This is a genomic window from Akkermansia sp. KLE1798 (assembly GCF_001580195.1).
Taxonomy (GTDB): domain Bacteria; phylum Verrucomicrobiota; class Verrucomicrobiia; order Verrucomicrobiales; family Akkermansiaceae; genus Akkermansia; species Akkermansia biwaensis.
The window spans coordinates 1-57,671 of the sequence record NZ_KQ971087.1; the positions used below are offsets into that span (position 1 = coordinate 1).

Consider the following 57,671-nt stretch of genomic DNA (forward strand, 5'->3'; position numbering starts at 1 on the left):
CGTCCCGATAGAGATTGACCAGGGTGATGACTTCCTCCCCTTCCTTGTCCGGAGGAGTCACATTGGGGTCGAGGTAGGAATTGATATCGGGCACATCCGCCTTGTCGGAGAGAATGGCAAGGCAGAATTCCTGTGCGGAGCCCAGGGCGGGATGATATTCATGGATGATTTGACACCAGTAATACCCCTGTTCCAGTACGACGCTCTCCGGCTTCACGGGAGTGTCTTTTGCTTCCTTCGTGAACTCCATATTCTTGAAGGGAATGGACAGGGAGATGAAAGAATCGGCGGCCAGGGAAAGGAAATAGGTTCCACCTTTCATAATTTTGAGGTACCCGGTCCATTCATGGCGAGTGTCATCGGAAGCGGAGCGTGGAGTGATGAGAACGGGAGCGGTGATGCCGTTGACGTAGAAGTCGCCTTGTGGGAGGCCATTGGCGAACATGGGAACGAAGGGATAGCGGGGATCCAGGGTGTTGTCGGTATTGTTCATTGTCTTGCAAATCAGGATTGTTGAATGATTTGCGGACAATGTAGAACTACCGGTCGCCCAAATGAAAGACGCCTAAAATGTTAAGGACTCATTTCATCTTTGAAATGGGAGGTAATATACAGAAAAACGGGCTTATCCTTTCCGATGAATTCCTAAAAATGCCGGGACAAAAATGAAAATTACACTGGAATCAACATTCTAATCACAGTCGATTACCAGAACAGGAATTTATTCCGTTCAACAAATCCGATTCCTGAAAAACAGAAATCAAAGCACTACCTGCCTCCGCTACTCTTCCTCCACGGGCTTTGCCGAAGAGTTCAGGGCGCACTGGCGCACATAGTCGTAAATCTTCGGATCGCTGTCCCCGGCGGCCCAGACTACGCGCAGAAAATCGGCAGGATGAATGTGGCCGTGGTCCCGGAAAAAACGGCGGTCGTTTTCACAGCAGTAAATGATATCGTCTCCCATGGACCCGGCCAGCTTGGCTCTCGCCTTGGCAATCAGGCGCGGCAGGTAGGGAAGGCCGCTGAGCTCATCTCCGAATCCGGGCAAATCATACCCGATCACGGGTTTTCCCTGGTAAAACTGGCCATGCTGGATAATCAGGAAAAAATCCCGGCGCGCCGCGGCTATCAGCAGTACCGTCGTAGGAGACGGAGCTCCCGTGCGGGCATAGGATTCCACAAAGTCAAACAATTCCCTCGTGCGACAGCCGATGGAAGACAGAAACATGATTTCCTGGTCCGTGAAGAAGCCGTCCACATTCCGGTGGCCTTCATGGTAGCGCCCCACCGCTTCGCGGAAAAGGTCGTAAAACGTATCGTTCCAATCTTCCTCCATCACCGTCCGGGGGTTCTGTGCTTGCGTTTGAAATTCAGCATCATGATCTGCTTGGTCAGGCTGGCCTCAAACCGCGCCTGTTCCTCGCGGGACATTTCAGAACGGGCCTTCAGCACTTCCTGCGCTTCCTCAATGGCGCGCTCCACGCTGCTTTCATCAATCTGGGAGGAGTCCAAAGCCAGGTCCGTCACCATGAGTACATGGTCATCGTTGATCTGCACAAATCCGGTTCCCACCACCATGCTTTCCTCCGGTCCGTCCACAGGCTTGTAGCGGAGCTCCCCCGGTTCCAGGGAAGTGATCATGGCCGTGTGGTGGTCCAGCACCCCCATTTCACCAAGGCTGCCGGGCAGGTACACATATTCCACCTTGGCGGAGACCACCACTTCATCCGGGGTAATGACTTTGAACTCCATGCTCATGGTACGGAACGATCGGGAAAAGGGTTATTTGGCCTCCTTGAGAACGTCTTCTATGCTGCCGCGCATGAAAAAGGCGTCTTCCGAGACCATGTCCAGCTTGCCTTCCAGAATCTCCTTGAACCCGCGGACCGTTTCGGACACGGGTACATAGGCGCCGGGAATACTGGAGAAGACTTCCGCCACATGGAAGGGCTGCGTCAGGAAGCGCTGGATTTTGCGGGCCCGGCTCACGATGAGCTTGTCTTCTTCGGAAAGCTCATCCATGCCCAGAATGGCGATCATGTCCTGAAGGTCCTTGTAGCGCTGCAGGACCATCTGCACGCCGCGCGCCACCTGGTAGTGTTCCTCTCCCACGGTTTCCGGGGCAAGAGCCTTGGAGGTGGAGGCCAGCGGGTCCACCGCGGGGAACAGGCCCTGGGCGGCCAGCGCACGTTCCAGCACCACCGTGGAATCCAGGTGGGCGAAGGTGGTGGCGGGAGCGGGGTCCGTCAAGTCGTCCGCAGGGACATAAACAGCCTGCATGGACGTGATGGAACCGTTCCGGGTGGATGTGATGCGCTCCTGAAGGTCCGCCATTTCCTCCGCCAGATTCGGCTGGTAGCCCACGGCGGACGGGGTGCGGCCCAGCAGGGCGGACACTTCCGACCCCGCCTGGGAGAAACGGAAAATGTTGTCGATGAACAGGAGCACGTCCTTGTGCTCTTCATCGCGGAAATATTCCGCCATGGTCAGGGCGGAAAGGGCCACGCGCAGACGCGCTCCCGGCGGCTCGTTCATCTGGCCGTACACCAGGGCCACCTTGGACTCCTCCGGCTTTTCCAGATTAATGACGCCGGATTCAATCATTTCATTGTACAGGTCGTTCCCTTCGCGGGTACGTTCCCCCACCCCGGCAAAAACGGAAAGGCCGCTGCGCGCCTTGGCGATGTTGTTGATCAGCTCCATGATGAGCACGGTCTTGCCCACGCCGGCGCCGCCGAACGCGCCGACCTTGCCGCCTTTCAGGAAGGGGCAGATCAGGTCGATCACCTTGATGCCCGTTTCCAGCACCTCCGTACTGGTGGACTGTTCGTCCAGGGGAGGAGCGCTGCGGTGGATGCTTCTCACCCCGGCGCAGTCAGGCTTGCCCCGCTCATCCACGGCCTCACCCAGAACATTGAAAATGCGGCCCAGAACGCACGGTCCCACCGGCACTTCAATGGGGTGTCCCAGATCGCGCACGGGCATGCCGCGGCGCAGGCCGTCCGTGGAGCTCATGGCCACGGCGCGCACCCAGCCGTCGCCGATGTGCTGCTGGACTTCCAGCACCAGGGTCTTGCGCTGCCCGTTGATCTCATAATCCACTTCCAGGGCATTGAGCAGGGCGGGAAGCGTTTCGGACCGGGAAAAATCGGCATCGACCACGGCGCCGATGATTTGAACGAGAGTGCCTGTGTTATTCATAATGAGAAAATGTTAATATTGAAATATGATGAAGGGAAAAGTTGCTTGCGGGATGGGTGAAAGCCGTCGGTGTCCTTATTCCATGGCGCGCATGGCGGTGGTGATTTCCAGCAATTCGTTGGTGATCTGCGTCTGGCGCGCCTTGTTGTAATCCAGCGTAAGTCCGTTGATGATGTTTTTGGCGTTTTCCGTGGCGCCCTTCATGGCGACCATGCGGGCGGAATGCTCGGAAGCGCGGGCCTCCAGCACGATCTGCACCAGCCCGTGGAAAACGTACAGCGGCAGAATCGTATTCAGCAAATCCGTGGGGCTCGGCTCCAGCAGGAACTGCTTGTGGGCCTCCGCCCCGTCCAGGGAGGCGCCCCCGGCCTTGGCCATCTTCATCAGGGGATCCTGTTCAATGGGCAAAAGCTGGCGGAAAAGGGGCTTCTGCACCATCGTGTTCACAAAGCCGGAGAAGGCCACAAATACGCGGCTGTATTCCCCCTCCTTGAATTTCTTCAGCAGGAAATCGAAAATGGGCTTCAGTTCCAACAGGGAAAGAGGGTCCGTCAGGCTCCAGGTGGCGTCCAATTGATCCCCCAGCCTGGCCAGCGTGGCATTCAACTTGCGGCCGATGGTAACGTAATGGGCGCCTTCCGGCGCGGCCTCCCGCGTCATCTTGATGAGGTTGGCGTTCAGGCCGCCGCACAAGCCGCGGTCCGTGTTCACCAGAAGCACCAGGTCCACGCCGCCGTGGCTCTGCATCAGGGGGCTGGAATTGGTATCTATTTCATCCTGGAGATGGTAGAGCACTTCCGCCAGGGCGCGGATGTAGGCGCGGCCCTTCACGGCCTGCTCCTGGGCGCGGCGCATCTTGGCGGAAGCCACCATCTGCATCGCCCTGGTGATCTGGGACGTGTTTTTGACGGACTTGATCCGGCGTCTGATGTCTCTCAGGTTGCCCATGTTTCAGTGCTCCGGTAATCGTTAGTTCCAGCTGAGCTTGAAGGATTCGATGGCGGCCTTGAGCCCGGCGTCTATCTCAGGGGTCAGGTCCTTCACCTGCAGAATGCTTTCCAGCAAATCCGGATGCTGGTCCTGGAGGTAGGCCTCCCAGGCGTTCTGGCATTGCTTGATGCGGTCCACCGGCACGTCGTCAAAATATCCTTTCTGCATCGCGTACAGGTCGGCGGCCTCCAGCCCCAGGGACTTGGGTTCGTACTGGTTCTGCTTGAACAGTTCCACGATGCGCTGGCCGCGCGCCAGCTTGGCCTTGGTGTTCGCGTCCAGATCGGAACCGAACTGGGCGAAGGCCTGCAATTCCGTAAACTGGGCCAGGTCCAGCTTCACGGAGCCGGCCAGCTTCTTGATGATCTTCGTCTGGGCGGAGGAACCCACGCGGGATACGGAAATACCCACGTTGATGGCAGGCCGCACCCCCTGGTAGAACAAGTCCGTCTCCAGGAATATCTGGCCGTCCGTGATGGAAATGACGTTCGTGGGAATATAAGCGGAAACGTCGCCCGCCTGGGTCTCGATGATGGGGAGCGCCGTCAGGGAACCGCCGCCGTGCTCCTTGTTGATGCGGGCGGCGCGCTCCAGAAGGCGGCTGTGCAGGTAAAACACGTCGCCGGGATACGCTTCCCGCCCGGATGGACGGCGCAGAATCAGGGAAATCTGGCGGTAGGCCACGGCGTGCTTGGAAAGGTCGTCGTACACGATCAGGGCGTCTTCCCCCTTGTCCATGAAATATTCACCCATCGCGCACCCGGCGTACGGCGCCAGATACAGCATGGCGGCGGGATCGGAGGCGGAAGCGGCCACCACGATGGAATATTTCATGGTCCCGGTTTCCTCCAGCTTGGCCACCAGGCGGCTGATGTTGGAACGCTTTTGGCCGATGGCCACGTAAATGTTGTACAGGGGCTGGTGATCGGGCAGCTTGCCTTCCTCCGCCAGGCGATTCTGTTCCGCCTGGGCGATCATCGTGTCCACCGCAATGGCCGTCTTGCCCGTGGCGCGGTCGCCGATGATCAGTTCGCGCTGGCCGCGGCCAATGGGAATCATCGCGTCAATGGGGAGAATGCCCGTCTGCACCGGAACGGAAACGGACTGGCGGGAAATAATGCCGGAGGCGATCTTCTCCACGGGATAATAGGCTTCCGCCTCAATCGGCCCCTTGCCGTCAATCGGTTCGCCCAGCGTATTCACTACGCGGCCAAGCAGGGCGCGGCCCACGGGAACGGAAAGAAGACGGCCCGTGCATTTGACGATGTCCCCTTCCTTCAGGTCGGAATCGTCACCCAGGATGACGGCGCCCACTTCGTGCTCTTCCAGGTTCATCGCCAGGCCCATTACGCCGCCGGGGAATTCAAGCATTTCATTGAGCATCACGCCGCTCAGCCCTTCGATCTTGGCGACGCCGTCCCCCACGGAACGAATGACGCCCACGTTTTCCTGGCTGACGGCAGCCGTGGCTTTCTTAATTTCTGCTTCGAGTTCTTGAAGTATGTTGCTCATGGGAAAAATGGTTCATTGGTTAATTGGAAAGGGAGCGGGCCAGATCGGCCAGCCGGTCTATTTTGGAGCGAACGGAACCGTCGCGCACATCGTCGCCCACCTGGATGCGGATGCCGCCCAGCAATTCCGGGGCAACCTCCCAGTGGTAATAAAGGCCTGCGCCGTATTTCGCGGCCAGCTTCTGCTGGATTTGGGAGCGTTCCTCGTCCGTCAGGGGCACGGCGCTCCGGATGGTGGCGGTCCGGCTCTTCACGGCGTATTCCACCATGCGGGAAAAAGCGGTCAGCAGGGCCTCATAATTGCGGGGCTTGCGTTCCACGATTTTCCGGGCAACCAGGCGCACCCGGTCTTCCACCACGGAATTGCCGTCCATGCAGAGCCGGAAAAGCCTGCGCGCGGCGTTTTGCGTGTCCTTGCCGATCTTCATAAAAACATTCAGGAATCCAGGCTGTCAATGGCCTCCCGGTTGATGCGGCGCTGGTCTTCCTCCGTCAGCACCTTGCCGGTGACCTGGGCCGTGGCAAGCGCCACCAGCTGGCCGAACTGCTCCTTCAGGGCGTCGCGCTCCTTCTGCTGTTCCAGGGCGGAAAGCTCATGCGCCTTCTTGATGATTTCCGCCGCCTTCTCGGAAGCGGCGGCTTCCTGCTCTTCCAGCAGGCGGGCGGCCGCGGCCTTGGCGGCGTCTATCTTCTCCTGCCCCTTTTCACCCGCTTCCACCAGCATTTCCCGCGTCTGTTCCTTCACGGTCGCCAATTGGCGTTCGCTTTCCTCCCGCATTTCCTCGCCTTCCTCAATGCGCTGGCGCCTTTTTTCCAGAATATTCTGGATGGGCTTGAATGCCACGTAACGCAGAATCACCACCATCAGGATGAAGGCGATCAGGTTGGCTAGAAACGGCTCCCAGCTTGTCACGCCAAAGGGCGCGAAAGGGTTCCAGGACTGGTCGGCTATGATTTGCAGCATAAAAATGAATTGGTTGGAACATGCCGGAGAAAATACTCCGGAAAAGGGGAAGGCCGTTCCCGGCCGGGCCACGCCGCCCGGGAACGGAGCAAATTCATGACTACATGAAAATGGAAATCAGGGCCACCCCTTCAATCAGGGCCGCCAGCGTGATGGCAATCACCATGATGGAGGAGGAAGCGCCGGGATTGCGCCCGGTGGATTCGGCGGCCTTCGCGCCAATCATGCCAATGCCCAGGCCGGCGCCGATGGTAACGAGGCCGAACCCCACATTGCCGGACAGCTCGGCAAGGGAAGCCATTGCGGTAGGATCAATCATATTGTCTGTTGGTTATGTTTTTTGTTGTTGGAACGTTCCCCCACGGTTTGCCCATGGTCGGAAACGGAAATTCTACACCCGGTTCAGGGCTTGTTCCCGGCTCCGGGTTCCGGCAGGGATTCCGGAGGAGTGTCGTGCCTCTGGGAATCTTCATCGCCTATCTGGAGCTTCAGGAAAATGGCGGTAAGAAGAAGGAATACGAGTGCCTGGATGAAGCCGACCAGCAGTTCAATGGCCAGGAACGGCAGTACGCACAAGGCGCTTCCCAGGGGACCGAACATGTGGGACATCGTTTCAATGATCGTCTCACCGGCGTAAATGTTTCCGAACAAACGGGCGGCCAGCGCAATGGGCCGGATGGCAATGCTGAGGCACTCCACAATCCCCACGAAAATGAAAATGGGAACCAGCACCGCCCCCATGAACCCCTTCATCCCCCCCTTGGGACCGAACAGATGGAGGAAGAAATGCTTCAGCCCCTGCTCCCGAATGCTCCAGTACAGCCACATCACGGCATAAAACAGTCCCAGGAACATGGTCACGTTCAGGTCGGCGTTCGCCCCGCGGAAAAGAGGAACCCCATGATAGGTAATGGTGCCGACGCCGGGCAAAAGCCCCATGTAATTGCTGACCAGAATGATGGTGAAAATGGTGCCGAAGTACCAGAAATACTTGCGGGTGAGCCGCGGCCCCAGAAGGGACTCCACAAAATTGTACAGGGTCTCAAAAAAATACTCCACCATGTTCTGGAACCTGGAGGGAAGAATCTTCATGGCGCGCGTAGCCAGCCATACCACCAGGCTGATGAGGAGAACGGCCAGGAAAAGCATCAGCATGGAATTGGAAACCGGCAGTTCGATTCCTCCGGGAAGAGGCAGGGAAAACAGCTGGGGGGCCGCCTGGTCCAGCCCATGGCCTCCGCTTTCCTCCGCCGCCTGGGCAGTCCCGCCCAGCATGCCGGACACCATTGCCGCCGCCAACCACAGGAACTGGAAAAATCTGCTCATCGTTTCTCTCTAGCCATTGCTTGTGTCCATTCCGGCAAATAAAAGGCATCTCCTTTATTTGACAGTGGTAATTGTGGACTTTCGCCCTACCCTTGGCAAGCTCAAAACTCGGCACGCGGATAAAATGTATACATTTGTTCATAATCTCACGCTCCGCAGGAAAGCCGCCCTGTTCCTGCAATCCATCCGCCATAAATAACGGAAGGAAAGTCCGGAGTACCCCGGGACTTCCCGCACAAGCGGAGCTTTCTCCCGCTTCGGATAAAAAGGAAGGCCGCTCCACGCGTGGTGAAGCGGCCTCCGTCAAAACGTCATGGCAGGTTTACTTGCCGGCGGAAAGAATATGGATGTGGTACACGTCCCTGCCGTCACCAGCCTTGCGGCCCGTGGCATGAATGCCCGTAACGTCGGAGGTGATCACGTCCAGGGCCTTGGCGGCTTTCCGGATATCCTTGTTTCCGTCAGCGGCGCTCTTCAGGGCGTCCCGGACCGGAACCAGGTTCAGCTGGAACTCCATCGGGGCCACCTGGCCGGGAGCCTTCATGGACTCCTTGAGAACTTCGTCACCGAACGCCTTGGGCATGCTGAGGGCCCAGCGGGAATCGGACACGCTCACCACGGGATTCAGATCCGCGCCCAGCGGGCATTGATAATCGTACGTGGTGACATCCCCTTCCGTAGTGGCCTTGGGAGCGGGCAGTTCCGTCATCTTGCCCTGGCTGACCAGCGGAACAATCGTCTTGGAAGCGTCGATCACCTTTTGCCAGGCCTGGCCCAGGGCGGCGCGGTCCTTGATCTCATAAACCAGGGAGAAACGCGGAGACGGAACATTCTGGAGCATGGGATTGGGGGCTCCCTTCATGTCCACCACATAAGCGCCTGCGCCGGTCATGCCGTTCCAGGCCAGTTTCTGGGCCTTCCAGAGTTCTTCAATGGTGGGCCGGGCCATCTGGATCATGGGGGCCGCCATGCTCACCTGGTCGCTCACCTTGTTCTTGGGATCGGCAATGTAGGCGTTGCCGTAGTCCCACACAATCTGGGAAACATCCCCAATCAGGGAATAATACATGTCCACCGTCTCATGGTTGACGGCGCCGGACCAGTAAAGAACGGTGTCCGCGCCGGGACGCACGGAATTCATAGCCGTGGGGGCATCCAGCTTGTAGCAGTCCATCGGGTACATGGCTATTTCCAGATGAACCCCCTGGTTCTGCCAGGAATACCAGGAAACGGGCGTGGCGTTACGCGCCATCTTATCATAGAAGCCGAGAATATTTCCCTGAATGGAATCCAGAGAGGACAGGGCCGGAGCCATATCCGCAACCTTCCATTCCTTGCCGAGGAATTCCATCACCTGCTTCAAGCCGGTCAGATAGCCCTTGTACATGGCCATATCGGACTTCAGCGCGGCCTGCATCAAAGCCTTGTCCGCAAAGCACAATCCGTAGGCGGGATACTGAAGCTGGCCGTCCGCCATGTTGAAGTCCGGACGGGCAACGACGGAATCCTGCGGGGATGCGGCCACATGCACCTGCAACTCAGGATTCGTGGTCACAAAGCCTACAAGCGTGTCATTGACGAAGCCGACGACCGCGTACAGCTTGGAATCATCAAGGCGCTTCAATGCCTCGTTGATCTGCTCCCTGGTTTCGGGAGTAATGGAATTATCGGAATAAACCTCCTTCAGGTTTTCTTCTATCTTGGCGCGCAATTTCTTGCAGTCCACTTCCGCCACCTTGCACGCAAGGCCGTTGTATGTCTTGTCATACAGAGACACAATGCCGTGCAGCTCCATGTCTTCCGGCAGATTGGCATCCTTCAGGGCAGACTGGACCTGGGCCAGGGCATCGGGAGTCAGCTTGGCGGCGACCATCACCGGAGCCGTCTTGTCCTGTGAAGGCCGCAGATCGACCAGCGCAGCCCATTGAGCGAGCATGTTGAAAGTCCCGATCATCACCATTGAAGTTCCGGCGGGCATGGTGTCAGGATTCGTGTTCGCTCCGCCATTGCGGGAGGAAAAGAGGGAATACATGTCCAGCATCGACTCCATCTGATGCTTCCCCATATTGCCAAAGGCTCCCTGGGCGCTGTCCAGCCAGGCCGCCCATCCGGGGCCGAAGCCGACCATGGCGTCAATCACCGGGCTGTCCACCTTCTTGACGGTAATTTCGGAAAGATCCTCATTCACGACAACCTCGCCGCCATCCTCTCCGGGAATGGCGATGCTTTCATCCTCCTCTTCCACATCCACTTCGCACGCCCCCCATGTCTTGAACATGTTCAGGCTCTGGAAGCCCTTGATCATGCCGGGAATATCATAAACACCCGTCACCATGCTCATTTCCCTGGGGAACAGGGCGGCTATGCCCAGGCGTTCGGCGCGTTTCGCCACCAGATCGGCAGTGACCGGCTTGCTCAGGTCAATCGCGGCGGCCGGAGTGGACGCCGCGGCATCCTGGTCCGGCTTGCCGGAAGAATTCTTATTGTCGTCGGAACATCCGGCAAGGGCGCAAGTGAGCGCCACACAGGGTATCGAGTAAAGATAATGGGTTTTCATTGTCTTGAAACATGGGGTCTTAATGCACCTCTCAGGGCGTCCGGAGATCCGGACACAACAGCCTTATCGACATGCAACACTGACAGTATATAGGCATTCCCGCCGTGTGAGGCAAGCATAATGAGGAATAGCAGCGGCATCAACGGGCCGCGTCACCCCTGCCGCCACGGGATAAGCCTCTCCCCTTTCTCCCATCCACAGCCGCGGCAAACGGCATATTCTCCCCTTCCGGACAGGAAGCCCGCAGTGCACCCCCAGTCACAGCCAGTTATTCCTAAAGAGGTTCCGCCATCGGTATATCATCCGCCGGCATAGGCGCCCGCGGAGCGGGAGACGTCACGGGAACGGTATGATTGAGATGACGCGGAATCTGGCGGGGCAAACCCGGTATGTAGTCGGAATCCCCGCGCCGCGGAGCCAGCGGAGCCGCAGAAGGGTCCTCCGAAAGCGGAGGAGCCGTCCGACGGGCATTCCGCGGAACGCCGCCTACGGGAGTCGCCTTGATTTCGGCATCGGAAGAATCGTCCAGATCAGCGGGGATTTCATGAACCTTGATAGGCTCCATTCCTTCCGGATCATACAGGCCGGGAGGCAGGTTGTCCGGGACTACGGCGGGAACGCGGCCCTGCTCGCGGATGGCGGCCGCTTCCGTGGCGGAAGTTTCCTCCACCGGTTCCGCTACGGGAATGTCATCCTTGGGCGGGTCGATGATGGCCTTGATATCCTTCTTCTCCAGTTCAAAAAACTCTTTCACGATGGGCGCGGCAACAGCGCCCCCGCCCAGGGTTTCATGCGGCCTCCCTTCGTGCAGCACCACATACGCAAAACGGGGATTTTCATAGGGCATGAACCCGGCAAACCAGGCCAGGCGCTTGTCTTCCCGCTCCGGCCCCCACTGGGCCGTTCCGGACTTGCCCGCAATGCTGGAATAGGAGAGGCGGGCGCGACCGCCCGTACCGCCTTCAATAACGGCCTTCATCCCCTTGCGCACGCTGGCCAGGGCTTTTTCATAGTCGGGCAGCGGCCGCTGCACCTCCTGGGGCCTGGGAGCGTAAACCACATTGGAATTGCCGTCCTGGATCTGCTTGATCAATTGAAGCCTGGGGAGATAGCCGTTGGCCACGCCCGCCATCATGTGGGCCACCTGGAGAGGCGTCGCCAGCAGGGGACCCTGGCCTATGGACAAGTTGGCGGCATCCCCCGGCATGAAATCGCGCTTGTAATTGCGGATCATGTACTCGCTGGTAGGAACAAGGCCGGGATCATCCGGAAGAGGAAGCCCGGTGCGCTCGCCCAGGCCGAAAGCCCGTGCGGTATCCATCAGCGCTTCCGCTCCCAGCCTCAGTCCCATCTGGTACATGAACGGATTATTGGACATGGCCAGGGCACGAATGCAATTGGCGGAACCCAGAGGCACCTTGCTCCAGTTCTTGAACACGTGGTTGCCGATCGTGATGGAGGCGGGGCAGTCAATCACGGAATCCTCCGTAATTTTCCTGTTTTTGAGCGCGCTGGCAACGGTCATCACCTTGAACGTGGAAGCGGGGGGATAGCGCCCCTGGAACGCACGGGCGCCCAGCGGACCGGCGGGGTCATTGCGCAGGGCATCGTAATCCTTTTGGGAAATATTCGGGATAAACAGGTTCGGGTCGTAGGAAGGCGTGGAGGCCATCACCAGTATTTCCCCCGTCACGCAGTCCAGCACCACCATGGCGCCGCGCCTCTTGCCGCGGGAAAGAATGCGTTCCGCATCCCGCTGCCATTTCAGGTTCAGGGTGGTCACCACGGCGCCGCCCGGTTTGGGGCGTATTTGCAGTTCGTCCAAAATCTTGTTGCCGTCCTCGTCAAACATCAGGCGCCACACGCCCGGCGTTCCGGTCAGTGCCTTGTTGAATTCCTTCTCCAGCCCGGCACGCCCCTCCACCTGCTCAAACAGGGGGTCCATGTGGTTGATGGGGCCCGTAGGCAGCTTGCCGCGGGAACCCACATAACCTCCAATATGGCCCGCAATGGACTTCTCCGGATAATACCGGATATAAATGGGCATCAGCTGAAGGCCGCGGACATTCTTCACCTTGTCCTTCAGCTTCTCCGCATCTTCCGCGCGGATGACATTGGTCAGCGGCAGTGGCAGCCAGCGGCGGTGCTCATAATGTTTCCAGAACTGGTCGTCGGAAAAAGTCCATGCCTTTCCGGCTATTTTCTCCGCCTGCTGCAGGCAGTTGCGGGCAAACTCCACCACGCGGGACCTGTCCGGATTCTCAAAAATCTCAAACCTCAAGGCCAGCTGGTAGGCTACCTGCGTTACGGCCAGCGGCTCCCCGTGACGGTCCAGAATGGGGCCGCGGGGGGCGGGAATCAGGAGGGCCATCGTCCTGGCGGAAGGCCGCGTGCTGGTGTGGGCCTCGCGCGCGGCATCCAGGCGCCCCCCGCTCAAGGAAGGAATCAGGGAAAGGGAATCCAGCCCGCTCTGCTCCTTGTCCGTTTCCCGGGGCATTTCCGGAACATCGCCCAGCCCCTCTCTCTCTCCGGAAGCGGTGCCGTCAGACGTTTTCCTGTCCCCCAGGTCAACGGTTTTTACGGCGTCATCCTCTGCCGGAGCCTGGGCCGGAGTTGCCGCGGGGGCGGCCCGGCGTGAAGAACTTCCCCTGCGGGCGGCCTGGCCGCAGGCCGTGTCCGCAGCAAAGGCGGCCAAACTTGCCAGCAACACCAGGGAACGTATCAAAGCCATCATTTTCATGAACTTGCGGAAGTGTGCCAAATGTACGGGCAGGAATCAACGATTATTCGCGCTTGCACTTACTCCTGAACTACTACGGCCGTTCCCAGGCCGCATTTGTCAAACAAAATGCGGCATGCCTCCACGGGCACCCGGATGCACCCGTGGGAATTGGCATCCCGGTACACGGTCCCCACATGCAGGCCGATTCCTCCGTGAATGCGCATCCACAGCGGCATTTTGGCTCCGATGAACTTGCCGCCGCGCGGAACGGGAGAGGAGGAAGTCGCGTCCGAATTCACGCACTTGCCGCTCACGTCAAACACGCTGCCGTAGGACCGGGAACGGTAATCCTCATCCTTCTGGATGATGGTGAACCTGCCCTGCGGCGTTTCATGGGTGGACCTTCCGGTGCAGACGGGGAAATCCATGGCCACCTGGTCGTCCACCCACAGCACGCCGCGCTGGTTCTTCAGATGAATGACAATTTTGCTGTTCTTCGTCCCGGCCTGGCTGATGCGGGCGTCGTGATACCAGACGTCCCGCGTATGGCGGTAATTCGGGTCCGCCACAAAGGCATTGTAGGAAGAGGCATACCTGCCGTCCTTCATCAGCGGCCTGCCGTTGGGAGCCTTCGTGGAAGAGGAGCACCCCGCCAGCAGCACGGACACACACAGGAAAAGGAGAAGGGTAATGGGCGCGCGCGGCATGCGGCTTGCTTACCCTCTCCAACTGCGGAAATCAAGCACGATTCCCTCCCGACCCGGCATGTTTTCACGGAATGATAAAGAAAAGACCTTTCTTGCGTATATATCCCCGTTCCACCTCTTTCCCGGCCTGCTTTGAATCATCTCTCTTCCACCTCCAAACGCCCCCCAAGACTGGCATCCCTGGATGCCCTGCGGGGATTGGACATGCTCGTCATCCTGGGACTGGACGCGCTTATCCTGCTGCTGGCTTCCACGGCGCCGGGAAACGGACTGCTCAACACCGCCGCCATCCAGATGACTCATGCCGGCTGGCAGGGACTGCGCCTGTATGACCTCGTCTTCCCCGTCTTCGTCTTCATTGCGGGCGTTTCCATGTCTTTCTCACTGGCACGGCATGCGGATGAAAAAACCGGACCGGGGCCACGCCTGCTCAAAATCTGGAAGAGAGCCTCTCTCCTGGTCCTCCTGGGAATGCTTGTCAACGGCCCCCTTGCCTGGACGGAAGACATGAGGTATGCGTCCGTGCTGGGGCTCATCGGCCTTTCCTGCGCCATGGGGGGCACCTGCGTGCTCCTGCTCAGGCGCCGGAGAGCCATAGCCGCCGCGGCAGGCGGCATTCTGGCCCTGGTCGCCCTGCTCCAATTCTCCGGAGGGGACTTCACTCCTTCCGGCTCCGTCAATTCATGGCTGGACACGCACATGCTCCCGGGGAGCCTGCACGGCGGGACATTTGATCCGGAAGGCCCCCTCTGCATCATCTCCGCAGCCGCCCTGTGCCTGGGAGGCTGGCTGGCCGGAAGCTTCCTGCAGGACGGGCGCGTGCCGCCAGTCCGCCGTGTCCTGCTGATGCTGGCCGCGGGAGCATGCCTGTTCGGAATGGCGTGGGGGCTGGACGGCATCTACCCCATCATCAAGAAAATGTGGACCGGCACATTCGTGCTGGCCGCGGCAGGCGTCTCCCTGATGTTACTGGCACTGTTCCATCTGCTCATAGACGTCTGGAAATTCCGCCTATGGACGTTCCCCTTCCGTATCATCGGCCTGAACGCGCTGGCGGCCTACCTGATTTACCAGCTTCTCAACATCCACTCCCTCAACCAGCGCATCTTCAGCGGGGCGGCAGACCTGTTTCCGCCCTTCCAGCCCGTTTTTCTGGCCGCCACCCTGCTCCTGCTGCAATGGCTGATTCTTTTTTTCTTCTACAAACGCAGTATTTTTATCAAACTGTAGCCTACTGAACATGATGACAACCGCACGCCTGATCATGCCATTGCTGATGGCACTCACTGCCTGGACGGCCGTTGCCCAGCCGCAAACCTCCCTGCTGCGTCCCGTACCGGGAAAAACCGCACTCCCCCTTCCCGTACCGCCCTACCAATCCTTCTGCTGGTTTGCGGCGGACCGGGGCCGATGGCCCGGCGACGGCAACCGCGTGCTGCCCTGGTTTGGAAAAACGGACCCCGGAAAGCTGATGGACGGCAAGCCGAACCCCACCGTCGCCAAGCCGGGCGTGCACGCCATGTTTGCCCTGTTCCATCTCAAGGACGGCCGGTACATGGCCGTACTGCCCGTTGCCGAACCGGATTCCCTGGCGTGGCTGAGCATTGACGGAAAGGGAAACTTCATGGTGGAATACGGCACCCTGGGGAAAAACCTCGCCAAACCCCAGTCCGTCCTCGCCGTCATGGCCGTGGACGGCAATATTTACAACACCTGCTCCGCCGTATGGGAAAAAGCCCTGTCCCTCCCCTTTTTGAAAGGCAGAACCCTTCCCCGTGAAAAAAAAGCCTACCCGGAACCCTTCAAATATCTCGGCTGGTGCAGTTGGGAACAATACAAGAAAAACATCACTTCCGCCCTTCTTGAAAAAACGGCGCGCCATCTGGAGGAATCCCCCGTGCCCGTCCGGTGGCTGCTGGTGGACGACGGCTTCCAGGTCCAGGAAGGGCTCAAGCTGATCAGCTTCCAGCCCCGGCAGGACAAATTCCCGGAGGGCTGGAAGCCCCTCATGAAGCACAAAAGCGCCAAGCTGAAATGGATGGGCCTGTGGCACTGCTATTACGGCCTTTGGAAGGGCATCCACCCCAAGCACCGGCTTGGCCCCCAGGTCGCCCGCGGACTGGTCTCCACCCCCAGGGGCAACATCCTGCCCGGCGACGGTCCCGGCGGAGCCGGGGCGTTCTACAAGCCCTTCCTCCAGTCTGTCAGGGACGCCGGGTTCGACTTCGTGAAGATCGACGTCCAGGCGGAATACCTGAAACAGGCGGACGGCCTGGACAACCCGGTCCACCACAACACCAAATGCTCCGAGGCGCTGGAAAAGGCATGCCGCCAGACAGGACTGGAGCTGATCAACTGCATGGCCCAGGGAACCGTCAACATCCAGAACACGCGGCACAGCGCCGTCACCCGGTGCAGCATCGACTATAAAATGGGAGACGAGGCCATGGGCAAATCCCACCTTCTCCAATCCTACGCCAACACGCTGTGGCTGGGGCAGACCGCATGGCCGGACCACGACATGTTCCACTCCACGGACCCCGCCAGCGCCCGCCTGATGGCCATCTCCAAGGCCGTATCCGGCGGCCCCGTCTATCTCTCGGACCCGGCGGACAAACTCAACCCGGAACACATCATGCCTCTCGTCTGGTCGGACGGTCTTCTGCTCCGTCCCCTGGCTCCCGCCGTGCCCCTGCCGGACTCCGTCTTTCTGGACGCCCTGAATGAAGACCGCCTTTACCGGGTCATCGCCCCGCTGCCCGGCCAAAGCGCCGCAGTGGTCCTGTACAATCTGAAACACCCCTCCCCGGAAACGGCCATCCGCGGAAAAATCTCTCTGAACGACTACTGCCATGCCGGCGCCCTGCTGAAAGGAAATCAGGCGCTGGGCTATTACGGGACGCCCCTGGAAGGCATCGCCGCTTATTCGGCGGAAGGGGGACGCTCCCTCACGGCATCCCGGCCGGAGCTGGACGTGGACATCACGGGCTTCCAGGACCGGCTGTTCATCCTGGCTCCCATTGTCGGCGGCTGGGCGGTCATCGGCAGGGGGGACAAATTCCTCTCCCCCTGCGCCCTGGAAGGCACCCCGGAATACGCGAAAGCCTCCCTCCGCTTCCGCATCAGGGAATCGGGACCGGTCGTCATCTGGCACGGAAAGGGCCCGGTCAAGGCAGGCGGCACGCCCGTCAAAAACCTGGGAAACGGCTTCTATGAACTTCAATTCCCCGTCTCCTCCCGGCCTCTGGACGTCACGGTAACGGCGGAATGAATTTGCTCGCCACCGGAAAACGGGCCTGTCATGATAAGTCCATGTGCATTCTCCGTATCACGCTGGTTTCCGTGGCGCTGCTGACGTGCTGGCTGCCCCCTGCGGCATCCGGAAATACGGCGGAGCAGTCCGCGGCGGCGCCAAATGCTCCGGAACCGAAACAAGCCATTGAACAATTCCTGAGCCTGACCGCCATCTGGATGCTGGAGCTGGAATGGACGCACGCCTATGTCAACAAGACGCCCAGGGCGGAAGACTTCCGCAAGGCCATGCTGGCTGCGGGCTTGCAAGACTGCCCGCCGGACTTCCAGGAAGCATGGCTCAAGCAGGCGGCCAAACCGGGCCGCAACTACGCCGCCCCCGTGCTGCGCAAATACGGCATCAGCCTGAAAGACCTGCGGGAACGGCTCCAGGGAAGCCTTTTTAAAATAAATCCCGGCGTCCGGCCTCCCATCCCGCTTTACGACGAAGAGGAAAAAATTCCGCGCATGGATCCCCGCACCTGCGGAAATCCCAAAGACATCCTGAAGGCGCTGGTGGCTCTGCGGGCCCAGGTCATGGACCTCACGCCGGCCCAGTTGGAAAAAGCCGCCCGGTCCATTGAACGGGTCATGCTGGAATTCACGCTCGCCTACGTGGAAACCTCCATCTGCATGAACGCCGGAGGCATCAGGGAAAGCCAGGTCCGGGAGCTCTTTTCCCCCATCAATACGGAACAATGCCCGGAAGACTTCCGCCGCGCATGGCGGCATGACCTGCCGTTCTTTCTGAAAGGCCGCTTCACGGGCAGCGAACTGGCCCTGTCCCCCCTGTGCAAAAAATACGGCGTGGACGAACAGGAACTGCTCCTCCGCGTGCGTAAAAAACTAGCGGAATGGGATGTCAAACCTCCCACGCCCCGGACGCAGGCCGAATTCCGCCGCGACATGCAGGAAATCAGGGAAAACATGCTGGGCGGCAGGAAATAACGCCTCCCGTACCCGCAAAAACGGTCCTTCCACGCGCCGGGCTCAGCCCAGCAGGCCCGCATCCATCCCCTCGTTATACTCCCACAGGCCCTGCTCCACCATGAACGAGCTCCAACTGTTGAGAAGTTGCTCAAAATACGCGGCATTCACATTAAAATGGTAAAACGTGTGGTCGGCCACGTCCAGCAGCTCGAACCTGGCCTTGTTCCTCTTCTTCCTCCACAATTCCGTCAGGCGTTCGCTGGTCCGCCACGGCAGCAGCCTGTCCCGCCCCCCATGGCTGGCGAACAGGGGGGGAAGCCCCTTTTGCAGACGCTTCAGCGGATTCAGGGAATCCCTCTGCTCCGGCGTCATCGTATCCGTCAGCTTGAACACGGAATCCGCGGAAAGGTCGCACACGCCGCGGAACAGGGCCACTGCCGCAGGTCCGGGCGGCAGGGGGGCCTTCTTGCGGAAAAGGGACCAGCGGGCGGGCTGGTCCGGCAGCGCCGCATGCAGGGCCATCAATCCTCCGGCATCGCTGCCCGCCACGGTAATGCGGGACGGGTCCAGCCCCAGCAGGGGGGCATTCTCATACACCCAGGCCCAGGCCTCGCGCGCCTCTTCCAGAATATCCAGCGGCTCCACTTCATACGCGCCGCGCGTGCGGAACATCGGAATAATGCTCGCAATGCCCTGCTGCGCCAGATGAAGAGCCCACGGCACAAAATCCCCCAGGCTCTTGCCCACCCACATGCCGCCGTGAAAAAACAGGACGGAGGGAACGGAAGCGGACGCCTCATGGCCCGGAGGAAAAAACGCGTAGGCCATCAGTTCCTCTCCGTCGGAAAAGCGCCTCCATGCAAAGCCGGGCTGCTCCCGCAGCAGTTTCCTGTAGCGGGCTTCCGCCAGATGATCGGCTTCCGTGAACAATTCCATGAGGACGGCTTCATGATGCAATTGTGTTGCACTCCGCGCAAGTTTGATGTCTAAATAATCGTGTAATGACCTTCCGCTCCTTTCTTGCCCTTGCCTGTTGCGCCGCAGCCTTCGTGAATTCCGCTCTCGCAGCGCCGCGCCCCGGAGACTCCCAATTGAGGGACGATCTGGACGTGGCCTACAACACCTGGCGCCTGCACATGCTCCGCGGCAACTATGACGGGTGGAGGGCCACCACCTCCGCCTACCGCCAGGTGAAAGTCCGCAATCTGGCCGTTTCCGAAAAGCGGCCCTTCCCCGCCTCCCTGTTCCGGCAGCCCATGGCGCCTCCGGCCCTGTCTCCGCTCATGTACGTGGGTTCCGTGGTGGACGGCCCCACGGCGGCGGCCACCTATTATGGAAAAGTGGACCTGGGGCTGGGCGAGGAACCCACGGACGCCAACGCCCTGGTCCTGTTGTTCACGAATGAACGCGGCAAATGGAAATACGACCAGGCCCGCTTCTTCAACCTCTCCCGCCTCCCCGCCGTCAAGGACCGTCTGAAGCGCGGAGACGCCACCGTGCTGATGGAGCAGGACGGATTCCAGCCCCTTGGAAAAATCCCGCCCGTTCCGCCTCTTTGCCCTCCGGCCAAATACATCGCCAAAATCCTGGTGGACTGCCCCGGTCGCACCGTAAAGGCCAATATCAACAACATCTCCCATCATGAATTCGACAACACCAGGCAGGCGGAAGTCATCTCCGGCGGCCTCAGGGACGGGGGCAACTCCATCACGCTGAACTTTGCGGACAGCCCCAGCGGCGAAAAAGGAGCCGTGCTGGTGGAAGTGTACATCATGCCGGAAATTCCGGGCCATCTCCCCGCACGCGCCTTCACCTACTTCGTTCCGCCCAAGGAACTCCCAAGAAACGGGCCTTCGCTGATCAACGTCACCCCGGAATTATTAAACACCATGGCCCCTAAAAGCGCACCCGCCGTACCGGGCGCCGCTAAATAAAATCGTCATTCTTCAACGTTTCCTGCGCGGGTCCGGTCATACCGCCATATGACAACTCAACCTCAAGTCAACAGCACCTCGGTGTCCGGCGGTTCATGGTGGATGGGCATCCTTGGCGTCATTGAGCTATTTCTTGGATTTATTGCTCTGGCGTCACCTTGGCTCGTAGGAGCCAGCTTCATCTGGGTCATCGGCATCATGCTGATGGTACTGGCCGTCATCCGGCTGGTGCAGGTATTTACCGTTCCGGCCTCCAGAGGGTGGAACCTGGTGATGGCTATCCTGTACGCCATCGTCGGCTGGTTCCTGTTCCGTGACCCGAACATCTCCCTGGCCATCACCACGCTCATCATCGGATGGGGCCTGGTCATCGCGGCCGTCTTCCAGGGCGCCTTATGGCTCCAGACCCGCTCCCTTCCCGCCAGCGGGTGGCGCCTGTTCAATGTAATCATTACGCTGATTCTTGGCCTCATGGTCATCTTCGGCTGGCCGGAATCCTCCGCCTGGTTCATCGGCACGCTGGTTGCAGTGGAACTCATCTTCTCCGGATGGACGCTGCTCCTGTACGCCTTCAGCGGCCGCTCCGGCCGTCTCCGCGAATCACTTTAATCATTCATGCCCCTCACCCAGGAAGAAACGGAACGCTACGCAAGGCATCTTTCCCTGCCGGAACTGGGCGAGGAAGGGCAGCAAAAACTCAAACGGGCGCACATCGCCCTGGTGGGCCTCGGGGGGCTTGGTTCCCCCGCGGCCCTTTACCTTGCCGCCGCCGGAGTGGGCAGGCTCACCCTCATTGATCCGGACGCGGTCACCCTCTCCAATCTCCAGCGCCAGATTCTGCACGCCACGGACTCCGCCGGAACCGCCAAGACGGCCAGCGCGTCCTGCCGCCTGAAAGCCCTGAACCCCGCCGTGGAAATCACCACGGCCACGGAACGCCTCACGCCGGACAATGCCCTGGCCCTGCTGGAAAAATGCGACCTGGCCGTGGACGCATCAGACAACTACGCGGCACGCTTTGCCCTGGCGGACGCCTGCGCCGCCCTCCGCATCCCGCTGGTGCACGGCGCCGTGAAAGGCTTCATCGGCCAGGCGGCCGTGTTCGCCCCCCACGAAGGCACGGCCTGCTACCGCTGCCTCTTTCCGGAAGAAACGCCCATGCAGGAGGAAGACACCGCCTCCGCGGCGGGCATCCTGGGCGCGCATGCGGGAATCATCGGGTGCATCCAGGCGCTGGAAGCCCTGAAAGCCCTTGCCGGCATCCCCTCTCCGCTCAGGGGAGGGCTGCTCTCCGCGGACACCCTGCGCATGCGCTTCACGGTCATTCCCCTGCATCCCAGCCCCACCTGCAAATGCAGGAACGGAGGGGAGGAGGAGCCGCAATGAAAAATTGACGGAAGAAGGGGCCTCTGGCATCATTCCCGCCAGATATGAACCATTTAACACGCGCCAGATCCGTTTTTGAAATGGAGATTGAAGAACTGCGTGGCGTCCTGTCCCGGCTGGATGAAAACTTCAACAAGGCCGTGGACCTCATGTCCCGGGCCCTGGACCGCGGCAACAAGATCGTCATCGCCGGCGTCGGAAAATCCGGCAACGTCGGGGCCAAAATCGTAGCCACCCTGAACTCCACGGGCACGCCCACCGTCATGCTGGACTCCCTGAACGCCCTGCACGGGGACCTGGGCATCGTCCAGGACGGAGACGTCTGCATCGCCATGTCCTTCTCCGGGGAAACCACGGAACTCCTGACCCTTCTTCCCTTCATCAAGCGCTTTGAACTTCCCGTCATCTCCATGACGGGGAACATCCATTCTTCTCTGGCCAAATACTCGGACGTCGTCCTGGACACGGGAGTTTCCCGCGAGGCCTGCCCGCTGAACCTGGCCCCCACGTCCAGCACCACGGCCATGCTCGTCATGGGGGACGCCCTCGCCATGGCCCTGGTGGAAGCGCGCCACTTCACCGCAAAAGACTTTGCCAAACGCCACCCGGGCGGCTCCCTGGGCCGCGCCCTCCTTACCAAGGTGAGCGACATCATGCGCCAGGGGGATGAAATGGCCATTCTGCCGGAAACGGCCACCGTCAACGACTGCCTGAAAGCAATGACCACCGCCCACACGGGAGCCTGCATCCTGCTCACGGCGGACGGCAAACTGGCCGGCATCTTCACCCACGGCGACTTCGTCAGGGCCTACGGCGCCAACCCTCTCATCGGCCAGCAGCCCGTCGGCGGCCTCATGACCCGCAACCCCATCTACGTGATGGAAGACGACCTGGCGGCGGAAGCCGTGAAAGCCGTCAGCAACCGCCACATTGACGACCTGGTGGTACTCAACAAGGACATGGCGCCCGTCGGCATCATCGACCTCCAGGACCTGGCGCGGATGAAGCTGGTTTAACCTCCGCATCCCTCCGACACTCTCCGGCATCCGTGGTAGAAAAGTAACAAATCCATCACGGATGCCTTTTTCATTGAACGGAACCCGTTCCTTCTCCAATCTAAAAAAAATCGGCATGTCTCTCAAATTCCTTATACCCCTCATCACCTGCGCCTGGGGCCTCTCCCATGCCCAGGACGTCTCCGTTGCCCAGGAAACCCCGGCACAGCAGGAACAGGAGGAAACCTCCCCGGAAGTCCCCCTGCCGGATGGCAAGACGGTACCCAAATTCGAACCGCTGGACGACCACCGCATCAAAATAGGCAACGTCATCGTCAACCACAAGGAGCGCACCGTCAGCTTCAACGCCCAGGTCAACATGCAGGAGGGCATTCTGGAATACGTCTGCTGCATGCCCAACGGCAAGCTTCACGAATCCCTGCTGGTGTCCGAGGCGGACCCGCTTCACATCAGCCTGGGCATGACCCTGCTCAAATTCCACCGTTTTGAAAAATTCTTCCCCGTCCGGGATGAAAACTTTGAATGGCTCCCCTTCACGGAGCCCAAGCCGGCCGACTATGCGGACGCCTACGTCCAGATCGTCATGACCTATACGCAGGACGGCAAGGAACAGAAAAGCGACTTTTCCGACCTCATCGTCAACTCGCAGACCCACAAGGGGATTGATCCCAAGGACTGGCTCTACACCAACTCCTTCTTTTACGAAGGGGCCTACCAGGCCAGCCTGAGCGGGGAAATCATCTCCATCTTTGCCAGCCGCACCTCCCCCATCAACTACATCGGAGACTTTCACGACGGCGTCAATGACACGGGCTGGATCGTCAATCCCCGGAAAAACCTCCCCGTCGGCACCAACGTCACCGTCACCATTTCTCAAAAAACGGTTCAACCCAAACAATAACCATCATGTTTAAATCCGTACTTTCATTAACTCTGGCCGCCGCGCTGGGCACGGCGGCATTCGGGCAAACCACCCTTACGGCAGTTCCGGGAGAAGCGGCTTCCTCCAAATACGCTTCCATCAAGCAGGAAATCCTACGCGCTATTGAAAAGGGGAACGAATACCTGAAAAGCAAGCAGAATCCGGAAGGCTACTGGGCCCAGCCTTCCTACCCGGCCCTGACGGCCCTGGCGGTCACCGCCTACATGCGCGATCCGGAAAACCAGGGCAAGCCCCTTCCGGAATACATCCAGAAGGGATACGACTTCATCCTGAAATCCCAGAAAGAGGACGGCTCCATCTTCAACCGCGGCATGTCCTCCTACAACACGGCCGTGTGCATGATGGCCCTGCTGGCCGCCAACAAGGAGGAATACGCCCCCGCCATCCTCAAGGCGCGCGCCTACCTCATCAAGCAGCAGAACCACTTCGCCCCGGACAACCCCTACAACGGCGGCATCGGCTACGGGGACAAAAAGGCTCCCCCCATTGCGGACCTCTCCAACACCTCCCTGGCCCTGGAAGCCATCTACTACTCCCAAAAGCTCGCCAAGGACGGCAAATACGGCGAACAGCCCGACCTGGACTGGAACGCGGCCACGGAATTCATCAACCGCTGCCAGCAAAACCCCGCCGTCAACAAGGAACCCTGGGTATCGGATGACAAATCCCAGCTCGGCGGCTTCGTGTACCGCCCCGGCGTAGCAAGCGCCAAGGATGCGAAAAGCGCCGCCTTTGACAAGGCGGAACCGCCCAAGGCCTACGGCAGCATGACCTATGCGGGCATGCAGTCCCTCATTTATGCCAACGTGGACAAAAACGACCCCCGCGTCAAGCTGGCCCTCAAATGGCTGGAAAACAGCTACAACCTGGATGAAAACCCCGGCATGGGCGTCCAGGGCCTCTACTACTACTACCAGGCCATGTCCAAGGCCCTCAGCGCCCTGGGCATCGACTACCTGACCCTGGAAGACGGCCGCAAGGTGGACTGGCGCGACGAACTGGCCAACAAGCTCATCTCCATCCAGAAAAGCGACGGCTCCTGGGTGAACACCAACAACCGCTGGTGGGAGGCGGACCCCGTCCTGGTCACGGCATACTGCGTCCTTTCCCTGGAGCAATTGTACCACTCCATCCCCAAATAGACGCCCATTGACGGTTTCAAGAGCCGGGAGGAATTCCATTCCTTCCGGCCTTTTTCATTTCTGGAAATGAACGCCTAAAACAGCAAAAGGGTCTTTACTGAATCATTCCCCTTTCATGAACAGCATTGATTCCATCACCATCGCCGCGGCAGGCTGGGGCCTGCTGGTCCTCCGCCTCACTCTGGCCCTGATCCTGTGGCCCCACGGCGCCCAGAAAGTGCTGGGCTGGTTCGGCGGCGCGGGATGGGACGGGACCTACCGGACATTTACGGAAAAAATGGGCATTCCGCCATTCCTCACCAAGGTGGCCATGCTCACGGAATTCTGCGCCCCCATCTGCCTGGCCCTGGGGCTGTTCACACGGGTGGCGGCGCTGGGAGTCATGATCATGATGATCGTCGCCATGACCAAGCACCTCAAAAACGGCTACTTTGCCAACTGGTCCGGCAAAAAGGCTGGGGAAGGAATTGAATTCCACGTTCTTTACGCCGGAGCGGCGCTGGCTCTTCTGCTGACCGGCCCCGGACCCTGGTCCATAGACGCGTGGTTCATGAACATCGTGCACGCCATCTTCGGCTGACGGGCATGTCCCCTCCGGGAGGCATAGGACATACTTTCCTGTTCTCAACGCCGCCGCACTCTGGTACTCATAAGGGAGAGGCCGCCCATTTGCGGGAGGCCCTTCCTTTTTTGCCTTCCATCCCCGTCCGCTCATGACCAGCCTGAAAAGAACCAAACTCCGGCAATGCACCAACTGCCTATGCGTTATCAACGGCGTCTGGGAATGGGTGGAGGAATGCGCCCGGGAAGCGGCGGACGAGGAACCCGCCATGCGCGGCATTCTGGACGACGTCTGCCTCTCCCGCAACTCCCTGGCCACCTCCATCTCCGCACGGCTGGCCCGCAAGCTCTCCCGCCGGGACATGCCGCGGGAACTGATCGAGCCCCTCGTCAGGGAGGCCCTGGCGGATGAAGAAAGCATTCTGAGCCAGATCGCCCACGACCTCATCGCCATCGTGGACCGTGATCCGGCCTGCCGCACCCCTCTGGAACCCCTGCTGTTCTACAAGGGGTTCCACGCCATCACCACCTACCGCATTTCCCACTGGCTGTGGAAACACGGCCGCACGATCATGGCCCTGCAATTCCAGAGCCTTGCCAGCGAAGTATTCGCCGTGGACATCCACCCCGCCGCCACCATCGGGTGCGGCATCCTGCTGGACCACGCCACCAGCTTCGTGGTAGGGGAAACCGCCATCATCCGCGACAACGTCTCCATCCTGCATGAAGTCACGCTGGGAGGCACCGGGAAAGAGGAAGGGGACCGCCACCCCATCGTGGAATCCGGCGTTCTGATCGGCGCCGGGGCAAAAATTCTGGGCCGTGTCACCATCGGCCAATGCGCGAAAATCGCGGCCTGCTCCGTCGTGCTGGAAGACGTCCCTCCGCACACCACCGTGGCAGGCGTTCCGGCCGTCATCGTCAACGACTCCGTTCCGGATAATCCCGCGCTGGAAATGAACCAGTGCCTTTGTAACTGACGACTAACGGATTACGAATCCGCATCATCCCTCCGGACCGGAGCGGAAACGTCTCTGTCCCTTGATTATGGAGGAGGAAGAGATATGACACAAAAAAAAGACCAGCCGTGCCGCAATATCCTGCATTTCAACATATTGAAACTCGTAATACTTTGAACGTAAGAATTTTGGATTGAGGCCGGATTCGTAATTCGCATATTCATAAAATATGCGTCCAAGGTTACCCTTTTCTCTGAAAGCCGCGCTTCTGGCTTCCTGCGTTTTCTACCCCTTCGCCACCTCCGCTTCCGTATCTGACGGCAGCCTCGGCAACGTCATGTACGTGGGGGACTCCATCACCCACGGCGTCAACAGCGGCTCCTACCGCTGGGCACTGCACAAAATCTTCGCGGACAACGGCATTTCCTACAGCACGGCGGGGATCAACACCGGCAACTACTCCGGCGGGGTGGCGGCGGGAATCTCCTACGGCGGCTGCGTATTCAACAACGCCCATTCCTCCCAGGCAAGCGCCCGCGCCTATGAAATCGCAGGGCGCGCAGACGGCGCCAACTACGGACTCTTCAACGGCTCCAACATCAGCAACTGGCTGGGCCTGAGCACGGAAAAAACAAAAGGAGGCACTTACACCGGACAAACGTTCACCGGAACCGCCGCCCCCGGCACCTTCTTCATCCTGGCCGGTACCAACGACCTTCTCTCCGACGGCAACAACGGCACGCTCAACGACCGCCTCTCCGCCGTCACGCAAAACCTGCTTGGAGACATGGATACCATGGTGGAAGCCATGAAAACCGCCAATAGCGGCGCGGAAATCATCGTTCTTTCCATCCCGTGCTGGACCCAGCACGCCAACGGCAATTCCAGCGCGACCCACCAGGCCGTGGCCGACTACAACGAATCCCTCAAAAACTGGGGCCGGGACAAGGACGGCGTTACGGTCATCGACGTCAACCAGGGCATCATCGACGTGGCCTCCTCCACCCCCTTCTACGGAGTCAGAACCATGTTCAACAACCCCACGGCGGACGGCCTGCACCCCAACGCCCAGGGCGACCTGCTCATGGCGGGGAACCTGGCCAGGGGCATGGGCTACGCGGGACGGTCGGCCGGGCAGGAAAGAAAAGCCTCCCACGAACTGGGCTTCAACTTCGGGCAGACGCCCGCCATCACCCGGGAGGAGCTCACGGCCAGGGGATTCACGGCCAGCAACGTCACCATCTCCAACAACACGATCAACTTCAACAACGCGGGAACGAGCACCCTGACCTACTCATGGGGGGAATCCCAGGGCGGCTCCGCGGGATACACGGTGGACTTCACCCTGCGCCTGGGCAACGGCAGTACGGGAGGCTGGGACACCACCAACAACTTCTCCCTGAACCTGGGCAACGGCACGCTGAACATCAATGAAGCGTACATCCAGTGGGGAAGCACCATCCTGTACTCCAGGGACATGTCCGCCAACACGGACACCATCCGCGTGGCCTATGTAGCGGGGGACAACGCCAACGGCCTCAGCGCAGGCTACTACATCTGGCTGGGGGACGTCCTCATCGGGGAGGCGCAAACGGCGGCGGGAGCCAGTTCCTCCGGCCTCACCTTCAGCTATTCCGGCACATTGGACGCCATCCTGTCCAATCTGGCGCTGGACGGCTCCCTTTCCTACGCCCCCTCCTCCAGCGGCATTACCGGGCCGGAAGCCATTTACCTGGCCCATAGGGGAGCCTCCGCCCCGAAACCGGGCATGATTGAATGGACCACGGACACCGGCACCACAGCCGCAGCGACGGCGGGAGCCGACAACACGTACAATGTCCGCAACAGCACCAACTCCAACATCTCCACCATCACCGGAACGGGAAGCACCAAACTCATTCACGCCAACAGCGGCGCGTACGGCACTGCGGAAAACCGGCAGGACCTGTGGGTAACGCTTGGAGAGGGAGTGGTCTCCAACAACGGATGGATAGGCGGCCATACTTCCGGGGACCTGTACGGGAATATCAACTTGCGCTTTGCGGAAGGTTCCATCGGCAAATCGACCGTCTTCGGCGCAGTCAACGCCGGAACCGTCCACGGGGACATTTACCTGGAATTCTCCTCCTCCACCGGAAACTTTGACACCTCCTTCACTGCCGGAGAGGCGGACCGCACCTCCGTAGCGGGGAGCTACGCCACCGACGTGAACGGAAACATCGCCATCATCTTCAATGAAGGCGTGTTCTCCCACCGCATCTTCGGCGGTCTCTACACGGGCGCCAAAACCATCTCCGGCTCCACCTCCATTTACATCAATGGAGGAACGTTCATGAATGAAATCTACGCAGGGAACAAGACACAGGGCACGATTACCCAGGGAACCAGCCTGACCGTGACGGGCACGGACGCCATTCTGGGCAAGGCCGATGGAGACAACTGGGCATGGACGCTCCTGTGCGGAGGCAACAAGACCAGCGGCACCATCAACGGGGGAACTTCCATCACCTTGAAGGATATTGCCGCCACCACAGGAAACGGAACCGAGCACAAATTCGACAAATACGCCGGAACCATTGACGGCAAGGGGGGCGGCACGGTCAACGGGGAAAAGAAGCTCGTCTTCGACCACTATACCACCAGCTTCCTGGGAACACTCCAGAACTTTGACAGGGTGCAGGTTACCGGAAACTCGGACCTGACGCTGGACAAGGCCCTGGGCAATACGATCTCCTCCCTGACCGTGGACCAGGGCTCCACCCTCCGGTTTAACGAAGACCAGGGAGCCTCCCTGGACATCACCAACAACGGCACCATCCGCATTTCCCGCAACCTGACCCTCAAATCCGCAGACACCGGAACCGGAACCTACCAGGTGGAAGGAGGCACGCTGGACCTGGCCGGGCAGACCGTCTCCGGGAAAATATCCATCTCCGCGGGGACACTGGCCAACACCGGAGGACTGGGAGCCAAAAGCGTTTCCGTTTCCGGCATCACCGGCGACATCAACATGGGCGGCCTGGACGGAGGCAAGCTGGACTCCATCAGCATGGGAACCGGAACGGGAACCATCTCCGGACTGACGGGAAATGCGGACCTCTCCGGCTCATTAACCCAGCTTCGTCTCTCCGCCGCCAACATGGGCGCGGAGGGCACGGGCATCATCCGGTTCAATGACGCGGACGGTTCCAGCCTCACGCTGGGAGAACTCACCCTGACGCTGACGGCTGATGCCGTGGCCCTGCTGAACGCTCCCGGAGACTATGCCTTCCACATCACCAACGCCGCTCTTCATGCAGACCCCAACAACATCACGCTGAGCGAATACAACGGCATGGCCTGGGACATCACCCGGACGGAAAACGGCCGGGTGATCATCTCCTTCGGCCAGCTGGACGCCATGATCATTGACAGGGGCGCCGTCAAAAACGTCACCTCCGCCGCCACCCTGGGAGCAACGCCCAGCGTCACCAACAACGGAACGCTGAACATCGACCTGCCCCAGGGGACGGCTCCCGAGGACAAGGCAACCACCATCCGCTACCTGGCCGGGACGGAATCCGATGCCGTCGTGAACACGGGAACGGACAAGGATGTGATCATCACGCTGCTCAATGAAACCTCCGCAGAACCGGGCAAACCGGGCAACACCGCCTACGCCGGGTCCATTCTGGGAAGCGCCCGGCTGGTCAAGGACGGAGAACGGAAACTGACCATTGACGGCAGAATCACCGCCTCCGCGCTGGACGTTCACCAGGGGGAACTGGTCCTGCAGAACAGGACGGAAAGCTCCATCATCTCCGGAACCCTGAACGTGGAACGGGACGCGGCGCTGACGCTCAACTCCGCCTCCCTGGCCGCCGCGGACCTGACGGGCTCCGGCTCCATCACCCTGGCCGGGGGAGCCCTGCTCACCATCTCCAGGGAAACGCTTTCAGACCTGACGCTCAACGCCTCCATCACCGGCACGGGCACCCTGAAACTGGGCAACTGCAACCTGGTTCTCACAACGGGCAGCAATCTGGGAGAAAACGTGCTGCTCCATCTGGACGGCGGCGGCCTGCGCCTGCAGGACGGCTCCACGATCGCCCTGGAAGGCCTGCACCAGGAACAGGAAAACGGCACGCTCCACCTGGGGGCGGACGGCCATCTGGAACTGGCCTCCAGCAACGGCAAAACCTACTCCTTCAAGGGGGAAATCACCGGTACGGGCGCCATCACCCACCGGGGGGAAGGCACGCAGATCATCCTTTCCTCCGGGAACGGCAATGTGGACGTCAGCCATACCAGGACCGGGGGCCATCTCGTCCTGGGGGACAAAAACCTGGCCGCGGACGGCTCCATGACCTACAGGAACATCTCCATAGGGGACAACACCCGGGAAGCCTCCGACCTGGACGCCACGGCGGACCTTTCCCTGATGAACAACACCACGGCCGGCACGCTCTCCATCGCCTCCAACGGCAAGCTGTACCTGGGCGGCAATCCCAACCAGAGGGCGATCCAGCTGGTATTGACGGGCAACAACGCAGGCGTGGCGGCGGACCTGGCCTCCGGCGCATCCCTGGACCTCACCGTCAGCACGGAAACCGTTTCCCGCAGCGCCGATTCCGGCTGGGCGGCCATCCAGGCGGAAAACGGCTCCATCCGCATCAGCGGGACGGAACCGTCCATCAACGTCAACATTTACGGCCTCGGCACCGCAGGGGACTGGGCCATCCTGCCGGAATTCACCATCAACGCCCTCTATGCGGAAAACGGACTGGTCACGGCGGACGGGACAAGCTGGACGGCGGACATGGTGAACCTGACTTATGCCGGCTTCGCCAACCTCGTCTATGACATCGGCAAAATGCTTTCCGACGACGGCAGGCTCTTCCAGGTCCGCTTCACCAAGCTGGGAGACAGCCCGCTGAAGGACTACGCCTCTACAGACAACCAGAAAGCCGCCGTGGACAGCCTGTGGGCCGTCACCTCCGCCCCGCAGAACATCAGCCCAGCCATGATGGAATTCCTCAATGCCGTGGGGAACGCCCAGGCCGCCGGTGACGCGGGAACCATTCAATCCGCCCTCTCCTCCTATGCGGGCAGCGGGATTACCGCCCTGCACTCCGCCCAGAAGGGAGCCCTGAAAGACCAGGTGCTGCACCTGAGAAACAGGGTGGCGCAAATGGGAGCCTCCCTGCAATACGTCAACGACGACCTGCCCCGCTTCAATGCCTGGATTGAAGGGGAAGGCGGCTACCGCAAGCTGGATGACCGGAGGGACGAATCAGGCTACAAGCTCAACACCTGGGGCGGCACCTTCGGGTTTGACGTCACGTGCAGCGACAGCTTCGTCTGGGGCGCGGCCTTCTCCGCCAGCTACGGCGACCTGGACGCCTACAGGGCGAACGGAGACCTGGACTCCTACTACGGCAACCTGTTCTTCCGCCTCCAATCCGGCCGCTGGGCCCACAATCTCATTCTCACCTACGGATGGAATGACGCCTCCCTGAACCGCACGGCGGGCGTAGCGGGAACCGGCATGTACTCCATGCACGGCAGTACCAGCGGCAGCAGCTGCGGCGCGTTCTATGAAGGCACCTATGACCTGTACCTGAACGAAAACAGGACTTCCATCTTCCAGCCCCTGGTGAATGGCTCCATTTACAAGAGCCGGATGGACGGCTTTACGGAAACCGGAGGCCTGGGCATGAGCGTGGACGACATGGACTCCACCTACGGCACGGTGGGACTGGGCGCCAGGCTCCGCGGAGAACTCTCCGACAACCTGATGGGAAGAGCCTGCCTGGGTGAACTGCGGGTGCAGCTTGTCCAGAACCTGGGCGACCGGAAAACCACGGCCGCGCTGGCGCCCGTCGGCGCGCCGGGAGCCGGCTTCCGCGTGAACGGGGCCCGGGAAGGCGCCACCGGCGTGCAGATAGGCGCGGGCCTCACCATTCCGGTGGGTTACACCGGCTCCGTCTTTGCGGACGTCAACGCGGACTTCCGCAGCCGTGCCGGCAGCGTCAACGGAAGCATCGGCTACAGGCTAGCCTTCTAACAAAAACTTCTTCTGGGTGTAATTGCAACCGGGGGCATCGCAGTCTCGCTGCGGTGCCCCCCTCCGCATCAGGAAATCTCCTCCGGCCGGGAACGAACTGCATCCGGCATCCGGGAAGGGTCCTTTACCTGCCCGGAGCCTTCAATCACGTACTTGTAGGAAGTCAGCTCCCGCAGGGCCATCGGCCCCCGGGCATGGAACTTGTCCGTGCCGATTCCTATTTCCGCGCCGAATCCGAACTCTTCCCCGTCGCTGAACCTCGTGGAGCAATTGTGGTAAACGCACGCGCTGTCCACACGGCTCATGAAATAATCGCGGGCCTTTTCGTCCTCCGTCACGATGGAATCGCTGTGGTGGGAACCGTAGCGGTTGATATGTTCCACGGCGTCCCGAACGCCGTCTGCCACCTTCACGGACAAAATGAGGTCTTCATACTCCGTGGACCAGTCCTCCTCTGACGCGGGAACGGCCTCCGGCCCGAAAAACGGCATGCTGCGCCCGCATACGCGGCACTCCACCCCGCGCTGGCGCATGCGCTCCGCCGCCATCGGAAGAAACCGTTCCGCCACGGCGGCATCCACCAGCAGGGTCTCCGCCGCGTTGCAGACTCCCGGCCGCTGGGTCTTGGCGTCGTCCAAAATATTGAGGGCCATCTTCAAATCCGCGGCGGCGTCCACATACACGTGGCAAATGCCGTCCAGATGCTTCAGCACCGGCACCCTGGCATACTCCATCACGGTCCGGATCAGCCCCTTCCCTCCCCTGGGAATGATCACGTTCAGACAGGAATCCAGCTCGCACAACTGCTTCACCTCCTCCCGGCTTCCCGAATCAAGAAGCTGGAGGGCGTCCGCCGGAACGGCAGACTCCGCCAGGGCCTCCCGCAGCACGGCCGCAAGAACCCTGTTGGTCCGCAGGGACTCGCTGCCGCCGCGCAGAATGACCGCATTCCCGGACTTCAGGCACAGGGAGGCGGCATCGCAAGTGACGGTGCCGCGGCTCTCATAAATAAAACCGATGACCCCCAGGGGCACACGCACCTGGCGGATATGCAGGCCGTTGGGCCGCGTCCATTCACGGATGCACTCGCCCACCGGATCGGGAAGGGCCGCTACCTGCTCCATGCCGCGCGCCATGTGTTCCACGCGCTCCGCAGTCAGCAGCAGCCTGTCCAGAAACGCGGCATTCCGCCCATTCCTTTCCGCCTCCTCCATATCCAGGGAATTCTCCCGGATAATTCTCCCCGCGGCTCCCCGAACGCCTGCGGCCATCAGGCGCAGGGCGTCCGCTTTCTCCTCCGGACTCAGGGCGGCCAGCTCACGGGAAGCGGCCACAGCCGCGCGTCCAACAGGTTCAAGAGGATTCTCCATATTCATCGCTTCATCCCTTCTTCGGTACAAAAAACGTTCCCGCATCCTCCCTGCCGCCTTCCAGCAGCACCCCGATGCGTTCCGGATGGCGGCCATGCATCATGTAGGTGCCTATCCCCGCATTCACGGCTTCCCGGATGGCTTGGAGCTTGGCGCTCATGCCGCCCATGGAAAAGCGGCCCCGGTCCTCCTCTGCGAACGCCAGCACGGCGTCCACATCCTCCACTCTGGGAATGATGGCCTTCCGGCTTCCCCCCGGAGGATACAGGCCGTCCACGCTCGTCAGGATAAACAGGGCGTCCGCTTCCAGCATGCGGGCAATATGCACGGAAAGAATATCGTTGTCCCCGAACTTCAATTCCTCCACGGACACGGTGTCATTCTCGTTCACGATGGGAATGATCCTTCCGTGCTCGAACAGGCGCATCACCGTAGCCTGCACATGGTGCCGGCGGCGCTTTAAATCGTCCGCCGTCAGCAAAAGCTGGGCCACATCCACGTCAAAATGGTTGAAAAGATTCTCATACGTCTGCATCAGCCGCGTCTGCCCCACCGCGGCACAGGCCTGCTTGAGGGACAGCTCCTGCGGATAAGACGGAAGCCCCAGTACGGAAACCCCCGCCCCGACCGCGCCGGAACTCACCAGCACCACCTGGTGGCCCTGCTGCATCAAATCCGCCAGGGCGCTCACCAAATGCACGATGGAAGAGCCGTCCAGCGTTCCGTTCCCACGGGTCAGTACGCCCGTTCCTACCTTCACTACGATCTTCATGCGTCTGCCGCCACTGTACACCAGACGGTCTTCCCGAGAAAGGAAGAAAAAACTCCCCCGGATCGTCTCTCCCTCCAAATGATACGCTGCGGTAAAAGAGGAAAACCGCGCCCCTCCTCCGCATCCGGACTCCAGAGAGGCGGCAGCATTCTTTCACCGGAACACGCAAGAACAATCTAAAATAACTTTTGAGTAACAACGCCTTTTGAAAACAGACTTTCATTGACCCGTGACACATGCCGCGCCATAGTGGCCACATGATCAGATTCATCCTTCTTCTCCTGTGCCTGGGCACGGCCGGACTCTCCCCCGTCTTCGCGGAGGAGGGAGCCGCCCCGGCGGACTACGACAAACAGGAAAGAACGGGCACCCTGGCCGTCGGCCGGGACGACACGTACGGCCAGTTGGAGAACAGTATCATCTCGTTCATGGAGCGGCATCGCGATGTCCTCGCCTTCCGGATGCAGCCTCGATTCCCGGGAGAAAGCTTTTACTGGGAATTGCCCGCCTGCCAGCCCTGGCTTTTCCATGCTCCGTGGCAGGACCAGGACGATCCCTGCGGAATGCAGGAAAATCCCCGGTACATCCTCTTTCCGGTCATTCTGTTCCCCAGTGGAACATGGATGGCCGGCCGTTTTTATCCAAAGGGCACGGAACAGGAAATGTACGATGTTCTGATGCCTGAAAAAGGGAAAAAGAAAAAATGCGTGAACATCTGCATCCCTCCGCAAGCCTCCATGGGCCTCGTCTGGGAAAGGCTCAGCCGTCTGGCGGCGCTCACGGAAAGCAGGATCACGCTGGCCCCCTATCAACCGGAACCGCGGAAGGAAATGCACATCCAGCGTCCGGAACACCCCGTCGACATCCTCCCGGCATTGCCGGATCTGGCGCCCCAACACCAAAAACCGGGCGGAAGCTCCGCATCTGAGGAACTTCCGCCCGGAAAAGGCCAAACGGCTACCCCTTGAACATGCCCAGGGCCCTGGCGACGCCCTCCCCGTACTCGGGATCACACTCCATGCAGTGGTCAATGTGGCGCTGCTTGATGAAATCCGGCGCATCACCCATGGCCCGCGCAGTATTGCCGTACAAGGCTTCCCTCTGTTCCGGCGTCATCAGGCGGAACAGAGCGCGCGGCTGGGAATAATAATCGTGGTCGTCTTCATGGAAATCCCAGTGCCAGGCCGCTCCGTCCAACTCAAGCGGCGGCTCCCGGAACTCCGGCTGCTGTTTCCACTCTCCGTAGCTGTTCGGTTCATAACCCAGTGTGCCTCCCGCATTGTCGTCCACCCGCATCATGCCGTCGCGGTGGTAGCTGTGGAACGGGCACCTGGGTGCGTTTACGGGAATCTGGTTGTGATTCACGCCCAGCCTGTAACGCTGCGCATCCCCATAGGAGAACAGGCGCCCCTGAAGCATCTTGTCCGGAGAAAAGCCGATGCCGGGCACGATATTGGCCGGATTAAACGCCGCCTGTTCGATCTGGGCGAAATAATTGTCCGGATTCCTGTTGAGCTCCAGCACGCCCACTTCCATGAGCGGATAATCCCCGTGCGGCCAAACCTTGGTCAGGTCAAACGGATTGAAGGGGCACGCCTTCGCCTGCTCCTGGGTCATGACCTGGATGTACATCGTCCAGCGCGGGAAATCCCCTTTCTCAATGCTTTCATACAAATCGCGCTGGTGGCTTTCACGGTCCTTCGCGACAATGGCCTCCGCCTCCTCGTCCGTGAGGTTCCTGATGCCCTGCTGGGTCTTCAGGTGAAATTTCACCCAGACCCTCTCGTTATCCGCGTTCAACATGCTGAACGCGTGGCTGCCGAAGCCGTGCATGTGCCGGTAGGAAGCCGGAATGCCGCGGTCGCTCATGACCACGGTCACCTGGTGGAAAGCCTCCGGAAGGGAGGACCAGAAATCCCAGTTGTTCCGGGCGCTCCGCATATTGGTGCGCGGATCGCGCTTGATGGCATGGTTCAAGTCTGGAAACTTGAGCGGGTCCCTCAGGAAAAACACGGGCGTATTGTTTCCTACCAGGTCCCAGTTGCCCTCCTCCGTGTAAAATTTGATGGCAAAACCGCGGATATCCCGTTCCGCATCCGCCGCGCCCCGTTCCCCCGCTACCGTGGAAAAGCGGACCAGGAGATCGGTTTTCTTGCCGACCTCTGAAAACAGGGCAGCCTTCGTGTACCGGGTGATATCATGCGTCACGGTAAAGGTGCCGAAAGCCCCGGAACCCTTGGCGTGCATGCGCCTCTCCGGAATCACCTCGCGGTCGAAATGGGCCAGCTTCTCCAGAAACCAGACGTCCTGCAGCAACATGGGGCCGCGCGGACCGGCCGTTAAAACGTTCTGGTTATCCGGAACAGGGGCTCCGGCTTCAGTAGTTAAATTCTTCGAATCACTCATACAATATTTTTTATTTAGAATAATTAAAACAAATTTCCCAACCGTGTCAATGACCGAATCCCCGGAAAACCGGAAAGAAAAAATCACCGTCCCCAATTTCCCTTTTTCCACGGCACCCGGACCATTCGGAAACCCTTGCCGGAGACGCATTTTAGACTTTCCATGCAGGGCGGTTCTCGTCATATTGCCCTGGCATGAATCTTGACCTTCTCCAAAAAGCCGCCAACCAGGCGCGGGGCCTTGCCATGGATGCCGTTCACGACTGCGCATCCGGCCACCTGGGCCTTCCCCTGGGGTGCGCCGAAATCGGGGCCGTCCTGTTCGGTGATCTGCTCAACCTCTGCCCGGCCCAGCCCCGCTGGCTCAACCGCGACCGCTTCATTCTCTCCGCGGGCCACGGCTCCATGTTCCTTTACGGCTGGCTGCACCTGTCAGGATTCAACGTCGGCATTGAGGACCTCAAAAACTTCCGCCACAAGGACTCCATCACGCCCGGCCACCCGGAATTCCGGGATACGGACGGCGTGGAATGCACCACGGGGCCGCTCGGCCAGGGCATTGCGAACGCCGTCGGCTTCGCCCTCTCCGCCAGGCGCGCCGCCGCGCGGTTCAACAAGCCCGGCATGAACATCTTCACCCAGAACATCTTCTGCCTCACGGGGGACGGCTGTTTGCAGGAAGGGGTGGCCCGCGAAGCGCTCGCCCTGGCCGCCGTGCTGAAACTGGACAACCTCATCCTCATTTACGACTCCAACGACATCACGCTGGACGCCCCCGCGGAACGCACCCAGCTTGCCGACCCCCGCGCCGTGTATGAAGCCCTGGGCTGGGACGTGCGCCAGATCGACGGACACGACCTGAAAGCCGTCGCGGAAGCGGTGGAAGCCGCCAAGGCGGCCAAAAACGGCAAGCCCCAGCTCATCATCGCCAAAACCGTCATCGGCAAGGGCATCCCCGGCATTGAAGGCACCACCAAGGGCCACGGCGAAGGCGGGGCCAAACTCCTGGAAGAAGCGCATGCCAACTGGGGCATCCCCTCCGGGGAACGCTACTACGTTTCCGAAGACGTCCGCGCCTACTTCAACGACCTCAAGGCCCGGCGGGAAGCCGCCTTCTCCGCCTGGAACGCCATGTACCGGGAATGGCGCCAATCCTTCCCGGAACTTGCCGCGGAACTGGACGCCGGAATGGACGCCTGCGCCAGGGGCGTGGACCCCTCCGTTTCCGACAAGAATATCCCCGCCTTCTCCCCGGACTACAGCGACGCCACCCGTTCCTCCGGCTCCGTGGCCATCAACGCCATCGCGAAGGCCGACCCCTGGTTCCTGACCACCAGCGCGGACCTGTACAGCTCCAACAAAAACTACCTCAACGGCGGCGGAGACTTCTCCGCGGAAAATCCGGAAGGCCGCAACTTCTGGTTCGGCATCCGGGAACACGCCATGGCCTCCATCTGCAACGGCATCGCGTACGACGGCCTGTTCCGCGTAAGCGCCGCCACCTTCTGCGTATTCGTGGACTACATGCGCGCCGCCATCCGCGTGGCCGCCCTGAGCGGGCTGCCCGTCACCTACATCCTGACGCACGACTCCGTGGCCGTGGGTGAAGACGGCCCCACCCACCAGCCGGTGGAAACCGTCTCCGGCCTGCGCGTAATCCCCAACCTGGATGTCATTCGCCCGGCGGACCCGGAAGAAACGGCCGGAGCCTGGATGGCCGCCCTGCAAAGGGCCGACGGCCCTACCGCCCTGATCCTTACCCGCCAGAAAGTGGCCACGTTAAATGACATCCCCGTGGAAACGCGCCGCCAGGGCGTGCTGAAAGGCGGCTACGTAGCCCGCCGGGAACAGGGTGAACTGAAAGCCGTCATCCTTGCGTCCGGTTCCGAACTGGAACTGGCCCTGAAGGCCGCGGAACGCCTCGGCAGCGGAATCCGCGTGGTCTCCATGCCCAGCTTCTTCCGCTTTGACGCCCAGCCTGCCGAATACCGGGAAAGCGTGCTGCCCCCCTCCTGCATGAAGAGGGTCTCCGTGGAAGCCGGCGTAACGGGACTGTGGTGGAAATACCTGGGCTGCCAGGGTGAAGCCGTGGGCATCAACCGTTTCGGTTTCTCCGCCCCGGGCAATCAGGTCCTGGACGAACTCGGCATGAACGTGGACAACGTCGTCAACGCCGTTCAAAACGTGCTTGCCAGATAAGACGGCCCGGAATTGCTTCCGAATGCAATTTGTCAAAGGCTGCCCTGCCGATGCGGGGCAGCCTTCTCTTTATCCATCCGGCCCATGCGAGCGAACAAGGCGCCCTCGCGCGCCATCCGCAACGGTTCCGTCTCGCCGCCCCGGGCTGAAAAGCTCCAGCCTTCAGCGGCCGGAACCCTGCCGGAACCGCAGCAAGGAAACGCTTTCAAGGAAGGCGGAAATGCGCCGCATGAAAAGCCTTGTGCCGCTTACAGCTTGTGCCCGAAGGAATCGCCGGGCTTCAGGGACTTGATCAGTTCCACCAGCAGCTTGATGGTATCTTCCACATCGCTGAGGGCGGCGGTTTCCACCGGGGAATGCATGTAGCGCAGCGGCAGGGAAACCAGTGCGGAGGCCACCCCGTTGCGGGAAACGTAAATGCTGTCCGTATCCGTGCCGGTGCGGCGGCCCGCGGCTTCATGCTGGAGATTGATCTTGTTCTTGTCCGCCACAATTTCCAGGCGCGCCACCAGGTTGGGATGGTTGGCGGTTCCGTGAATGACGGCGGGGCCCTTCCCCAGCTTGATATCCCCGAACTTCCCCTTGTCCAGGCCGGGTGAATCCGTGGCGTGCGTCACGTCTATGCAGATGGCGGCATCCGGCTGAATGCGGTGGGTGATCATCCCGGCGCCGATGCAGCCCACTTCCTCCTGGACGGCATTGACCAGCGCCACGTTCCAGGCCAGGGGCTTCTTCTGCTTGCACAGGCGTTTGGCTATCTCCGAAAGAACAAAGCCGCTGAGGCGGTTGTCCAGCGCGCGGCAAACCAGCTTGTTCTCATTCATCAGCATGGGGCCGTCACAATAAACGCCTACATGCCCCACGCGCAGCCCCAGGTCGGCCACCTCCTTGTCGGAGGAAGCGCCCACATCAATGTAAATTTCCCAGATCTTGGGCTCCTTCTCCCCACCTTCGCGCAGGTGGATGGCCGTATTCCCCGTAATGCCCATCACTTCCCCCTGGCTGCCCAGGAAGCGCACGCGGCGCCCGCGCGCGATGGCCGTATCCGTTCCGCCCACGCGTTCCACATACAGGAAGCCCTCCGGCGTAATGTGGCGGATCATGAAGCCGATCTCATCGGCATGGGCCTCGATCATCAGGGTGGGGGCGTTCTCCTTGTCCGCATGGAAGGTGGCCCACGTATTCCCGTAAGTGTCGCACTGGACATCCTCCGTGTACTTCCGCATCTCATCCGCCCAAATGCGCTGGGCGTCTATCTCAAAACCGGAAGGACTGGGAGTCTCCAGAAGTTCCGTTAAAAACTCAAGGCTGTCGTCGCTGATCTTCATATACCCGTTTATAGCACCGTTCCGGATGCCGCTCAACCGGAAAGAAGGGCGGATGCCGCATCTTCAGAAGAGGGATGTACACACGGAAAAGCCCGCATGCCGGACAGGGCATGCGGGCTCTCCATAAATGAAAAAAATCAGGCCTGAAGCTCCTTGGAAATACCCTCCAGAACGTCAGCCTTCCCCATGATGTATCCGGTGTCCGGATCATGGTACTGCGTGGAATGCACGGAAGTTCTGCCGCTTCCGTAAGGATCCGTCTCCTTCGCTACCGGGAGGCGCCCCGCGAGGGAGGGAAAGCATGCTTCCGCCAGTTCAAAGGCAGTGACGGGTTCCGGAACCAGATTGACGGCAAAAAGGCCGCATTCCCATGCTTTCTCCACATCATTGACGATGCGGCGCCTAGGATAAAGCTGGTGGCGTTCCAGCAGGGCCACGTCCAGTTCATCCTTTCCTTCCGGCGCATTTGCCAGCAGATCCGCCACGCTCATATCCGCACCCGTTCCGGTGACTTCCGGCAGGTACACGTTGAGCACGCGGCCGAATTTGAGGTTGACGTAATCCCTCAATTCCGCCAGGGCGGAAAGGAAGGCGTCTTCAAACTCATGAACCAGCGGGGAATCTTCATTCCCCGTCTCCGGCTGGGTATCGATGCTGGTGACGTAAGTCAGGCGTTCGATTTTCACCTCGTGCAGAATGTCTATCAACTGCCGGACATGGGAAATGAATGCCTCCTCGTTCTTTCGGATGGCACGGCGGCCTTCCCACAGGGACGGACAAATGAGAACAGCCTGGCCGAATTCCCTGCCGCGCAGGAGCGGCAGATTCGTTTCGTCAATCAGGTAGTCGAAATACCGTTTTGAGGTCCAGAAAGAACCCAGGGCGTTCGAGGAGCTGATGAATACCGTATCTGTCATGTTGCGGAGGAAGGGTGCTAGGTTGTTGCAGACTCCCGGAACTTATTTCAGGGCGTCAAAGGCGGATTTGAAAAGGAAATAACCCCAGCCCCAGTCTTCATGGCCCGCCCAGTCCTTGTCGTAATGGTGGCGGGGAAGCAGGAAGCGTTCCGGGTGGGGCATCAGGCCCATGGCGCGGCCGGTGGCGTCCTGGAGCCCGGCAATGCTGCAGGAGCAACCGTCGCGGTTGTCCGCATACTGCAGGGCCACATACCCGGCGGCCAGATACTTTTCCGCATCTCCGGGCCTGGTGACCAGGCGGCCTTCCGCGTGGGCGGAGGGCAATTCAAACTCGTCCGGAAGCCCCTGCAGGAACGGGGAATCCTTGGCCACCTTCACCAGCTTCGCCCACAGGCATTCAAAGCGTTCGCTCTTGTTGTCAATCAGGCTGGAGGAAGGAAGGATGCCGAGCTTGGTCAGAATCTGGAACCCGTTGCAGATGCCCAGGATAAGGCCCCCGCCGGCGTGGTGCCTGTGCAGGGCGTCTCCCAGGAAACGTTCCGTTTCCAGCTGCGCCAGGCGTCCGCTGGTAACGTAGTCCCCGTAGCTGAAGCCGCCGCTGATGACGACGAGCTGGGACTTGGCCACGTGTTCCGGCGCGGCGGTGGCGATGGGCTGGACCTGGGTGGAAAAACCGACCGTGCGCAGGGCGCGTTCCGTTTCCACATCGCAGTTGGTGCCGGGGTATTTGAGTAAAAGTGCGTGAGGCATGTGATTATGTGTCAAATCGTTATAAGTTGAATCCGGGACTGTTGAAATCAATAGTAGGGAGTGAGTCCGTCCTTCCAGAGTTTCTTGAGTCTGGCAAGTTCGCAGTCCAGCACCTTTTCCCCGCCGCAGCAGGTGGCTGCAAGGCGTTTTTCCGGAGTTGCGCGCCCGATGCAGGCACAGGGGAAGCCCTCCATGGCCGCCTCAAAATCCGCGGCGAATTCGGGGTCCACCTCCACCAGGATGCGGCCCGTGCTTTCACTGAACAGGGGAATGGCCGGGGACTTCCAGCCGTTCACGGTGGGAACCTTCGTCAGGTCAAGCTGGACGCCGCCCTTGCCGGAAAAGGCCATTTCCGCCGCCGTGACGGCCAGGCCGCCTTCGGAAACGTCGTGGGCGGAAAGAACCAAGCCGGAAGTCAGGGCATTGTAGTAGGACTTGTACAGCTCCATATTCTTCGCGCAATCCGTCTGCGGCACCTTGCAGTCGTTCACGCCGTGCGTGCGTGCGAAGACGGAGCCGCCCATTTCATCTTCCGTATTGCCGATGAGATACAGCAGGCTGTCGTCCCGGCGCAGGGAGGAGCCGGTGGCGTGGTCCGGGCTTTCCACCACGCCGAACCCGGAGCAGAGGAACGTGACGGGCACGTTGATGGGACCGTCTTCCGTCTCAAAATAATTATAGAAGGAATCCTTGCCGGAAATGAACGGGGCGTTGTAGGCGTCCGCGGCCCTGGCAATGGCTTTCACGCACTCCACCAGGCGGCCGAGCTCTGCCGGATCTTCCGGATTGCCCATGCAGAAATTGTCCAGCAGGCCGATCTTGTCCGGGTTGGAGCCCACCAGGATAAGCTGGCGCACGCACTCGTCCACGGTGCCGGTACCCATGGCGTAAGGATCCGTCTTGCCCCATTCCGGAAGAATGGCGCAGGCCATGGCCATGCACTTGTCCGAGCCGTCGATGTCCACCACGGAACCGTCCTGCGGCGCGTCCGCCGTGGCGCCCGCGAGGGGCTTCAGAATCGTGTTGCCCTGCACTTCATGGTCGTACTCCCGGATGATGGGTTCGCGGGAAACGATGGCGAAATCGCTCATGACGGTTTCCAGGGACTTGCCGAGGTCCTTGTCCGGCATCGGCTGCCCGGTGAACCCCTGCCCGCTGGTGAATACGGAAGAAAGCTTCTTGACGGGGGCTTCATGCAGCTTGGAATTATCCAGGCAGCACACCAATTCCCCCTTGTGCCAGACCTTGAGGATGCCCGTATTGTCGGAATGGCCCAGGACGGTCAGTTCCGTCTGGAAAGTATCCGCCAGCTTCTGGAGTTCCGGCAGGTCTTTTTCCTCCACGGCCATCACCATGCGTTCCTGGGACTCGGAAAGGAAAATCTCCCAGGAAATCAGGCCCGGCTCCTTCAGGGGGGCGTTGTCCAGGAAAATCTCCCCGCCCGTGACGGAAAGCATTTCCCCGGCGGCGGAGGAAAAACCGCCCGCGCCGCAGTCCGTGATGAACACGATCAGGCCGCGTTCGCGCGCTTCCAGAATGAAATCCAGCGTCTTCTTCTCTTCAATCGGGTTGCCGATCTGAACGGCGGTGAAATCCTCCTCATGGGAAGCCTCATCCAGCGCGGCGGAAGAAAAGGTGGCGCCCTTCAGGCCGTCGCGCCCGGTCCGGCCGCCGATGACGATGACCTTCAGGCCGGGGCGCATTTCCTTGAGGATGTCCCCGCGGGGAATGACGCCGGCGGTGCCGCAGAACACGAGCGGATTGTAAATGTAAGTGGGGTCGAACTGGATAGCCCCGTTCACCGTCGGAATGCCCATGCGGTTGCCGTAATCGCGCACGCCGCGCACCACGCCGCGCATGATGCCCAGCGGATGAATGACGTCCGGGGCGGTGATGGAGGCGGGGTCCGTATCCGGAGCGCCGAAGCAGAACACATCCAGGGAGGCGATGGGCTTGGCCCCCTTCCCTGCGCCCAGAATGTCGCGGATGACGCCGCCCAGGCCGGTATTCGCCCCTGCGTAGGGTTCAATGGCGGAGGGATGGTTGTGCGTCTCCGCCTTCAGGCAGACGGCCAGCTTGTCGTCCAGGGCGATGAAGCCGGCGTTGTCGTCAAACGCGCTGAGCACGAAGCCCGGCTTGCGTTCCATGATCTTCTCGGAAGGCTTCTTGATGTAGGTCTTGAACAGGCTGTTCACGGTCTCCGGCGCGCCTCCGTTCACGCTGTGGCTGATGGAGGCGGAGAAAATGCGGTGCTTGCAGTGTTCCGACCAGGTCTGGGCGATCACTTCCAGTTCCACGTCGGTGGGGTCGCGGTCCACTTCGCGGAAAATCTGCTGGACGACTTCCATGTCCTCGCGGGACAGGGAAAGCTTCTGCTGCTTGCTGAGCTCGAGCAGCTCGTCGCTGCTCAGGTCTCTCACGGGAACGGTGCGGTAGGTTTTGGCGGACATATTGCTGGGAAAAAGTAGGCGTGAGGGGAAAAATCAGGCGATGGTCCAGTTGTGGATGGCGGGATTGCAAACGTCCTTGGCGAAGCGTTTGGAAAGGCTCTCCCGGTCCCCCTGGCCGAAAACGTACACGCGCTGCGTGATCTTCAGCCCGTCCAGGGTAAAGCCCATGTTCTTGCGGCCGCGGTAATTCTGCAGGATGGCCTCCTTCTCCAGGTCCAGGGCTCCGGCCTTCATGCCATAGTCGATGGTGAAAAGGGCTCCCGTCAGAATGGGGGCGTCCTGCTCGCTGCATTCCTGGGCAATGGGGTCAACCAGCACGCTCAGGAGGTAGTCGCGGGCTTTCTGCTCGTCTCCGGTGATTCCCACCGTGTACACGCGGCTGCGGCGGAAAGTGAGGCCGGCATTCAGAGGGGTGTAAAGCAGGGCGTCTGCATTGGCTGCGGCCTGGAATCGGCTGATAACTTCAAAATGGAGGGTCATATGGCTCAGGAATGTGGTAAAATGAAAAATGGGGGCCGGCTGGCCGGCCGGCTCCCATGGGGAAAGGCTTGCGGATCAGGCCTTGTGCTGGAGGCGGGAAAGGACTTCCTCATACGCTTCCATCACATTGCCCAGGTCCTGGCGGAAGCGGTCCTTGTCCATCTTCTCGCCGGTCTTGATGTCCCACAGGCGGCAGGTGTCCGGGGAAATCTCGTCCGCCAGCACGATCTGGGAGGGATCTTCCGCCAGGCGGCCGAACTCGATCTTGTAATCTACCAGCGTCAGGCCCACCTGCTTGAAAAAGTCGATCAGCACGTCGTTCACGATCAATGCCTGCTTCTTGAGGAAGGCGCACTCCTCTTCCGTGGCGGCGCCCAGTTCCCGGGCATAATCGTCATTGATGAAGGGGTCGCCCAGATCGTCGTCCTTGTAGGAAAATTCCACGATGGGCTTCTTGAAGGGGGTGCCTTCCTTGACGCCCATGCGGCGGCTGAAGGAACCGGCGGCAATATTGCGCACGATCACTTCCAGGGGAAGAATGGAAACCTTCTTGACGTCGATATTGATGTCGTCCACGTCGGCCACCAGGTGGGTCTTCACGCCCTTCTCCTCAAGCATCCTGTAAATGAGCAGGGTGATGGCCTTGTTCAGCTTGCCCTTGTTCTCGAACTGGGCTTTCTTGGCGCCGTTTCCGGCAGTGGCGTCGTCCTTGTACTCCATGCGGAGGACGTTGGGAGTATCGGTCGTATAAAGTCTTTTGGCCTTGCCTTCGTAGATAGGTTCCATGATACGGTTTACGCGGGGTTGAATGCGTGCGGGGATGTTACGCCAGACGGTACGCAGGGTCAAGCCGCAACTGGACGAAGAACACCCCCGCGGCCAGGGCGGCGGAAGGCCGCGCGGAAATGCGGCCGGGCGCGGCGGAAAACTCATTTGAAAATAACCTGCCGCGAGACAATTGCAGCGGAAAATCCGGAAAACACGGAACACCTGAAAATGAAAAACAGGGGACGGGCACGGAACCTTCCCCAGGACCATTTGAGGACAGCCCATGAACCCGTGAATCACCGGAACGCCTCAGCATGGTTTGATTGGTCTTAATCATCTTGACGCAATCCTTTCGCCTTGTTAGAAAGACCATTGATGTTCAGGATATTTGCATGCGTTTGGCTGACTCTGGCGATTCCGTTTTCTGGGCTGGGGGAGGAACCCGAAGATGAAACCTATCTCGCTCTGCGGAGTCCCGCCCAGTACTTTGCGGCGGAATCTCATGATTCCCGTTATTGGACGGTCCTGTTTCCGGACGATCCTCCATTTTCCTATGCGTGCATTTATCTCCCCTCGTTTAATCGCGAATTTGGCTTTTATCTGGAGGGGAACGATTTGATCTGGGCCCGGACCGTCGGACCCTCCAGCATGCAAATACTTTCCCAAGCACCGATTGTGGACTTGCAGAGCCAGGGAGCGGACCGTTGCACCGTTCTGCTCATGTGCCTGCAATTTCCCGTTCTGGGGAACATGCTGGAAGGATGGGACTGCATGGCCAGCGGAGGGGAGGAAGAGGATATATTCAGCACCCCTTCCGACAGAAAAGGCCTGCTTCCCAAATTGCCCCAATTCGGGGAATGGCGCATGCGGGCGGCCGGATGGATGGAATCCATAATCAACCCTTTTATTTACAAGCATCTGTACGTCAAAAGAGGAAAAATAACATTGAAGCCGGCCCTGGCCGACGCTTTGCGAAAAACCTGGGATGAGGCGGTTGAGCGGAAAACTTTCGTCATGGACATGTACAGGCAGCTTATAAGCGGGTGTGACGGGGATCATATCTATTTCCGCGGAGCTTCCGGCCCGGTAGGGGAAGACCTGTGTGAAGGTGAAGGAATGCTGAGGCCCGCCATGAGAGAGCTGGCTTTCGGAATCGTGGACATGGCCATGATGGAGGATTTCAATCCGGAAAGGGAACAATGGCTTATGGATCAATGCGCCAAAATCCGGCGCCATGCCGCGGATTTGGGAGAAGCGCCGCCGCCCATGGTTTCCGAATCCTGGGTGAAAGACTTCTGTCGACGGCTTGATGATCAAATGGAAAAGGAACTTGCAGAAGAAAAAATACGGGAGGAGAAAGAGGCCTCTTTGAAAGAGCAGGCGAAAGAGGAAAAGGAAAAAGAACCGGAGGCCGATTCTCCTGCCCATCATACGAAAGAAGAATATGTACGGGGATTCCGGGAGCGTTTTTTGAAGCCTCTGGACCGGAATCCGCTTTGGAGGGATTTATTCCCGAATGGAACTCAGGGAAAACCGGGAGCATGCTGGGTGGGAAGCAGGGGAATCAGCGGTTTTTACCTGGACGGAACACTCATGGGACGTGCGGAAACCCTGATCAATACCCCCCTGGACATTTATGACGAGTGGTTTTACAACCAAGTCCCGGAAAGGGCATTGTTCCCCTACGACGGCACTCGGGAGCCTGCAGGATATGGCGAACCCAGAGTAAGGCGGGAATGGATCTCCGTGGGAAGGGACTTGAGCCATTTGCTGGAAGAAACGCTTACGGACATTGCCAAAGGGAAAATGGCCGGCGGAAAAGGGAACAACAACGAGGTGGAGGAAACGAACGGGATGTACTTCGTTCCCTTCTGCATCGTGCGCGGGGCTGACGGAACGGAAAGAATCATGTCCTCTGCCGATGCGGACTTAAAAACCGTGGTCGAATTGATGGAACTGTGGTACACGGTAGATATCCTGTTCATCGACGGCGAAGACTATCTGCAGTACATTTTTAAAAAACGCGCCATCCTGCAGGGAAAAACGGCCCGGGACGGAGCGGCTGAATGCCCCGGGGCAAGCGGCATCTGGAACAGTTTGGGAAATCGGTATCTGTGGAATTGATTCTGCGCTGGTGCGCCTATCCTGCCGGATCGCTCTTCTCTGTGCGTACACCGGGAATATTAGTCTTGATACCCGTAGGGGCCGGCGTATCATGTGCTTTAGTATGCACGCCGACTTGGAGAAATTGTTGTCTCTGGGGAGAATTACCCCCGCTCTCGCTGAAAAACTTGATTGTATCTCACCTGGCCATTACTGCTTCCACTCTACCTGGGGAGCCGGAAAAGTCATTTCCTGGAACCTGCCGGCCAAAAAGCTGGTCATTGATTTTGAAGAAAATCCGGAACATGAAATCGCGCTGGAGTTTGCTCCCCGCATTCTGGAATTCATCGGTGACGACCACTTCCTGGCCAAGCGCTATGAAGATCCGGAATTCCTGATCTCCCTGGCCGCGGACGATCCCGTGGAACTGGTGCGCCTGACGCTGAAGGGCTACGGCAATTCCCTCACCCCGGAAAAACTGGAAGCCGCCCTGAAAGGCACCGTTATTGCGGAAGACAAATGGAAAAACTGGTGGGACAAGGTGCGCGCCATGCTGCGCACCAACGTGCAGTTCATGATGCCGACCCGCAAGGGGGAACGCATCACCCTGCGCACCAACACGCTTTCCCGCGCGCAGGCCGCCCTGGAAGACTACGGCAAGGCCGCCGACCTGAAAGCGAAAGTGCGCGTGCTGGATAGCGTCAAGATGGAAAACGTGGTCTCCGAACCGGAGGCGGTAAATACCCTGATCCAGGCCGTAAACGCCGACGTTTGCAACGGCGGCAGCCTGGCCCTCCAGCAGGTGCTGGAACTGGCCATTCTGCGGGACGACCTGATTGCCGCCGTCAAGAACACGGAAGCGGCGGAAACCTCCTGCTCCCTGCGTTCCCTGGTGGAAAACGGCATTGAAGACGTGGAACGCTTCGCGGAAATCCTCAATTCCATGCCCGCCGTGCGCCAAAAGCGCGTGTATGCCGTGCTTCCGGAAATCTTCGGCGACTCATGGACGGAAAAAACCCTGGAACTGTTTGACGCCAGCGGCGCCCGCGCCGTGGGGGAAATCGCCAAATTCCTCATTGAACAGGGACAGGAAAAAACCTTCATCAAGCACTTGAAGCATTCCCTGCTTCGCCAGACCCTTCCCGCGGAATCCCTCATCTGGATATGCCGCCAGCGCAATGACGCCGCCAAGCCTCTCTTCGGCCTTCCGGTAGGCATCGCCATGCTCTCCCTGATTGAACAGGACCACATGGACGGCGGCCCCAACCGCATGCTGCGCCTGAAAAACCTGTTCATGGAAGACAAAAACATGATTCAGGAAATGATCAGGAAGCAGGACGTGGCGGAAGTGCGCCAGTTCGCCAAAATGTTGTACAACACATCCGCCTTCTCCGAGCAGGACCGCGGCGCGCTGATGGCCCGCGTGATCAGCGTCTTCCCGGACCTTCATTCCATCGTGCTGGATGCCATGGTGGACACCTCCGACAAGCCGGAACCGGTCTTCGTCTCCTGGGAAAGCCTGGAAGCGCGCAAGAAGGAACTGGAAGAACTGGTGAACGTGAAAATTCCGGAAAACCTGCACAACAAGAAAATTTCCCGTGCGGAAGGCGACCTTCGTGAAAACGGCGGCTACCAGGACGCCAAGGAAGTGGAAAAAGTGCTCAACCGCCGCCGCGCGGAACTGGAGCACGCGCTGTCCCTGGCCCGCGGCACGGACTTCACCGTAACGGACACCTCCAGAGCGGCCATGGGAACGAAAGTGACGCTCCAGCCCCTCGGCGGCGGAGACCCCGTGGTGTACACCATTCTGGGAGCGTGGGACACAAACCCGGAAAAACACATCGTCTCCTATCTCTCCCAGGTCGGCAAGGAACTGACCGGCAAGAAAGTGGGCGACCAGGTAAAAATCGTCCCCATGGACGGCGACAAAAAGAAGGTGTTCACAATCACCGCCATTGAAGCCTCTTTTTAAGAACGGTTATTCGCAGATGTTCTCTTTCAATCCTCCATGTTTCATGGAGGATTTTTTTGCGATATTTTGTCATATATATTGAATATAAAAAAGTTGTGCTGAAGAAAAAAATTGGGGCGGATTTGGAATCCGACAGGTTTACTTTGGGGAACAATCCAGTTCTTTCCGACTGGTTCAGTATTCCATATCCTGGTGAAGTAACGAATTCATTCCATCTTTTTTGATAAATGCAATCTTCTGGAAATAAGTTCTTAACACCTCCTCCAAGGGCCGTAACGGCAGAAAAACAGAAGCGAAATTACCCCTTCGTCATGCTTCGGGAACAACTTTATCCGTGGAAAAAGGAAGACTTGCCCTCCCGCCCTGTGATGTTTGTACAAGCGGTGGAAATCTGTTCAAAACCCTTCCCCTTAAAATTGTAGATTGACTTCGGATTCCAAATTCGTTATAGGCAGGTACAGCAAGTAGCCCGTTCGTTGTATTCCATTGACTATCCCCTGCATATTGTGAAGAAGACATTATTTATTCTGACCGCCATGACTGCGGCAACCGTCGCTGCGGAAGCATCTACAGTCCTGATATCGTTCGGCATCAATTCCGGCAATGGCACTGCCATTGTGGAAGGAACCTACCGCGGGGAAGCCGGACAAAAAGTAAACAAGGTTTCCACAGGGAGCTCAAATTCCTACACTTCCGGAGCACTGGCAACTACTGGCGGGGAAACTACCGCCATCACTGTCACGACCGGCGGCGTTTGCTGCGGTCCAAACGGTGCTCTGACTGACGCTACCGCAAAAGTATCCGCGCTGGCGGGCCATGACAACAAGTTCTATGACGTCTTCGGCCAGGACATGTCTCTGGGCAACCCTATGGGGGGCGTTGTCAACACTGCCGGCTCCGCCAATGGCAACTTCACCATGTCCCTGAACAATCTGTCCGCAGGCACCTACACGCTGACGATGCTGGTAGGCCGCGGGAACGATTACGGCACAGGCAATACTTCTTCCTTCAGCCTCAGCGGCGACGGCATAGCCAACATTTCCGCCATTCTTGACGATTACTCCACCGGTTCCGGCGCCACGCTGAACGGTTCCACCGTTACGGCTAATACGCACACCGGGGACTGGGTGCTGATGACTTATACATTTGACGTGACGGCCGACAATACCCGGCTTGACATCCTGTCCCAGGGGGGCAGCGGCAGCATCAATACTCTGGCGCTGACTTCCGTCCCGGAACCGGCCACGGCGTCCCTGGGCCTTCTGGGGCTCTCCGCCCTGCTTCTGCGCCGCCGCAGAAACTGACCCGGACTCATCTTTTCCGAGAGACAAAAACTCCGTACCTCCTTATCCGGGGTACGGAGTTTTCTATTCAAGACAGGGAATGATACGGCAATTCCTCTAGAAAATCCCCGCAGAAAAAATCGGTGCGGTCCGTCGGAAACGCCGTGCAGCGGCAATAGCGCCCCCTCTTTTCATGCACACCGTCCCGGATATCCCTCTGCACGCAGGGAAAGGCGCTCCAATCCCTCCAACGGCGCGGAGCGATGAAACGAAGCCGGGAATTCACGATGCTCCGTTGCGTTCACGGAAAAGCGGAAAAACAACTCCTTCAAGTTTTTTTGCGTCCAGCGGTCCCCTTTTTCATTGCGGTCCTGCGGCGGATTGACCATGATACGGGGTACCCGGCTCCATCATGCAGAACCAACGCCTACAGTACGAACGAATCATCATCACGGGCGCATCGTCCGGATTCGGGAAGGCCTTTGCCCGGACGCTGGCTTCCTGCACCGGGGAACTGGTTCTCGTCGCCCGGAATGAAGAGGCGTTGCAACAGCTTGCCGCCGAACTGGAAGAAAAACATCCCGGACTGCGCGCCGCCGCCCTTCCCTGCGACCTGGCGGACGAATCCGCCCTGGACAATCTGGCCGGGCGCCTTCTGGAACTGCCTGCGGCAAAAACCCTCCTGATCAACAACGCCGGAGCGGGAGACTACGGGGAATTCTCGGAAGGCTCCTGGGACAGAATACGCACCCTGCTGCGCCTGAACGTGGAAAGCCTCACGCGCCTGTGCCACGCCATGATACCGGGCTTGAAAAGAAACGGCGGGGACATCATCAACATCAGCTCCCTGGCGGCCCTGCTCCCCATCCCGGACTTTGCCGTTTATGCGGCCACCAAGGCCTACGTTTCCAGCCTGTCGGAAGCCCTGCGGCTGGAACTGAAGGAACACGGCATACGAGTCCTGGCCGTTTGCCCCGGCCCCGTCTCCACGGGATTCGGGAAAGCGGCGCGCCGCCCCGGCTTCACCGGCAACATGATGCCGGGCAGAAACGCCTTTGACACCCCCACGGCAACCGTCGTGAACGACAGCCTGCGCGCCCTGTGCCGCGGACGCGCCAGAGTCTTCCCCGGCATGAAAATACGGCTGGCGGCCCTGCTGCTGAATGCGGCTCCCCTGGGGCTGATCCGCTTCTTCATGGGCAGACGCCCCCGGAAAGTCCAGCCTTCTCCAACCGAAACCCTCCCTCCCGCGCCATGAAACCCCACCGCCGCGGAATCACCCGCATCACCTGGTTCAAGCTTACGGTCTGCGCCTGCCTGGCCGCCATGGCGGCGTCCCTCTTCACGCCGTATCCGGCCCAGATCATCCGCGCCCTGAAAGGAGAGCCGGAACCGGCGACGGATGCCCCGGACGCCTACCCGCCCCACACTTCCCTTCCCCCGGAACAGCCGGACCAGACGCAGACGGCCGCCCCGGATACTGCCGGACGCCCCGGCACGGCCACGGAAGATGCGCGCCTGCTGTCTCCCTGGACGCCGGAGCGCACCATCGCCCTGCCCCCCGTGCAGTATCCGCCGTTTCCGCCCGTTCTGCCCACCAGGCCGTCTACAGGAGCGCTCACGAACATTTACGAGCTGGCCCGCGGCCTGAACTTGAAAACCCAGGCCAACTTCCTGCCCGGTACGCTGGCCTCCAGCGACAAGGAAACCAAAAGCAATTACCAGATGACGCTCACCCTGAACGTCAAACAGCCCCAAGCCCTGACGAAAAAGGAAGACATCCTGAAGCTCAACCCCAAACTGGAGGCCATCCTCCCGGACCTGTCCACCCTGTTCAGCCACGCGCGCGTCTCTCCCTACTACGGGCAGATCTACGCCCGCAAACAAACGGAAATCCGCAAAAACCTGGCCTCCCTGACCAAGCTGCTGGACCGCCACAACTTCTACGATACGGAAACCATCCTGGAAATAACCCACCCGGAAACCCGCAGAAAACTGCTGTGGCTTCAAAGTGAAATGGACGTCGTTTCCGACGGGTCGGACGGTGACCGTCTGTCCACCATGCCGGACAAAATCCTAAAAAGTTCCTTCTACCAGCCCAGCACCTCCTACCGCTGGAAAAAGCGCACGGACAAGCCCAATCCCCTGCTCAAGCCCTGGCAGCAGAGGCTGGCTGCCTATAAGGCAAGCCTGGCCAAGGCCCCCGCCGCGGAAAAAGCCGCCCTGCGCAGCAAAATAGACCATGCGGAACGAGTCATTGCGGAACTGAAAAGGTACAGCTTCCTGATCTCGGAATACGATCCCTTCATTGTGGTCCCTCTGGGCGTCGTCAACCAGTCCTCCCCGTTCTCCCCGCAATTCGGCGACTACGCCGTCGTCATCGTGGACGGCAAATTATACCCGGCCCTGGTGGGAGACGCGGGCCCCCGCTACAAAACGGGGGAAGGCTCCCTGCGCCTGAGCCGGGAAATCAACCCCAAATCCGGCCCCTATAGCCGCCCCGTTTCCGACCTGGTGGTGAGCTACCTCATTTTCCCCGGCACCGCGGAACCGGAAGCCGGACCGCCCGACTATGAAAAGCTCACGGCGAAATGCCGGGAACTGCTCAACGACATAGGCGGCATGGGAGACGCCTTCAAACTCCACCAGTGGGAAGACCTGCTTGCTCCCAAGCCGCCTCCCGCCCCGGCGCCTTCTCCCTCTCCCTCCGCTTCCGGCAAGGAAGCGGAAACCACGGCAAAAGACGGAAAAACGGCTGCGGACAAACCGTCGGAAACACCTTCTTCCCCGTCTTCCACCACATCCGCGCCTGCGGCCCCCTGACGTGCAGTCCTCCCGGACTACAGGGCTTCCTTCCAGGAAAACAGAAACGCCTTCCACATCCGGGAATACACCCTGCCGCGCGTAACCTTTACCTTTCCGGAAGAGGGAATTTCCCGCTGTTTCAACAAATCCAGCGTATCCAGCCCCAGCCACGCCGGAAGCACCGTGGAAAAACGCAATCGTCCGTTATGCAGGGACTCCGCATAAAACACGCCTTCCTTCAGCCACAGCTCCGCCTTTTCCAGCCAAGGTTCCGCATCATCTCCGGGCAGATAGCTTCTCCCGCGGGAGAAATCCTCCTCCCGGTCGCGGAGAATGTTCACCAGCTGCAGCCCCATTCCGTAATGGACTCCCCACCGCAAAAGCACCTCTTCCGGCTGGGTGCTGAACGCGCCGCCAAGGACAAGGAGGCCCAGCCTGGTCCAGAACTCGCCCACGCATCCGGCCACCATGTAGGCGTAATGTTCCAATTGTTCCGGACAAGTGACGGAGGAACGCTCCGCAAAATATTCCAGGTCCCACGCCTGTCCCTCCACAATCGTGGCCAGAACGTTCCGCACCAGCATCTGCTCCCGCGGCGGCAGGGCTTCCAGCAGGGCCAGGCATTCGGGAAAACGCGCCAGAAGTTCCCCCTCCCCCCGGTGCTTCTGCACGGAAGACAGCACGCCCAGCCGGCCGAAGCAGGTTGCGGCCGCCTCGTGGGAGGCATCCCCCGCCACAGCCGCGCCCATCATCTTCAGCAGAGCCAGTCGTTCCTTCAAATCCATATCCACCGTGTCCGCCACCGTATCCGTGGCGCGCGCCAGCAAATAGCCCACGGCCACGCCGGGCCGCATCTCACGGGGCAGAAAGCGCATGCTCAGGTAAAAGGACCGGGAAACGGCGGATAAAAGCTGATGGAGGCCTTTCATAACTTTTGCAGGCCCAGCCTGTGCATCTTGTAATGGAGTACCCGCGGAGAAATGCCCAATTCCCGGGCCGCCGTGGACATGTTGCCCGGAGAGCGCTTCAGTGCGGCCACAATCAATTCCCGTTCAAAGGAATCCACCATCGTGGGCAAATCCGCCTGTTCCTCCCCTCCGCGGGAATTCGGGGCGTCGCTGCTGGGCATCTGGAGGGAGGCGGGCAGATTGTAGCCGTAAATGCAGTCGTCCTGCGCCGTAATGACGGCGCGCTCCACGCAATTCTCCAGTTCCCGGACGTTGCCCGGCCAGTGGTAGGCCATCAGCATGTTGATGGCCGGGGTGGAAAGGCGCGTGATATGCTTGCCGTACTTGAGATTGAACTTGGAAAGGAAATGCTCCGCCAGCAGCATGATGTCCCCCTTGCGCTGAACAAGGTCCGGCATCACGATGGGAAAAATATTCAGACGGTAATACAGGTCTTCACGGAATTTGTTTTCCGCCATCAGTTCCTCCAGGTTCCGGCTGGTCGCGGCGATGAAGCGCACGTCGGAATGCAATTCCCGGTTGCTTCCCACGCGGGAAAAAGTCTTCTCCTGCAAAAAACGCAGCAGCTTCACCTGCATTTGCAGGCTCAAATCCCCGATTTCATCCAGGAACAAGGTTCCGCCGTCCGCGGCTTCCGCGCGGCCAATGCGGCGGCTGGTCGCCCCGGTGAAAGACCCCTTTTCATGGCCGAACAATTCGCTTTCCAGCAGGTTTTCCGGCATGGCCGCGCAATTCATCGTAATCAGCGGCTTGTCCTTCCTGGCGCTCAGATTCACCACGGCGCGCGCCACAAGTTCCTTCCCCGTTCCGGAACTGCCGCGGATCAATACCGTGGCGTCGCTGGGGGCCACCTGCCGTATCTGCTCATACACCTGGAGCATGGGGCGGCAGTTCCCTATCAGCTCGCCGGGATTGCTCGTCAGCAACTCGCGCAGCTTCTCATTTTCCGCCACCAGGGCCTCCCTTTCCTCGTGGGCCTGGAGACATGCCGCCAGGGCATCCCCCGCGATGTTCCCCACAATCTGCATCAGCTTCAAATCCCGCTCCAGATCCGTTTCCGCATCCACGGGGCGGTCGATGCTCAAGGTGCCGATGACCTGCTGCAAATGAATGATGGGCACGCAGATGAACGCCACCTTTTCCCCGCTCTTGCGGGTGCGGGTGCGGTTCAGAAACCTGCGGTCCCGGGAAATATCCTCGATCACGTGGGGACGGCCCGTTTCCGCCACATGGCCCGTAATGCCTTCGCCCACATGGTAGTGGCCGCGCTTCATTTCCTGTTCGTCCAGTCCGTGGGAGGCTTCGATCATCAGGTCGTTCCCGTGGCGGATGGTGAAAGTGCCGCGCAGCATCTTCATGCGGCGGTACAAAATATCAAGGATATGTTGCAACAGGACCGTGCCGTTGCGCTCGTTGACGATTGCAGAACTGATCTCCTGCAACACGATCATTTCCAAATCGGGAGACTTGTTCATGCCATTCATGCAGCCCGTAGCTGTCCGGATACTAACCGGGCTCATGCGTCCAACCAACCCTTTTTTCGTACACCGCGTTTCCCGTGGAAAGAAAGGGCAAAATCATCTGCCATCCTCACCATTGAACATCAACATGAAATAAAACCGTCACGAGCATGACAACGCAATTACAAAATTGTAATACCGTGTTCCGGCGCCTCTCCGCGTCAAAGAGGTTCCGCTCCGGAAGACTCCCGTTTCATCATCTCCGTAATCACCTGGAACAGCGCCGTGCGGTACAGCACGCCGTCCAGACGGCCGTCCGCCTGGCGCACGACGGCGGCGGCGGACAGGTGGTCCTGCTCAAACAGCTTGAGGGCATCCGTCAGGTGCGTATCCCCGTCCAGCACGGGAGCGCCCGGACGGATCAGGTCCCCTGCCGACGGAGGCTTCCCGCCGGGGCCGGGATTCCACTTCTTCCGGATGCCCGGCACATCGCCCGGATAAATGGTCCCCAGGTAGGAACCGTCCTGCTTCACCACGAAAATCAAATCCCCCGGATTCTTCAGCATCAGGGAGGAAACCTCTTCCAGAGAAGCATCCGGAAGCACCTGCGGCACCACGTGCCGCGCCAGATCATGCACATGAACCTGCGCCATGGGCAGGCTCACCACGGAAGCGGTGCTTCCGGACAGGCTGGCGGCGTACATGGAACGCGCCCGGATCAATTTGCTGGTTCCGTAGGCGCTCACCACACCGATCAGCAGCGGGTAAATCATCTGCCCGCTCATGGAAAACTCCACCACCATCACCAGCGCCGTCAGCGGAGCCTGGGCCGCCGTGGCAAAAAAGGCCGCCATGCCCACCATGGCATACGCCACGGCGTGATTGCCCTCCATGCCCATGAGATTCAGCAGGGTGCTGAAAATAAAACCCACCATGCTCCCGACAAACAGGGTGGGCGTCATCGCCCCGCCCACGGTGCCGCAGCCGAACACCACTGCCACGGCGCTCACCTTCACCGCCAGCAAAATCAGCGCCTGCTGCGTCCCGTAATCCTCATGCACCAGCCCGGTGATCAGAGCCTGCCCGTTGCCCACCACCTCCGGGTAAAAGCAGGCCAGAACGCCTACCAGCAGCCCGGCCGCCATCAGGCGCACGGGCAGCAGGGACTGGCGCCCGTTCAAATACTTGTTGGACACATCCAGCAGAGCCACCCAGCCCTTGGCCGCCACGGCGGCCAGCACCCCCAGCGCCACGCACCACAGGGACTGGGAAAACATCGTGAAACTCTCAAACGGGGAACTGTAAAGAGGCGAGGGGTCCCCCAGCAGGTGCAGCATCAGAAACCCGGTGCAGGAGGCAATCAAAAGAGGAGCCAGAATATCCATGCTCACCGTGCCGATGATGATCTCACTCACGAACAGGCAGCCGGAAAAAGGAGCGTGGAACGCCGTGGTG

At 59.9% G+C, this 57,671-nt stretch carries 45 protein-coding genes (1 of these 45 running past the window's edge); 19 read left to right on the top strand and 26 right to left on the bottom strand.

The genetic code is table 11. The features are described 5' to 3' along the window. The 13 genes from HMPREF3039_RS08435 to HMPREF3039_RS08495 form a co-directional block, all read right to left on the bottom strand. Positions 1-493: hypothetical protein (locus HMPREF3039_RS08435; RefSeq protein WP_156473611.1), on the bottom strand; the 493-nt coding region annotated here is incomplete at its 3' end. A 288-nt stretch (positions 494-781) separates the two neighbouring features. Beyond that, a complete protein-coding gene (locus HMPREF3039_RS08440; protein ID WP_067572818.1) occupies positions 782-1,336 on the bottom strand; it encodes a DUF5069 domain-containing protein in 555 nt (184 codons plus the stop codon). Then, positions 1,336-1,758 (bottom strand): ATP synthase F1 subunit epsilon, encoded by a 423-nt coding sequence (gene atpC / locus HMPREF3039_RS08445; protein WP_067572816.1) that lies wholly within the window; start codon positions 1,756-1,758, stop codon positions 1,336-1,338. Before atpC ends, HMPREF3039_RS08440 begins: the two co-directional genes overlap by 1 nt. A 24-nt stretch (positions 1,759-1,782) precedes the next feature. Next, positions 1,783-3,201 carry a F0F1 ATP synthase subunit beta gene (gene atpD / locus HMPREF3039_RS08450; protein ID WP_067572814.1) on the bottom strand — a complete coding sequence of 473 codons (1,419 nt, stop codon included), beginning with the start codon at positions 3,199-3,201 and terminating at the stop codon, positions 1,783-1,785. Between the two features lie 75 nt (positions 3,202-3,276). Continuing rightward, complete coding sequence (gene atpG / locus HMPREF3039_RS08455; RefSeq protein ID WP_067572812.1) at positions 3,277-4,149, bottom strand: ATP synthase F1 subunit gamma; 873 nt, start codon at positions 4,147-4,149, stop codon at positions 3,277-3,279. Between the two features lie 21 nt (positions 4,150-4,170). After that, positions 4,171-5,703, bottom strand: a complete 1,533-nt coding sequence (atpA, locus tag HMPREF3039_RS08460) for a F0F1 ATP synthase subunit alpha (RefSeq protein ID WP_067572810.1) — start codon at positions 5,701-5,703, stop codon at positions 4,171-4,173. A 19-nt stretch (positions 5,704-5,722) separates the two neighbouring features. Continuing rightward, the gene (locus tag HMPREF3039_RS08465) at positions 5,723-6,130 is read right to left on the bottom strand and encodes a F0F1 ATP synthase subunit delta (RefSeq protein ID WP_067572808.1); all 408 of its coding nucleotides are present in this window, start codon (positions 6,128-6,130) and stop codon (positions 5,723-5,725) included. 8 nt (positions 6,131-6,138) lie between these two features. Further along, a complete protein-coding gene (locus tag HMPREF3039_RS08470; RefSeq protein ID WP_067572831.1) occupies positions 6,139-6,666 on the bottom strand; it encodes a F0F1 ATP synthase subunit B family protein in 528 nt (175 codons plus the stop codon). 100 nt (positions 6,667-6,766) lie between these two features. Beyond that, positions 6,767-6,985, bottom strand: a complete 219-nt coding sequence (locus HMPREF3039_RS08475) for an ATP synthase F0 subunit C (protein WP_067572806.1) — start codon at positions 6,983-6,985, stop codon at positions 6,767-6,769. 83 nt (positions 6,986-7,068) lie between these two features. Continuing rightward, complete coding sequence (gene atpB / locus HMPREF3039_RS08480; RefSeq protein ID WP_067572804.1) at positions 7,069-7,992, bottom strand: F0F1 ATP synthase subunit A; 924 nt, start codon at positions 7,990-7,992, stop codon at positions 7,069-7,071. A gap of 322 nt (positions 7,993-8,314) precedes the next feature. After that, complete coding sequence (locus HMPREF3039_RS08485; RefSeq protein ID WP_147550040.1) at positions 8,315-10,549, bottom strand: hypothetical protein; 2,235 nt, start codon at positions 10,547-10,549, stop codon at positions 8,315-8,317. A gap of 274 nt (positions 10,550-10,823) precedes the next feature. Then, positions 10,824-13,283 (bottom strand): peptidoglycan D,D-transpeptidase FtsI family protein, encoded by a 2,460-nt coding sequence (locus HMPREF3039_RS08490; protein WP_197483339.1) that lies wholly within the window; start codon positions 13,281-13,283, stop codon positions 10,824-10,826. 65 nt (positions 13,284-13,348) lie between these two features. After that, a complete protein-coding gene (locus HMPREF3039_RS08495) occupies positions 13,349-13,978 on the bottom strand; it encodes a L,D-transpeptidase (RefSeq protein ID WP_067572798.1) in 630 nt (209 codons plus the stop codon). A gap of 132 nt (positions 13,979-14,110) precedes the next feature. On the opposite strand from HMPREF3039_RS08495, the gene HMPREF3039_RS08500 reads away from it, so the two are divergent. From HMPREF3039_RS08500 to HMPREF3039_RS08510, 3 genes are read left to right on the top strand one after another with little or no spacing between them, the layout of a single operon-like run. Then, a complete protein-coding gene (locus HMPREF3039_RS08500; RefSeq protein WP_067572796.1) occupies positions 14,111-15,208 on the top strand; it encodes a DUF5009 domain-containing protein in 1,098 nt (365 codons plus the stop codon). A 10-nt stretch (positions 15,209-15,218) separates the two neighbouring features. Then, positions 15,219-17,249 (top strand): Sip1-related alpha-galactosidase, encoded by a 2,031-nt coding sequence (locus tag HMPREF3039_RS08505; RefSeq protein ID WP_067572794.1) that lies wholly within the window; start codon positions 15,219-15,221, stop codon positions 17,247-17,249. A gap of 41 nt (positions 17,250-17,290) precedes the next feature. Next, positions 17,291-18,217, top strand: coding sequence for a hypothetical protein (locus HMPREF3039_RS08510; protein ID WP_067572792.1), 927 nt, complete (start codon positions 17,291-17,293; stop codon positions 18,215-18,217). Between the two features lie 42 nt (positions 18,218-18,259). Here the strand turns inward: HMPREF3039_RS08510 and HMPREF3039_RS08515 are convergent, their stop codons facing one another. Continuing rightward, complete coding sequence (locus HMPREF3039_RS08515; RefSeq protein ID WP_147550037.1) at positions 18,260-19,135, bottom strand: alpha/beta hydrolase; 876 nt, start codon at positions 19,133-19,135, stop codon at positions 18,260-18,262. Positions 19,136-19,200: 65 nt separating this feature from the next. Here HMPREF3039_RS08515 and HMPREF3039_RS08520 point away from each other — a divergent pair, with 65 nt between their 5' ends. The 9 genes from HMPREF3039_RS08520 to HMPREF3039_RS08560 all read left to right on the top strand — a co-directional run bounded on the left by HMPREF3039_RS08520 (position 19,201) and on the right by HMPREF3039_RS08560 (position 32,186). Then, the gene (locus HMPREF3039_RS08520; RefSeq protein ID WP_067572788.1) at positions 19,201-20,133 is read left to right on the top strand and encodes a hypothetical protein; all 933 of its coding nucleotides are present in this window, start codon (positions 19,201-19,203) and stop codon (positions 20,131-20,133) included. A 48-nt stretch (positions 20,134-20,181) separates the two neighbouring features. Then, a complete protein-coding gene (locus HMPREF3039_RS08525; protein ID WP_082770231.1) occupies positions 20,182-20,742 on the top strand; it encodes an HdeD family acid-resistance protein in 561 nt (186 codons plus the stop codon). A 6-nt stretch (positions 20,743-20,748) separates the two neighbouring features. Further along, positions 20,749-21,519 carry a HesA/MoeB/ThiF family protein gene (locus HMPREF3039_RS08530; RefSeq protein ID WP_067572785.1) on the top strand — a complete coding sequence of 257 codons (771 nt, stop codon included), beginning with the start codon at positions 20,749-20,751 and terminating at the stop codon, positions 21,517-21,519. 44 nt (positions 21,520-21,563) lie between these two features. After that, positions 21,564-22,535 (top strand): KpsF/GutQ family sugar-phosphate isomerase, encoded by a 972-nt coding sequence (locus HMPREF3039_RS08535; RefSeq protein WP_067572783.1) that lies wholly within the window; start codon positions 21,564-21,566, stop codon positions 22,533-22,535. Positions 22,536-22,650: 115 nt separating this feature from the next. Further along, positions 22,651-23,436: a YdjY domain-containing protein gene (locus tag HMPREF3039_RS08540; protein ID WP_147550030.1), complete on the top strand. Its 786-nt coding sequence runs from the start codon at positions 22,651-22,653 to the stop codon at positions 23,434-23,436. Positions 23,437-23,441: 5 nt separating this feature from the next. Next, a complete protein-coding gene (locus HMPREF3039_RS08545) occupies positions 23,442-24,620 on the top strand; it encodes a prenyltransferase/squalene oxidase repeat-containing protein (protein ID WP_067572780.1) in 1,179 nt (392 codons plus the stop codon). 115 nt (positions 24,621-24,735) lie between these two features. Further along, positions 24,736-25,200: a DoxX family protein gene (locus HMPREF3039_RS08550; protein ID WP_067572778.1), complete on the top strand. Its 465-nt coding sequence runs from the start codon at positions 24,736-24,738 to the stop codon at positions 25,198-25,200. Positions 25,201-25,333: 133 nt separating this feature from the next. Beyond that, positions 25,334-26,161, top strand: a complete 828-nt coding sequence (cysE, locus tag HMPREF3039_RS08555) for a serine O-acetyltransferase (protein ID WP_067572776.1) — start codon at positions 25,334-25,336, stop codon at positions 26,159-26,161. A gap of 208 nt (positions 26,162-26,369) precedes the next feature. Beyond that, a complete protein-coding gene (locus tag HMPREF3039_RS08560; RefSeq protein WP_067572774.1) occupies positions 26,370-32,186 on the top strand; it encodes an autotransporter domain-containing protein in 5,817 nt (1,938 codons plus the stop codon). Between the two features lie 68 nt (positions 32,187-32,254). Here the strand turns inward: HMPREF3039_RS08560 and HMPREF3039_RS08565 are convergent, their stop codons facing one another. Further along, positions 32,255-33,556, bottom strand: coding sequence for a glutamate-5-semialdehyde dehydrogenase (locus HMPREF3039_RS08565; protein WP_231863889.1), 1,302 nt, complete (start codon positions 33,554-33,556; stop codon positions 32,255-32,257). 10 nt (positions 33,557-33,566) lie between these two features. Continuing rightward, positions 33,567-34,328 (bottom strand): glutamate 5-kinase, encoded by a 762-nt coding sequence (proB, locus tag HMPREF3039_RS08570; RefSeq protein ID WP_067572829.1) that lies wholly within the window; start codon positions 34,326-34,328, stop codon positions 33,567-33,569. Positions 34,329-34,585: 257 nt separating this feature from the next. Between proB and HMPREF3039_RS08575 the strand changes: the two genes are divergently transcribed. Next, the gene (locus HMPREF3039_RS08575; protein ID WP_067572770.1) at positions 34,586-35,296 is read left to right on the top strand and encodes a hypothetical protein; all 711 of its coding nucleotides are present in this window, start codon (positions 34,586-34,588) and stop codon (positions 35,294-35,296) included. Here HMPREF3039_RS08575 and HMPREF3039_RS08580 read toward each other — a convergent pair. Beyond that, positions 35,286-36,734, bottom strand: a complete 1,449-nt coding sequence (locus tag HMPREF3039_RS08580; RefSeq protein ID WP_067572768.1) for a catalase — start codon at positions 36,732-36,734, stop codon at positions 35,286-35,288. The genes HMPREF3039_RS08575 and HMPREF3039_RS08580 overlap by 11 nt on opposite strands. A 194-nt stretch (positions 36,735-36,928) precedes the next feature. On the opposite strand from HMPREF3039_RS08580, the gene tkt reads away from it, so the two are divergent. Beyond that, positions 36,929-38,932 carry a transketolase gene (gene tkt, locus HMPREF3039_RS08585; RefSeq protein WP_067572766.1) on the top strand — a complete coding sequence of 668 codons (2,004 nt, stop codon included), beginning with the start codon at positions 36,929-36,931 and terminating at the stop codon, positions 38,930-38,932. Positions 38,933-39,180: 248 nt separating this feature from the next. On the opposite strand, the gene HMPREF3039_RS08590 is transcribed toward tkt, so the two are convergent. The 6 genes from HMPREF3039_RS08590 to purC all read right to left on the bottom strand — a co-directional run bounded on the left by HMPREF3039_RS08590 (position 39,181) and on the right by purC (position 45,643). Continuing rightward, positions 39,181-40,260: a M42 family metallopeptidase gene (locus tag HMPREF3039_RS08590; protein ID WP_067572827.1), complete on the bottom strand. Its 1,080-nt coding sequence runs from the start codon at positions 40,258-40,260 to the stop codon at positions 39,181-39,183. Between the two features lie 137 nt (positions 40,261-40,397). Then, entirely contained in the window at positions 40,398-41,177 is a 780-nt protein-coding gene (locus HMPREF3039_RS08595) for a hypothetical protein (protein ID WP_067572764.1), read from the bottom strand. Between the two features lie 42 nt (positions 41,178-41,219). Continuing rightward, complete coding sequence (locus tag HMPREF3039_RS08600; RefSeq protein WP_067572762.1) at positions 41,220-41,927, bottom strand: phosphoribosylformylglycinamidine synthase subunit PurQ; 708 nt, start codon at positions 41,925-41,927, stop codon at positions 41,220-41,222. 47 nt (positions 41,928-41,974) lie between these two features. Continuing rightward, positions 41,975-44,377, bottom strand: coding sequence for a phosphoribosylformylglycinamidine synthase subunit PurL (purL, locus tag HMPREF3039_RS08605; protein ID WP_067572760.1), 2,403 nt, complete (start codon positions 44,375-44,377; stop codon positions 41,975-41,977). Between the two features lie 33 nt (positions 44,378-44,410). Further along, positions 44,411-44,857 carry a hypothetical protein gene (locus HMPREF3039_RS08610; protein WP_067572757.1) on the bottom strand — a complete coding sequence of 149 codons (447 nt, stop codon included), beginning with the start codon at positions 44,855-44,857 and terminating at the stop codon, positions 44,411-44,413. Between the two features lie 75 nt (positions 44,858-44,932). Further along, complete coding sequence (gene purC, locus HMPREF3039_RS08615; protein ID WP_067572755.1) at positions 44,933-45,643, bottom strand: phosphoribosylaminoimidazolesuccinocarboxamide synthase; 711 nt, start codon at positions 45,641-45,643, stop codon at positions 44,933-44,935. A 630-nt stretch (positions 45,644-46,273) separates the two neighbouring features. Between purC and HMPREF3039_RS08620 the strand changes: the two genes are divergently transcribed. The 5 genes from HMPREF3039_RS08620 to HMPREF3039_RS08645 all read left to right on the top strand — a co-directional run bounded on the left by HMPREF3039_RS08620 (position 46,274) and on the right by HMPREF3039_RS08645 (position 53,806). Next, entirely contained in the window at positions 46,274-47,749 is a 1,476-nt protein-coding gene (locus HMPREF3039_RS08620; protein ID WP_147550027.1) for a hypothetical protein, read from the top strand. 103 nt (positions 47,750-47,852) lie between these two features. Further along, positions 47,853-49,700, top strand: coding sequence for a GreA/GreB family elongation factor (locus HMPREF3039_RS08625; RefSeq protein ID WP_067952078.1), 1,848 nt, complete (start codon positions 47,853-47,855; stop codon positions 49,698-49,700). Between the two features lie 536 nt (positions 49,701-50,236). After that, positions 50,237-51,004, top strand: a complete 768-nt coding sequence (locus HMPREF3039_RS08630) for a PEP-CTERM sorting domain-containing protein (protein WP_231863890.1) — start codon at positions 50,237-50,239, stop codon at positions 51,002-51,004. A gap of 391 nt (positions 51,005-51,395) precedes the next feature. Next, positions 51,396-52,241: an SDR family NAD(P)-dependent oxidoreductase gene (locus HMPREF3039_RS08640; RefSeq protein WP_067572744.1), complete on the top strand. Its 846-nt coding sequence runs from the start codon at positions 51,396-51,398 to the stop codon at positions 52,239-52,241. After that, complete coding sequence (locus HMPREF3039_RS08645) at positions 52,238-53,806, top strand: glycoside hydrolase family 75 protein (RefSeq protein WP_067572742.1); 1,569 nt, start codon at positions 52,238-52,240, stop codon at positions 53,804-53,806. The genes HMPREF3039_RS08640 and HMPREF3039_RS08645 overlap by 4 nt, the downstream gene beginning before the upstream one ends. Positions 53,807-53,823: 17 nt before the next feature. Here HMPREF3039_RS08645 and HMPREF3039_RS08650 read toward each other — a convergent pair whose 3' ends face one another. The 3 genes from HMPREF3039_RS08650 to HMPREF3039_RS08660 form a co-directional block, all read right to left on the bottom strand. After that, entirely contained in the window at positions 53,824-54,717 is an 894-nt protein-coding gene (locus HMPREF3039_RS08650) for a squalene/phytoene synthase family protein (protein WP_067572740.1), read from the bottom strand. Next, complete coding sequence (locus HMPREF3039_RS08655; protein WP_231863891.1) at positions 54,714-56,276, bottom strand: sigma-54 interaction domain-containing protein; 1,563 nt, start codon at positions 56,274-56,276, stop codon at positions 54,714-54,716. Before HMPREF3039_RS08655 ends, HMPREF3039_RS08650 begins: the two co-directional genes overlap by 4 nt. A gap of 161 nt (positions 56,277-56,437) precedes the next feature. After that, a protein-coding gene (locus HMPREF3039_RS08660) for a chloride channel protein (protein WP_082770228.1) crosses the window boundary here: on the bottom strand, positions 56,438-57,671 show its 3' portion. 557 nt of this gene lie beyond the right edge of the window; the window shows 1,234 of its 1,791 coding nt (coding positions 558-1,791); the start codon falls outside the window, past its right edge; the stop codon is at positions 56,438-56,440.

Coding starts and splice junctions, on each gene's coding strand:
- HMPREF3039_RS08440 (WP_067572818.1), bottom strand. CDS start 1,336: ATGGAGGAAGATTGGAACGATACGTTTTACGACCTTTTCCGCGAAGCG.
- atpC (WP_067572816.1), bottom strand. CDS start 1,758: ATGAGCATGGAGTTCAAAGTCATTACCCCGGATGAAGTGGTGGTCTCC.
- atpD (WP_067572814.1), bottom strand. CDS start 3,201: ATGAATAACACAGGCACTCTCGTTCAAATCATCGGCGCCGTGGTCGAT.
- atpG (WP_067572812.1), bottom strand. CDS start 4,149: ATGGGCAACCTGAGAGACATCAGACGCCGGATCAAGTCCGTCAAAAAC.
- atpA (WP_067572810.1), bottom strand. CDS start 5,703: ATGAGCAACATACTTCAAGAACTCGAAGCAGAAATTAAGAAAGCCACG.
- HMPREF3039_RS08465 (WP_067572808.1), bottom strand. CDS start 6,130: ATGAAGATCGGCAAGGACACGCAAAACGCCGCGCGCAGGCTTTTCCGG.
- HMPREF3039_RS08470 (WP_067572831.1), bottom strand. CDS start 6,666: ATGCTGCAAATCATAGCCGACCAGTCCTGGAACCCTTTCGCGCCCTTT.
- HMPREF3039_RS08475 (WP_067572806.1), bottom strand. CDS start 6,985: ATGATTGATCCTACCGCAATGGCTTCCCTTGCCGAGCTGTCCGGCAAT.
- atpB (WP_067572804.1), bottom strand. CDS start 7,992: ATGAGCAGATTTTTCCAGTTCCTGTGGTTGGCGGCGGCAATGGTGTCC.
- HMPREF3039_RS08485 (WP_147550040.1), bottom strand. CDS start 10,549: ATGAAAACCCATTATCTTTACTCGATACCCTGTGTGGCGCTCACTTGC.
- HMPREF3039_RS08490 (WP_197483339.1), bottom strand. CDS start 13,283: ATGATGGCTTTGATACGTTCCCTGGTGTTGCTGGCAAGTTTGGCCGCC.
- HMPREF3039_RS08495 (WP_067572798.1), bottom strand. CDS start 13,978: ATGCCGCGCGCGCCCATTACCCTTCTCCTTTTCCTGTGTGTGTCCGTG.
- HMPREF3039_RS08505 (WP_067572794.1), top strand. CDS start 15,219: ATGATGACAACCGCACGCCTGATCATGCCATTGCTGATGGCACTCACT.
- HMPREF3039_RS08510 (WP_067572792.1), top strand. CDS start 17,291: ATGTGCATTCTCCGTATCACGCTGGTTTCCGTGGCGCTGCTGACGTGC.
- HMPREF3039_RS08515 (WP_147550037.1), bottom strand. CDS start 19,135: ATGGAATTGTTCACGGAAGCCGATCATCTGGCGGAAGCCCGCTACAGG.
- HMPREF3039_RS08520 (WP_067572788.1), top strand. CDS start 19,201: ATGACCTTCCGCTCCTTTCTTGCCCTTGCCTGTTGCGCCGCAGCCTTC.
- HMPREF3039_RS08525 (WP_082770231.1), top strand. CDS start 20,182: ATGACAACTCAACCTCAAGTCAACAGCACCTCGGTGTCCGGCGGTTCA.
- HMPREF3039_RS08530 (WP_067572785.1), top strand. CDS start 20,749: ATGCCCCTCACCCAGGAAGAAACGGAACGCTACGCAAGGCATCTTTCC.
- HMPREF3039_RS08535 (WP_067572783.1), top strand. CDS start 21,564: ATGAACCATTTAACACGCGCCAGATCCGTTTTTGAAATGGAGATTGAA.
- HMPREF3039_RS08540 (WP_147550030.1), top strand. CDS start 22,651: ATGTCTCTCAAATTCCTTATACCCCTCATCACCTGCGCCTGGGGCCTC.
- HMPREF3039_RS08545 (WP_067572780.1), top strand. CDS start 23,442: ATGTTTAAATCCGTACTTTCATTAACTCTGGCCGCCGCGCTGGGCACG.
- HMPREF3039_RS08550 (WP_067572778.1), top strand. CDS start 24,736: ATGAACAGCATTGATTCCATCACCATCGCCGCGGCAGGCTGGGGCCTG.
- cysE (WP_067572776.1), top strand. CDS start 25,334: ATGACCAGCCTGAAAAGAACCAAACTCCGGCAATGCACCAACTGCCTA.
- HMPREF3039_RS08560 (WP_067572774.1), top strand. CDS start 26,370: ATGCGTCCAAGGTTACCCTTTTCTCTGAAAGCCGCGCTTCTGGCTTCC.
- HMPREF3039_RS08565 (WP_231863889.1), bottom strand. CDS start 33,556: ATGGAGAATCCTCTTGAACCTGTTGGACGCGCGGCTGTGGCCGCTTCC.
- proB (WP_067572829.1), bottom strand. CDS start 34,328: ATGAAGATCGTAGTGAAGGTAGGAACGGGCGTACTGACCCGTGGGAAC.
- HMPREF3039_RS08575 (WP_067572770.1), top strand. CDS start 34,586: ATGATCAGATTCATCCTTCTTCTCCTGTGCCTGGGCACGGCCGGACTC.
- HMPREF3039_RS08580 (WP_067572768.1), bottom strand. CDS start 36,734: ATGAGTGATTCGAAGAATTTAACTACTGAAGCCGGAGCCCCTGTTCCG.
- tkt (WP_067572766.1), top strand. CDS start 36,929: ATGAATCTTGACCTTCTCCAAAAAGCCGCCAACCAGGCGCGGGGCCTT.
- HMPREF3039_RS08590 (WP_067572827.1), bottom strand. CDS start 40,260: ATGAAGATCAGCGACGACAGCCTTGAGTTTTTAACGGAACTTCTGGAG.
- HMPREF3039_RS08595 (WP_067572764.1), bottom strand. CDS start 41,177: ATGACAGATACGGTATTCATCAGCTCCTCGAACGCCCTGGGTTCTTTC.
- HMPREF3039_RS08600 (WP_067572762.1), bottom strand. CDS start 41,927: ATGCCTCACGCACTTTTACTCAAATACCCCGGCACCAACTGCGATGTG.
- purL (WP_067572760.1), bottom strand. CDS start 44,377: ATGTCCGCCAAAACCTACCGCACCGTTCCCGTGAGAGACCTGAGCAGC.
- HMPREF3039_RS08610 (WP_067572757.1), bottom strand. CDS start 44,857: ATGACCCTCCATTTTGAAGTTATCAGCCGATTCCAGGCCGCAGCCAAT.
- purC (WP_067572755.1), bottom strand. CDS start 45,643: ATGGAACCTATCTACGAAGGCAAGGCCAAAAGACTTTATACGACCGAT.
- HMPREF3039_RS08620 (WP_147550027.1), top strand. CDS start 46,274: ATGCAAATACTTTCCCAAGCACCGATTGTGGACTTGCAGAGCCAGGGA.
- HMPREF3039_RS08625 (WP_067952078.1), top strand. CDS start 47,853: ATGCACGCCGACTTGGAGAAATTGTTGTCTCTGGGGAGAATTACCCCC.
- HMPREF3039_RS08630 (WP_231863890.1), top strand. CDS start 50,237: ATGACTGCGGCAACCGTCGCTGCGGAAGCATCTACAGTCCTGATATCG.
- HMPREF3039_RS08640 (WP_067572744.1), top strand. CDS start 51,396: ATGCAGAACCAACGCCTACAGTACGAACGAATCATCATCACGGGCGCA.
- HMPREF3039_RS08645 (WP_067572742.1), top strand. CDS start 52,238: ATGAAACCCCACCGCCGCGGAATCACCCGCATCACCTGGTTCAAGCTT.
- HMPREF3039_RS08650 (WP_067572740.1), bottom strand. CDS start 54,717: ATGAAAGGCCTCCATCAGCTTTTATCCGCCGTTTCCCGGTCCTTTTAC.
- HMPREF3039_RS08655 (WP_231863891.1), bottom strand. CDS start 56,276: ATGAGCCCGGTTAGTATCCGGACAGCTACGGGCTGCATGAATGGCATG.